This window comes from Micromonospora chaiyaphumensis (genome assembly GCF_900091435.1).
Classification (GTDB): domain Bacteria; phylum Actinomycetota; class Actinomycetes; order Mycobacteriales; family Micromonosporaceae; genus Micromonospora; species Micromonospora chaiyaphumensis.
The window spans coordinates 113634-170097 of the sequence record NZ_FMCS01000008.1; the positions used below are offsets into that span (position 1 = coordinate 113634).

A 56464-nucleotide genomic window follows, 5' to 3' on the forward strand; every position below is an offset into this window, starting at 1 on the left:
TCCTGGGCCGACTCCTTGAGGTCCAGCTCGATCGCCCCGCCGTCGGCGCCCACCCCGATCGGCACCCGGAGCCGGTCCCGGGCCGCCCGGGGGCTCCAGCCCTGCTCGGCGGTGAAGCTCACCGGGTCGCCGAGCCCGAGCAGCTCCGGCAGGCCGGGCTCGGCACCGGGCGGGGCGTCCGGTCCGCGTGCCGTGCCGGCCAGCCGCAGCGGGGCGAGCCGGCGGGCGACCGCCTCGGCGTCGGCCGGTTCCAGCGCGTCCGCCGCGCCCACGTCGGCGTGCCCGTCGGCGGAGTGCGAGTGCAGCCGGCCGTCGACCAGGTCGAGCAGGAGGGCGTACCGGTCGAGCAGGCGGGGTGGCGGCGTGTCCAGGTCGAGGACCGTGACGGCGTCGATCCCGCCGTCGCCGGCCAGGTCGGTGGCGCCGGTGAGGTCGCCGCCGTCGAGCACCACCACCACGTGCGGCCCGTCCGTGGCCGGACCGGCCGGGCTGAACCGGGACCGGCTGCCCAGCACGTCGTCGAGGAGCCGTTCCAGCTCGGCGGCCGAGCTGGTGACCAGCCGGACCGGGCCGAGCGCGTCGGTGCGCACGGGGTGGTGGGCGTGCGGGAGCCACTTGACCCACTCCCAGCCGGCCCGCCGTTCCGGCCCGGCGCAGACCGCGATCAGCAGCTCGTCGGGGGCGTGGAAGACGGCGAGCTGGGTGAGCACCGCCCGCGCCAGCGCCTGGGCGGCGGGGGAACCCGCGCCGCGGACGGCGCCGGCCGGGCCGCGCACGAAGACCCGGGCGAAGCTGCGCAGCGAGAGCGCCACCGGCAGGTCCGGCACCACCGAGTACGCGTCCAGGAAGCGCCGCAGCGCGCCCGCGGTCATCGGCTCCAGCTCGTCGAGCGGCCTGGTCACCGGCGGCAGCAGCGGGGTGGCCAGCGTCTGCGGCCCGACCCCGACCCGGACCACCGCGAAGTCCGGGTCGCCCGGCCGGCGCTCCCAGACCCGGTGGCTGTCCACCGTCGACCAGAGCCGCCCGGGGTCGGGATGCCGGTAGTAGAGCCCGGCCCGCTGCGCCCCGGCGGTCTCCCGGACCCGGCGGCGCAGGGCGGCGAGGTGCCGGAGGTATTCCCGGCGGGCGGCCATCATCTCGGACCTCTTCGGCCCTGCGCTGCCCCACGAGGTCACCAGCATCGCCACCGAGGAGAGCCCGAACATGCCGCCCACCACGTACGAGTAGGCCCCGCCGCCCCGGCCGAACATCATGGCCATGGCCACCGTCCCGCCGAGCATCGGCAGCACCATGAGCGCCTGCTGCCAGCGCCCACCGGCCACCGCGGGGATCTCCGGGGGTGCCTCCACGGGCAGCTCACCCGCCGGGATCTCCGGCGCCGGGCGGCGCGGTGGCCGCTTGATGACGACAGTGGACACTCGGCCTCCCCATGGCTCTCGGTAACCCGAGCCTGGCTCATCGTAGGTAAAGTCCAGTCGTCCGTCAGCCACCGTTCCCGCTCGATATGGAGAGACATCGATGACAAGCGGGCTGGCCCGGGTCACGATCAGCGCCCCCCGGCGGCGGGTCGACGTGGCCCTGCCGGAGCAGGTACCCCTGGCCGAGTTGCTGCCCGAGGTGCTCCGGCACGCCGGTGAGGGGCTGGCCGACGACGGCGAACGGCACGGCGGCTGGGTGCTGCGCCGGACCGACGGCGGCGCGCTGGCCACCGCGCAGGCGCTGCTGCCCCAGGGCGTCCGCGACGGCGAGGTGCTGCACCTCGTCCCGGCCCGCGCCCAGTGGCCCGAGCTGGAGTACGACGACGTGGTCGAGGCGATCGCCGACGGGGCGCGCCGTCGCGGTGCCGCCTGGTCGCCCGGGGCCACGCGGGCCGCCGCCCTGGCCGGGGCGGGCGTGCCGCTGGCCGTCGGGCTGCTCGCCGTGCTGACCGCCGGTCCCGGGCCGCGCAGTGGCTGGCCGGTCGCCGCCGCGGTGGCCCTGCTCCTGGTGCTCGCCGCCACCGCCGCCTCCCGGGCCTTCGGTGACGGGCCGGTCGGCGCCACCCTCGGCGGGTACGCGCTGCCCTGGGCCGCCGCGGCCGGCGCGCTGGCGGTCGGCTCCGGTGACCCGGTCGGCCCGCTCGCGCCGCTGCGCTGGGTCGGCGCACCGGAACTGCTCGCCGGCTCGGTGGCGCTCCTGCTCGTGTCGGTGCTCGCCCTGCTCGGGGTGGCCAGCCGGTCCCGGGTCTTCCTGGCCGGCGCGACGGCCGGCACGGCCGGCGCGGCCGCCGGCCTCGGCGGGCTGTTCCTCGACCCGGCCGGCACCGCCGCCGTGCTGCTCTGCGCGCTGGTCTTCGCGCTCGGCGGGCTGCCGCTGCTGGCCATCCGGCTCGGCAAGGTGCCGCTGCCGCCGATCACCCTGCCCGCGCCGGCCGGCGGCCCGGCGGGTGTGCGCGACCTGCCCGACCGGACCCGGGTGCACGCGGCCGTGGCCCGCACCGAGGAGATGCTGACCGGGATGCTGCTCGGGCACGCGGTGCTGGCCGTCGTGGCCGCCGCGGTGCTCGCCACCACCGGCGGCGCCGCCGGCCGGCTGCTCGTGGCGGTCGGCTGCGGGGTGCTGCTGCTGCGCTCCCGGCTCTTCGTGGCGGTCCGCCACCGGGTGCCCGCCGTCGCCGCCGGGCTGATCGGGTACGCCCTGCTCGGCGCGGTGCTCGCCGACCGGGCCGGTCCGGCCGGCCGGCTGGCGCTGACCGTCGGCGGGCTGGCCGTGGCCCTGCTCGCCGTGGCGGCCGGCGCCACGTACGCCCGGCGGCCGGTCTCCCCGTACCTCGGCCGGCTGGCCGACCTGACCGACACCGCGCTGGTGGTCGCGGTGGTCCCGGTCGCCTGCGCGGTGCTCGACCTCTACGACCGGGCCCGCGGCCTGCTGGGCTGACCCGCACGCACGCGGGCCCGGGTCGCTCGCTGGAGCGGCCCGGGCCCGTCGGCGCGGATCAGGTCAGTGCAGGGTCTCGCCGCGCTCGGCGGCCTCCTTGGCACGCTGGTACGAGGCCACGATCTCGGCCTCGGCCTCGGTGCGACCCACCCAGGTCGCGCCCTCGACCGACTTGCCCGGCTCCAGGTCCTTGTAGACCTCGAAGAAGTGCTGGATCTCCAGGCGGTCGAACTCGCCCAGGTGGTGGATGTCCCGCAGGTGCTCCTGGCGCGGATCCTCGTAGGGCACGCAGAGGACCTTGTCGTCGCCGCCCTTCTCGTCCGTCATCCGGAACATGCCGATGGTGCGGCAGCGGATCAGGCAGCCCGGGAAGGTGGGCTCGGGCACCAGCACGAGCGCGTCCAGCGGGTCGCCGTCCTCGCCGAGCGTGCCCTCGATGAAGCCGTAGTCGGCCGGGTACTGCGTGGAGGTGAAGAGGGTGCGGTCCAGCCGGATCCGGCCGGTCGCGTGGTCCACCTCGTACTTGTTGCGGTGACCCTTGGGGATCTCAACCGTGACGTCGAAATCCATCTCCCACGCTCCCTCGTTTGCCCACGCTGGCTAACGGAAACCAGTGGCGTCGCCCACCGGACGGGGTGAACGCCCCCCGCCGGCTCCGGCCGCCGCATAGTGTTCGGACCGAAGTAGTGTCACCCAAGGCGCTTTTGAGCGGGGGAGGAGGGGGTCGTGGGGAGGGAAGATTCACACTACCGCCCCGAGGGGGTTGACGGGCCCAGGTCCGCGGGTTCCGGTTCCGGCGGGGCCACCGGCCGCGTCTCGATCCCCGGCACCACCCCCGGCCACCGCCCCGGGCCGCCCGTCGGGTCCGCCCCGGTGGGCCGCGCCAACCCCGGGCAGTACGGCCACCCCGGCCCCGCCGGACACGGCCGCCCAGCTCCCCAGGACCACGGTCGCGCCACCCCGCAGGAGTACGGTCGCCCCGCCCCGCAGGAGTACGGCCGTCCGCAGGAGTACGGCCGCGCGGCCCCGCGGGAGTACGGGCACGCCGATGCCCGGCAGCACGGGCACGCGGACCCCCGGGATTACGGCCCGGGTCCGGCCGCCCCGGTGAGCTGGCCGGGCTACGACGCTCCCGGCGGCATCCCCGTGAGCCCGCCGGTGCCGCCGGTCGGCGCCGCCCCGCTCCCGCCGACGCCCCCGCCGCCCCGCCGGCGCCCGGTCCGGCTGGTCGCGGTCCTGGCCGGCGTGCTCATCGTCGCCCTGGCCGCGGTCGGGCTGGCCGTGGTCCGCCCCGGCCCGGTTGCCGGCTGGCTGGGTGGCGACGACACCCCGACCGCCGCCGCGCAGTCGCCCGAGCCACCCCCGCCCGCCGTGCTGGCCGGCGCGGACGGCAACGCGCCACAGCCCACCCCCGAGGGGGTACGCGCCGCGCTCGAACCACTGGTCGGCGCCGCCGCGCTCGGTGACCGGGTGAACGTGTCGGTGGCCGACGTGACCACCGGTGAGGCCCTCTACGGCCGCGGGCAGGACAGCCCGACCGTGCCCGCCTCGGTGACCAAGCTGGCCACCGGGGTCGCCGTGCTGGCGGCGCGCGGCCCCGCGTACCGGATCCCCACCCGGGCGGTGGCCGGCGCGGCCCCCGGCGAGGTGGTCCTGGTCGGTGGCGGCGACCCCACCCTCGCGGTCGACAAGAACGGCTTCTACCCGGGCGCGGCCCGCCTGGACGACCTCGCCGCCCAGGTGCGCAAGGCGCTCGGCGGCACCGCCCCGACCAAGGTCACCGTCGACTCGTCCCTGTTCAGCGGCCCGGTCTACGAGCCCGGCTGGGACTCGGACATCCCGACCGGCGGGTTCGGCGCGGCGATCACCGCGCTGATGACCGACGGCGCGCGGCGGGATCCGGCGGAGGCCCGCCGGACCGAGGAGGCCATGAACCACGCCGCCGAGCGGGTGCCGCAGCCGGACCTCACCGCCGGCCGGCAGTTCGCCAAGCTCCTCGGGCTCACCGGGGCCGCCGCCGAGGCGAAGCGGGGCACCGCTCCCGCCGCCTCCGGCGCGACGGCGACCGGCACCCCCGCCCCGGGGGCCGAGCTGGGCAAGGTCCAGTCGCTGCCGATGGTCCGCCTGGTCGACATCATGATCAGTGACAGCGACAACGTGATCGCCGAGGCGATGGCGCGCCAGGTCGCGATCGCCAAGGGCAAGCCCGGCTCGTTCGCCGGCGGCGCGGCCGCCACCGACCAGGTGCTCGGCGAGCTGGGGCTGCCGGCCGGCGAGATCAGCCTGGCCGACGGCAGCGGCCTGTCCCGCACCAACCGGATCAGCCCGTCGCTGCTCACCGACCTGATCACGCTCGCCGGCAACGGGAGCCACCCCGACCTGGCCGCGATCTTCGGCGGCCTGCCCGTGGGCGGCTGGTCCGGCACCCTCGACGAGCGCTACCAGGCGTCGGTGACGAAGGCCGGCGCCGGCGTCGTCCGGGCGAAGACCGGCACGCTCAGCGGGGTGAACGCCATCGCCGGGCTGGTCACCACGGCCGACGGCCGGCTGCTCACCTTCGCGATCCTCACCGACCGCACCCCGGACAGCCTCGACGAGACCCGGCAGGCCCTCGACCGGATCTCCTCCGCGCTGGCCGGCTGCGGCTGCCGCTGACCGTCCTGCCCGGTGCGACCGGCGTCGATCCGCGCTCGCGAGCCCGGGTGGGGGTGTTGCGGCGCGGGTACGGTGGGTCCATGGCGCAGTTCGTGGACTGGGATCTGGCCGCCGCGACCGCGGGGGCGCTGGGCAAGTCGGGCCCCCGGGTGTCGTACGCCGAGGCCACCGACGTGGTGGGCGAGCTGCGCCGGCTGACCGAGGAGGCCGCCGGCCACGTCGCCGACTACACCGGCCTGCGCTCCCAGGTCACCCACCCGCCGGTCCGCGTGGTCGACCGCCGGGACTGGGCGGCCGCCAACATCGCCGGGCTGCGCGAGGTGATCACCCCGCTGGTGGACCGGCTCTCCGGCGCCAAGCGCCCCGGGCCGCTCACCGAGGCGATCGGGTCCCGGCTCACCGGGGTGCAGGCCGGCACCGTGCTGGCCTACCTCTCCGGGCGGGTGCTCGGCCAGTACGAGGTCTTCGCGGGTGACCCCGGCCAGCTGCTGCTGGTCGCCCCGAACATCGTCGAGGTGGAGCGGAAGCTGGGGGCCGACCCCCGGGACTTCCGGCTCTGGGTCTGCCTGCACGAGGTGACCCACCGGACCCAGTTCACCGCCGTGCCGTGGATGCGGGCGTACTTCCTCAGCGAGGTGCAGGCGTTCGTGGACGCGTCGCAGGGCGGCGAGCACCTGCTGGAGCGGCTGCGCCGCGGCGTGGCCACGCTCTCCGACGCGGTGAAGGACCCGGAGAGCCGGGCCAGCGTGCTGGACATCGTGCAGACCCCCGCGCAGCGGGCCGTGCTGGACCGGCTCACCGCGCTGATGACCCTGCTCGAGGGGCACGCCGAGTTCGTCATGGACGGCGTCGGCCCGCAGGTCATTCCCAGCGTCGACGCGATCCGGGCGGCGTTCAACCGCCGCCGCGAGTCGGGCAACGCCCTGGAGAAGGCGATCCGCCGGGTGCTCGGCATCGAGGTCAAGATGCGCCAGTACGCCGAGGGCCGCAAGTTCGTGCACGGCGTCGTGGACCGGGTCGGCATGGCCGGCTTCAACAAGATCTTCTCCTCGCCGCTCACCCTGCCCCGGCTCGACGAGCTGGGCGACCCGGACGCCTGGGTGGCCCGGGTGCACGGCGGGCCGGCGAGCGTCCCCCCGTCCGCCGGCTGAGTCGGTGGTCCGGGCCAGGAGCGAGCCGGGTTCGCCGGCACCGCGGTCGCGACCGACCGGCGACCGGGCCGCGCTCGCCCCGGCGGTCGCCGCCGTCCGGCTCGCCGTACGCCGCGCGTTGACCGGGCTGCCCGGGGCCGGGCCGGTGCTGGTCGCGTGTTCCGGCGGCGCCGACTCGCTGGCCCTGGCCGCCGCCACCGCCTTCGTGGCGCCGCGCCTGGGCCGCCGGGCCGGCCTGGTGACCGTCGACCATGGCCTGCAGTCCGGTTCGGCCGAGCGCGCCGAACGGGTGGCCCGCTGGGGGCGCGAGATCGGTCTCGATCCCGTCGAGGTGGTTCCCGTGATCGTCGCCGGCCGGCCCGGAGGCCCCGAGGCGGCCGCCCGGGAGGCCCGGTACGACGCCCTGCTCGCCGCGGCCCGTCGGTACGGCGCGGCCGGGATCCTGCTCGGTCACACCCGCGACGACCAGGCCGAGACGGTGCTGCTCGCGCTGGCCCGGGGCGCCGGCCCGCGCGGCCTGGCCGGCATGCCGCCGCGCCGCGAGCGGGACGGGGTGCCGCTGCTCCGCCCGCTGCTCGACGTCCCCCGCGACGACACCCGGGAGGCGTGCGCCGCGCTCGGGCTCACGCCGTGGGAGGACCCGCACAACGCCGACCCCGCGTACGCCCGCTCGCGCGTCCGCGCCGACGTGCTGCCCGCGCTGGTCCGGGCGCTCGGCCCCGGGGTGGTCGACAACCTGGCCCGGACCGCCCGCCTGCTGGCCGCCGACAACGCGGCCCTGGACGATGTGGCCGCCGCCGGGCTCTCCGCAGCCCGGGCCGCGGAGGGCGGGCTCTCGGTCGACGGCCTGGCCGCGCTGCCCGCGGCCGTACGCACCCGGGTGCTGCACGCCTGGGCCCGGGAGCTGGGCGCCTCGCCGGCCGCCCTGTCGCACCGGCACGTGGCGGCGCTGGACGCCCTGGTCACGGACTGGCGCGGGCAGGGCGCCGTCCATCTGCCCGGCGGCCTCCTCGTCCGCCGCCACGCCGGCCGCCTCACCACCTGACCCGCCCCGGCGGTCCGCATGCCGAACCGCCAGCCGGCCGAGGTGGCCGTGTCCGGCCGCTCGGGACACCGCCAGCTCGCCGAGCCCGCGGTGGCGGGCGCCCCGGATCAGGCGTCGACGCGCTCCCGGAAGGTGGTCCGGTAGGCGTGCGGGGTGGTGCCGACCCGGCGGGTGAAGTGGTGGCGCAGCGCCGCCGCGTCGCCGAACCCGGCCTGGTCGGCCACGTTCTCCACGCTCAGCCGGGTCTCCTCCAGCAGCCGCCGCGCGAGCAGGACCCGCTGGTTGGTCAGCCAGTCGTGGGGCGTGGTGCCGGTCTCGGCCCGGAACCGGCGGGCGAAGGTGCGGGGCGCCATTCCGGCCCGGGCGGCCAGCTCGTCCACGCTCACCGTCCGGTCCAGGTGTCCCATCAGCCACTCCAGCACCGGCTCCAGGGTGGGCGCCTCGGGGGCCTTCGGGATGGGCGCCTCGATGTACTGGGCCTGCCCGCCGTCGCGGTGCGGCGGGACGACCATCCGGCGGGCCAGCCGCGTGGCCGTGGCCGAGCCGTGCGCCTGGCGGACCAGGTGCAGGCAGGCGTCGATGCCGGCGGCGGTGCCGGCGCTGGTGAGCAGCCGCCCGTCCTGCACGTAGAGCGAGTTGCAGTGCACCCGGGCCGCCGGGAACCGCTCCTGCAGCTCGTCGACGTGCCGCCAGTGGGTGGTGCAGTCGCGCCCGTCCAGCAGCCCCGCCTCGCCGAGCACGAACGCGCCGGAGCAGACGCTGAGCAGCCAGGCGCCCCGGTCGGCGGCCCGGCGCAGGGCGGCCAGCACCGGCTCGGGGACCGGGGCCGTCCCGTCGCCGTGGGCGGGCACGGCCACCAGGTCGGCGTCCTCGATCGCGGTCAGGTCGGCGGTGGGGGTGAGCAGAAAGCCGGAGCGGCTGCGGACCGGGCCGCCGTCCACGGTGCAGACGTCGAACCGGTAGCCGGGGAAGCCGTCGGCGGTGCGGTCGGTGCCGAACACCTCGGCGACCACACCGAGTTCGAATGCGGCGACCTCTTCGAGGGCCACGACGGCGACGGATCGAAGCATGTGACGAGGGTAACCCGATAGGTGGCAGGAAATCGAGGCCCACTGGCATTCCTGCCACTGTCCGAACCGTACGGCGGGTCGCAAACTTGATGGTGTCCGGTGCGCACCGGCGGCGAAAACCACATCAACCACGCGAAAGCGAGCGCCGCCATGACCGTTCTGCTGCTCCTCTTCTTCCTGCTCCTCCTCGTCGGCGCCAGCGCCTCCGGGTTGACCGCCGACACCCGGGACTCGGCCGACTGGAAGCCGACCGAGGACGGGCGCCGCTGGCGCTCCCGCACCTGCTGAGGTGATTTGCTCCATGTGCGCCGTTAATCCTCGGCGGGACCGCGCCAAAAGGGGCGGCCCCGCCGACGGAGGCCATCCGGCGTACGGCAGGCTAGGAGCATGGCTGACGGCTCCTGGTACGACGCCGACATCGACCACGTGATCATCTCCGAGGCGCAGATCCGCGAGAAGACCGCGGAACTCGCCAAGCAGGTCTCGGCGGACTACGCCCACGTCGAGGACGGTCTCCTGCTCGTGTGCGTGCTGAAGGGCGCGGTCATGTTCATGGCCGACTTCGCCCGCGCGCTGGGCCGCCAGGGCCCGCCCGCCGAGCTGGAGTTCATGGCCGTCTCCTCGTACGGCCAGGGCACCACCTCCTCCGGCGTGGTGCGGATCCTCAAGGACCTGGACCGGGACATCGCCGGCCGGCACGTGGTGGTCGTCGAGGACATCGTCGACTCCGGCCTGACCCTCTCCTGGCTGCTGCGCTACCTGGAGTCGCGCTCCGCCGCCAGCGTCGAGGTGGTCGCCCTGTTCCGCAAGCCGGACGCGGTCAAGGTGCCGGTCCCGGTGAAGTACGTCGGCTTCGACATCCCGACCGAGTTCGTGGTCGGCTACGGCCTCGACTTCGGTGAGCGCTACCGCGAGGTGCCCTACGTCGGCGTGCTCAAGCCCGAGGTCTACGCCCGGGCCTGATCCCGGCACCCGGCCGGTCGTCAGCCGACGTTCAGCGGGCTCTCAGCCTTCCGGTCTACGGTAGAGGCCGGTGACGTGGAGGCACCCTCCACGCCCGACCCCTCGAACCGCGTGACCGGGCGGTCGGGTGGCCGGGTGGGGAGCTCCCCGCCACGCCGGCCCAAACCCGGGTTCGCCGTACGCGTAAGTGCCGGGCTCGCAAGCTCGCATCTGGCGCGAACGGTGTACCGTCGAATGACCGCGGCGCGGCAGTTGACGCGCCTCGGGGTCGGGGCCGGCCCGCACGGCGGCTGCGGCCGCCGCCCGAGGCGGCGACACCATTCAGACGGTCAGGACGTCGATCAGGAGGATGCGGGCGCCTCGGTGCCCGACAACAGCATGGAACGTACGCGTTTCTTCCGCCGACCGGTGGTCTGGATCATCCTGGTCATCCTCGGCGCCGTTGTGCTCAGTCAACTCTTCACGGCTGGCCCGAGCTACCACCGCGTGGACACGTCGGTGGCGCTCGACCAGCTCCACACCGCAAAGATCAACAAGGCGGTCTTCCAGGACAAGGAGCAGACGCTCCAGCTCGACCTGGCCCAGAAGACGAAGTTCGGCGACACCACCACCGACCGGATCGAGGCCCAGTTCCCCTACGAGGTGGGCGGCCAGGTCTGGAACGAGGTGCTGGACGCCAAGGCGGCCAACCGGGTCACCGGCCCGGCCGACACCAAGGTCTCCTCGGACAGCATCTGGGTGAGCCTGCTGGTCAACCTCCTGCCCATCGCGCTGCTGGTGCTCTTGCTGCTGTTCTTCATGTCGCAGATGCAGGGCGGCGGCTCGCGGGTGCTCAACTTCGGCAAGTCCAAGGCGAAGATGATCACCAAGGACACGCCGAAGACCACCTTCGCGGACGTGGCCGGGGCGGACGAGGCCGTCGAGGAACTGCACGAGATCAAGGACTTCCTGCAGAACCCGGCGAAGTACCAGGCCCTGGGTGCCAAGATCCCGAAGGGCGTGCTGCTCTTCGGCCCGCCCGGCACCGGTAAGACCCTGCTCGCCCGCGCGGTGGCCGGCGAGGCCGGTGTGCCGTTCTACTCGATCTCCGGCTCGGACTTCGTGGAGATGTTCGTCGGTGTCGGCGCCAGCCGGGTCCGCGACCTCTTCGAGCAGGCCAAGTCGAACGCGCCGGCGATCGTCTTCGTCGACGAGATCGACGCGGTCGGCCGGCACCGCGGCGCCGGCATGGGCGGCGGTCACGACGAGCGGGAGCAGACCCTCAACCAGCTGCTCGTCGAGATGGACGGCTTCGACACCAAGGGCGGCGTCATCCTGATCGCCGCCACCAACCGGCCGGACATCCTCGACCCGGCGCTGCTGCGCCCGGGCCGCTTCGACCGGCAGATCCCGGTCGACGCCCCCGACATGGAGGGCCGCAAGGCCATCCTGCGGGTGCACGCCAAGGGCAAGCCGTTCACGCCCGACGTCGACCTCGACTCGGTCGCCCGGCGCACCCCCGGCTTCAGCGGCGCCGACCTGGCCAATGTGATCAACGAGTCCGCGCTGCTCACCGCCCGAAAGGACCAGCGGGCGATCACCAACGACTCCCTGGAGGAGTCGATCGACCGGGTGATCGCCGGTCCGCAGCGCCGGACCCGGGTGATGAGCGACCAGGAGAAGAAGATCACCGCGTACCACGAGGGTGGGCATGCGCTGGTCGCCTGGGCGCTGCCGCACGCCGCGCCGGTGCACAAGGTGACCATCCTGTCCCGGGGCCGGTCGCTGGGCCACACGCTGGTCCTGCCGACCGAGGACAAGTACACCCAGACCCGGGCCGAGATGATCGACACCCTGGCGTACGCGCTGGGTGGCCGGGCCGCCGAGGAGCTCGTCTTCCACGAGCCCACCACCGGCGCCGGCAACGACATCGAGAAGGCCACGCAGCTGGCCCGCGCGATGATCACGCAGTACGGCATGAGCTCCAAGCTCGGCGCGATCAAGTACGGCACCAGCGGCGACGAGCCGTTCCTCGGCCGCAACATGGGCCACGAGCGGGACTACTCGGACGCGGTGGCCGCCGAGATCGACGGCGAGATGCGGGCGCTGATCGAGCTGGCCCACGACGAGGCCTGGGAGATCCTGGTGGAATACCGGGACGTCCTGGACAACATCGTGCTCGAGCTCATGGAGAAGGAGACCCTCTCCACGGCCGACATGGCCCGGATCTGCGCCCGGGTGGCGAAGCGCCCGCCGATGGCCCCCTACCACGGCTTCGGCAAGCGCCAGCCCTCCACCGAGCCGCCCGTGCTCACGCCCGCCGAGAAGGAGACCCTCAAGGCGCAGGCTCAGGCCGACGGCGCCTCGGTCGGCGGGTCGCCCTCGAACAACTCGGACGGTACCCACTGACCACCGACCCGACGGCCAGCTCCCGCAAGCGGGAGCTGGCCGTCTCCGCGACCGAGCCCGACGGGGACGACGCGCTCGACTACGTCGCCGCGCGCCTGATCAGCGGCAAGCTGACCGGGCGCCCGGTGGAGGAGAGCGTCGACCTGGCCCGCATCGAGAAGGCGGTCCGGGAGATCCTCGTGGCCGTCGGCGAGGACCCGGACCGGGACGGTCTCCAGCAGACGCCGGCCCGGGTCGCCCGCGCGTACGCGGAACTCTTCGCCGGCCTGCGGGTGGACCCGGCGCAGGTGCTCAGCACCACCTTCGAGGCCAACCACGAGGAGTTGGTGCTCGTCCGGGACATCGACGTGATGAGCCTCTGCGAGCACCACCTGCTCCCGTTCCGGGGCAGCGCCCACATCGGCTACATCCCCGGCCCGGACGGCCGGATCACCGGCCTGTCCAAGCTGGCCCGGCTGGTCGAGGTGTTCGCCCGGCGCCCGCAGGTGCAGGAGCGGCTCACCTCGCAGATCGCCGACCTGCTGATGACCAAGCTGGCGCCGCGCGGCGTCGTGGTGGTGCTCGAGTGCGAGCACATGTGCATGGCGATGCGCGGCATCCAGAAGTCCGGTGCCAAGACGATCACCTCGGCGGTCCGGGGCACCCTCCAGAACGACGCCAAGTCACGCGCCGAGGCGATGGCACTGATCATCCCGCGCTGACCGCACCGACAGCGGGCCCTTCCCACGGGAGGGGCCCGCTGTCGTGTCCGGACTCAGCCGGCCAGCATGGCCAGCAGCAGGCCGGCCGTGGCCAGCACCGCCGGGACCAGGCAGACCAGCGCACCGAAGCGGGGCGTCCGGTCCACGCGGTCGGTCGGTCGGGGCCGGAACAGCCGCCCCACCGCGAGCCACCCCAGCATGAACGCGACCGCCGGCAGCGGCAGCCCCACCACGAGCGCGAGCAGCGTCACCGCGCCGGTGCCCGTGACCAGGAAGATCGCGAGCTGGACCAGCGGGACCAGCAACGCCAGCGGCCCGTAGACCAGCAGGTTGCGGGGATACGCCGGCCAGCGCGCCAACCGGGGCAGGCCGCGCGCGGCGAGACTGTCGTCCGCCGCGTCCGCCCAGCCCCGGGCGGTGCGCAGCGCGGCCAGCACGGCCGCCGGCCCGGCCGCCATCGACCGGGCCGCCTCGGACACCTCCGGCGGCGTCGGCAGCAGCGAGATCGCCGGGACGCCCAGCTCCCGCAGCCGCGACTGCTGCGGGGCGAGGCGCTCGCGGACCGCGGTCAGCTCCTCCCGGGCGGCCGCCACCGACCGGGCCTGCTCACTGGCGGCGGTCGCCGCGGCCCGGCGTACGCCGTCGAGCTGGCGGGCGGCGGCCACATAGTCCGCCCAGGCCGCCCCGGCCGGGTCCGGGTCGACCGTCGGGCCGCCGGACCGGGGCGCGGGCACCGCCGTGCCGGTCTCGCTCACGGTGCCTCCTGGGTCCGCGACTGCGGGGCTCGCAAGACCGGCTCACTCCTCGCGCTCACGATGTCTCCTGGGTTCGCGACTGCGGGGCTCGCAAGACCGGCTCACTCCTCGCGCTCACGATGTCTCCTGGGTTCGCGACTGCGGGGCTCGCAAGACCGGCTCACTCCTCGCGCTCACGATGTCTCCTGGGTTCGCGACTGCGGGGCTCGCAAGACCGGCTCACTCCTCGCGCTCACGATGATCCCTCCCCGAACGGCACCAGGACCGTGCCCTGCTCGCCGGGGCCGTCCCAGAGCACCGCGCGGCCCGGCCGTGGCCGCCAGAGCACCGGGCGGTCGAAGAGCTGCTCCAGCCGGGCGCCGGGCACGTCGGTGACCACCACGGCGGTGAGCTTGTCCACCTCGCCCTCGGGACCGAGCAGCCCGGCCAGCGGGGCCACCGTGCGCCACCAGCCGAGCAGGTGCCGGCCGGCCGGTGGGCCCTCCAGCAGCAGCGCCCGCAGCAGGTCGGGCGGCAGTTCGTTCGCGTCCGGCACGTCCAGGCCGAACACCACGAGGTAACCCGGCTCGTCCGAGGCCATCGCCGCCCGCAGCCCGGTCACGTCGACGATCTCCACCCGGTGCCGCCCGGCCAGCTCGGCGGCCAGCACGCCGGCCGGCTCGGCCGACCCGTTGGCCAGCGGCGCCAGCACGAACCGCGTCGCGCCGGGGTGCGCCGCCGCCGCGCTGCGGACCGCCGTGCCCAGCAGCCGCTCGGCCTCCTCGTCGCGGCCCAGCACGGCCAGGTTCCGGCCGGCGGCCGGCCCGAGCGGCACGGCCACCGTGGAGCGCCGGACGTCCACCGCCCGGCCGAGCAGGGCGGCGGGCGCGTGCGCCCGCCCGGCCAGCGCGGCCCGGTGCCGCGGGTCGTTGGCGAGCAGCGGGCGGGCGAACCCGGCGAAGACCACCGGCGGGGCGGTCCCCTCGGGCCGGGCCGACCAGAGCCGGTGCCGCAGGTCGGCGAGGACGGCCGGGTCGTCGTGCGGGTCGGGGAACCGGATCATCCGTTCGTGGCCCCGGGTCGCGCCGCGCGGGCCGCCCAGCCCACCGGCGGTGTTCACCACGGCGCTGCCCACCGGCAGGCCGGCCGCCGCGTCGTTGGTCGGCTCCAGCACGGCCGAACCGCCCGGCAGCGCCACCCGCACCGGGAACTGGCCGAGCAGCGGGTCCCGCGGGCCACCGATGCCGAGGTCGCCCTCGCCGGCCAGGACCAGGTGGATCCCGTACGACCGGGCGGCGCGGGCCAGCCCGTCGAGCCGGGTCAGCAGGTCGGCGGCGAGCCGGTCCCGCTCGCGCAGCAGCAGCGGGAAGTTGTCGATCACGCAGACGATCCGGGGCAGCGACTGGTGCTGGCGCAGCTCGGCGTAACGCTGCCCGCCGGCCCGCCGGGCCGCCTCCTCCCGGCGGCGCAGCTCGGCCTCCAGCTCGCCGAGCAGGTCCGCCACGTACTCGCGGTCGGCGGCCATCCCGGCGGCCCGGACCTGCGGCACCCACGACCGGTCCCGCTCGGTCTGGAGGAACTCCACGAAGGACTCGCCGTCGTCGACGTCGGCCAGGTAGAGGACCAGCTCGTCGGGGCCGTAGCGGGCGGCCAGGCCGAAGAGCGCGTCGGTGAGGAACGCCGAGCGCCCGGCCTGGGAGCGGCCGCTGACCAGCCAGTGCGGGGTCAGCTCGGTGAAGCCCAGGCTGACCGGCCGCCCCGCGGCGTCACCGACCGTCGTGGTGAGCCCGTCGACCGAACCCTCCGCCCACAGGTCGCCGGGCAGCAGGTCGGTGAGGGCCAGGCGGGAGCCGTCCTCGATCTGCCGGACCAGCCGCCGGCACACACCGGTGACCAGCTCGCCGGGCGGATCCTCGTCAAGGAAGACCGGCGAGTTCAGCCCGCCCGGCGACTCCGCCGCAGGGCTGCTGAAACCGGCGCCGGGCGGGTCACCGACCAGCGCGTACGCGGTGCGCACCGCGAGCGGGGTGGCCTGCGGCAGCGGCGTACCGGCGGGCCAACCGGCCACCACCAGGTGCAGCCCGGCCCGCGGACCCCGGTCGGCCAGTTCGGCGAGCCGGTCGAGATCGGACGGTGCGACCCCGTCGGGCAGGGCGGCCACCACCACCAGCAGCGTGCGGTCGTGCCCGCGCTGGCGGGCCGTGCCGGCGGCCACCCACTGCTCGGCCTCGGCCAGCACCGCCCGGAGCCCGGCCAGGTCGGTGGCGGGCGGCGGCAGCAGGCCCGCGTCGGCCAGCGCCGCGTATCCGGCGAAGGTGGCACCCGAGCCGCCGTCGACCGCGCGGGCCAGCAGGGCGCCGGCCGGACTGGCCGCGAACAGCCGCAGCAGCAGGGCCCGGAGCAGCCCGGCCACCCTCGGATCGCCGGCGTCGGCGTCGACGCTCAGATGTCCACTGCCGAGCAGCGGCACGAGGGTGGGGAACCGGGCGTCGTCCAGCGGTGCGGCGACACCGACCCGCACGAAGGCGGGCGGACCGTCTCCCGGCGCGGTCGTCGGGGTCAGCGTCTCCAGCGGCTCGCCGGCCCAGCCCGGCGCGGCGACCGCCGCCGCGGCACGGAGCCGCTCGGCCAGCTCGTACTGCCGGTGGTGATCGGCGGGAGCGGGCCGGATCTCGTCGAGGATCCCGGCCGCCGCGGTCGCGGTGGCCTCGGCCCTGCGGTGCAGCGCGGCGGCCCGGCCGGCGCGCGCCTTCGGACTCGCCACCGTCCACCTCTCTTCCCGAGGCCGACACTCCTCCCCGGCTGTGACGGTATCCCAGCCGGGGGCCGTCCTCCGGGATGTCGGTCGGCGCGGTGCCCGGCTCCGCGGTGAGCAGGCTCACGCGCCGGCCCGGGTCGGCGGTTCGCCACGATCCGCCAGTTCTGAGGCATTGGGTACGCGGCGTGCAGCCGATAGCCTCAGGAGGTGGAATCAGTGCAGCCCCCCGCCGGTTCCCAGGTCTCCCGCGTACCGGCGCAGCGGACCCCGCCCGAGCAGTTGGCGCCGCCCGCGCCCGCTCCGGCGCCGGTACGCCCGAAGCGGCGGCTGCGGACCGTGCTCGCCGTGGTCGCCGGGGTGCTGGCGCTGGTCTGCATCGGCGGCGGCATCGTCGGGTTCGTGCTGTACGACCGAGCCACCGCGCCCGATCGCAGCAGCCCCGAGGTCACGGTGGCCAACTACATCCAAGCCTTCTTCGACGATCGCAATGACACCAAGGCGAATGAGTTCGCCTGCGAAAACGGCGCTGACCTGGGGGACTTGAAGCTTCTCCGCGACGACCTCGTGGCCCGAGAAGGGCGCTTCGGGACAAAGATCTCCGTAGGGTGGGAGGCGCTCACTGTGCAGCAGCAGGGGGAGCGCGCCGACGTCCGGGCCGATCTGGTCATCTCGGCCTTCGTGGACGGGATCTCGCAGAGCGACCGGCAGAGCTGGCGCTTCGAAGCGGAGCACCGGGACGGATGGCGCCTCTGCACGGCCAAGCGTTCCTGACCGATCTCACTCCAGCCACAGCAGGTGCACCGGCACCTCCAGGGTGGTGGGTGCCTGGCCGCGCCAGGCCCACCGGTACCACTCCAGCTCCGGGGCCACCCGGACGCAGATGTCCCCGTCCGCGCCCGAGTAGGTCTCGGTGACCGCGCGGAGGTCCCGCTGCTCCACCGAGCCGGTCACGTGCACCACGCGCCGACCGGCCACCGCGTCGGCCTCGAAGACCGGTGTGGGCGGACGCCGGGTGGGCGCGTCGAGCGAGACCAGCCGGAGGCCCGGCTCGGTCGGCGCCGCCGACGGCCGCCGCTCGCCCACGGTCTCCACCCAGACCCGCTCCACCGGCACCAGCGGTGCGAAGACCTCCACCTGCTCGGACTCGGCGCGATACCACTCGTGTTCCGGGATGACCGGCACGTAGGTCCGGCTGCCCTGCACCACCCGCTCGTCGGCGCGCAGGTCACCGCGCCAGCCGAGGCCGGGCAGGCCGACGAGCACGCGGCGGCCACGCAGCTCGATCCGGCCGGTCGCCGGGACGATCTCGACCGGTCGGGGTGGCTGCGGAGCCCAGTCCGGCTGGTCCGCGAAGGGGTCGGGCAGCGGGTTGCTCATGTTCCGGTGCGCCTCACGCCGTCCCGTCCACCGGGGCGCCCCGCTCCCGCATGAACGGCACGGGGTTGATCGCCCCCCGGCTGGAGCGGTCGCCCTCCACATGCACCTCGAAGTGCAGGTGCGGGCCGGAGGAGTTGCCGCTGCTCCCGGAGAGTCCGATCTGGTCGCCGGCCTCCACCATCTGCCCCGGCACGACCTGCGGCCGGTGGATCATGTGGCAGTAGCGGGTGATGTAGCCGCCCGCGTGCAGGATGTCGACGAACCAGCCGCAGCCGCCCTTGCCCGGCCAGCCGTCCCGGTCGCAGTCGCGCTTTCCAGAGTGGTCGGGGTCGCAGCGGGCCACCAGTACCCGACCGGCGGACGCGGCGTGGATCGGCGTCTCCTTGTCGGCGGCGAGGTCGACCCCGTTGTGGCTGGGCCGCTCGGTGGTGCGGAAGCCCGAGACGACGCCACCGGGGAGCGGGGCGGTCCAGCCGGAGGCGGCGATCCGGGCCCCGGCGGCGGCGTCGCAGACCGCCTTGCCGTCGATCTCGACGGTCCGGGCCGCCCCGCCCGCGAGGGCGTCCACGATCCGGCCGGCCAGGTCCTCGTGCTTCGCGTAGGCGTCCGGGAAGGCGCTGACCTGCACCCGCTGCGCCACCACGGTGAGCGGCCGGTGCTGCCAGTCCCGCACCTTGACCAACTTCTCGTAGAACTTTCGGGCCGTGTAGGACGGGGTCATCCGCTGCTCCACGCTGCCCCACCCGGGCCGCTGCTGGAACAGGCCCAGCGAGTCGTGGTCGGCGCCGACGCCCTCGTGCGGCAGGGCCAGGGACGCCGGTACCTTCCGGTTCGCCAGGTTGCGCAGCGCGGACTCCTGCATGGCGGTGGCCAGCGCGATGACCCAACCGCGGGCGGGCACCTTCATGTCCTGGCCGACCTTGACGATGACGGCGGCGTTGCGAAGCTGGGCGTCGCCGTACTCCGTGAAGCGTGGCATGTCCCCGGTGAGGTCGACCTGGTAGGCCGGGTCGCAGTTCAGGCCGGCGAGCACGCCGTCCTTCTGGTCGCCGCCGAGCTCGGTGAGGAGGAAGGCGCCCGCACCCCCGACGCAGCAGAGCAGGGTGAGCACCGTGGTGACCGCGGTGACCAGCACGCCGACCCGCAGCTTGCGGCGGATCGGCGCGGTGACACCGGCCACGGCGCTCACTGCCGCTCCCAGTCGACCGCGTCCACCAGCCACCGGCCGTCGGGCGCCACCAGTTCGAGCCGGAGCCGGCCGTCGTCGAGCGGGACCAGCGCCTCCACGAAGGACTCCGTCCGCGCCCGGAGGGTCACGGCGCCGGTGACCCGCCGCGCGGGCACGGTTTCCGGGTCGGCGCCGGTCATCTTCTCGAGGAGCGCGGGCGTGGAGAGCGGCCGCAGCCGCGACTGCCAGGCCTCGGCGGTGCTGCCCGGGCCCGTCAGCCAGGCCGTGGTGAACCGCCCGGCGGTCTGCTCGGGGGTGGCCTCGCCCGGTCGCGTCTTCGGGGCGACCGCCGCCGGCGGGCTCGACAGCACCCCGTCGTCACCGGCGTGCGGGTCCACGGTGCTGATCGGCTGGCTCGGGCGGGTGCTCAGGCCGAGGGTCGAGTCGACCGGCCCGGAGACCAGCCGGGCCGCGCCGATCACACCGAAGACCAGGACGGCGATCACCAGCGCGACGCCCAGCCGAGAGCGCAGCACCCGGGTGAACAGGAACTCCAGCGCCCGCCGCACCGGATTCACCGCGCCTCGGAGCGAACCCGCGGCGCCGGCTTCGGCGCCGGGGCGCGGTCGGCCGAGTCCGGCCGGTAGACGGTGAAGGCGGGCGCCTCCTCGGGCACGTCGGGGCCGGTCCAGCTCGCCGGTGCGCGGCGCGGCCGCGGTGCGGCCGTGCGGCCGGACCGGCGTTCGGCCGCCGGAACCTCGTCGGGCTGCTCCCGCCCGTCGGGGCGCTCCCGTTCGACCACGGTGTGCGCGGGGTCCTCGTGCCGTGCCTCGGGCCGGAGGCTGCGCTGGTCGGCGGTCACGGCCCGCCGCCGGCCCATCGTCGGCTCGGCGGTGCCACCCGGCTCGGCCACGTCGAGCCGGGCGGCGATCCGCATGTCCCGGAAGAAGCGCCGGTGCCAGGAGCCGGCCGAGCTGACGGCCTCGCTGCTGTCCTTGCCGCCGAGCTGCGTGATTCGCCGGTACGGGCGGAGCAGCAGCCAGCCCACCACGCCGCAGAGCCAGACCAGGACCACCTGGAGCCAGCCGGGCAGCGTCGGTGTGTTCATGATCAGATCCACGGCGAACAGGTAGATGGCCGCGCCGGTGCCGAAGATGGCGATGTTGAACACGGCGGCGACCACGGCGTTCGCCAGTCGCCGCAGGCCGGCGCTCGCGGGACGCATCAGCCCGACGGTGCCCAGGATCGGCGCGGCGATCACCGCCCAGCGGAAGATCAGGAAGCCGAGCAGCACCAGCAGCGACGCGGTCAGGTCGAACATGGCAAAGAGCAGCGAGGCCAGCACCGCGATGAAGCCCGCCCCGACCCGGTCCATGTCCCGGACGCCCTGGAGGTACTCGTACGCCTCCGGATCCTCGGACTTGATCTGCTCGGCCACCCGTGCCCACTGCTGCTGCTTTGCCTTGATGATTACTTCGCGGGTAGCGGGCTTGGCGCGGATCGACTCCGCTTCGCCCCAGGTCAGGGACTTGGCGTCGTAGAGCGCCGGACCGTACTTCTTGGCGGTCTCACTGTCGGCGGAGCCGAGCACGCCCCGTAGCCAGTTGCGGTAGAGCATGGTCTCGGTTGCGGTGTCGCTGGCACGGACTGCGGGCGGGCGCTTGTCGATACAGGCATCTGGATTCGGCAGGACGCACTTGTCCGGGGGGATGTCCTTGGACGTCGGACCGACGGCATCGTGCACCACGCCGAGGGTGGTGATGAGGGTGTTGTCGGCGATGTTCGCCGACTTGACCGGCCAGGCGGCCAACGCCGTCACCGCCACCATCACGAGGATGGCCCAGCCGGCCGTGGTCATGGCGTTGCTCATGTCCGACTGGCGGGAGCGCCAGAGCAGATAGAGGCCGACCACGCAGATGGTGATGATGCCGAAGACGCTGAACACCTTCTGGTAGACGGCCTTGGTGGCCTGTTCCACCAGCGGGTCCGCCCAGCCCCACATGGTGCGCGGGTCCCAGGCGCGCTCGCGCAGCGCGTTGGACGCGCCGATGATCGCGTTGGCGAACATGAACTCGCCGTTCGCCACCATCGTGGTGAAGCGGTAGTCCGGATGCAGCACCGAGGAGGCGCAGCCACCGTCGACGTCGTACGTCGTGTAGCTGTATCCGGCGTACCCGTAGTCGCTGTAGAGGCCCTTGGGGCCGGGCTGCTTCGCGGAGTCGGGGCGGGACGCGAACCACCCGGCCAGGCCGGAGTCCGGAGCGCCGGGCACCGGGGCGTTGCGGCACTCGACCTGATCCTCGCTGACCGCCTTCAGCTTGGCCACGCAGGCGCGGAAGTCCGCCTGCCACTCCTTGGTGCTGCACAGCTCGGCCCGGGCCTGGGCGGCCGGCACGGCGGCGTACGCGGGTGTCGCCCCGACCAGCGGCCAGGAGATCGTGGCCCCGGCCAGCAGGCCGAGTGCGAGGAGGAGCGCCGCGATCCGTGCCCGCGCCATGTCACGCCTCCAGATCAGCCAGGACGGTCGGCAGCTGCCCGGCGGCCCGGGCGACCGCGGCGGGGGTGGTGTCCAGGTGCTCCAGCAGCCCGTCGACGTACGACACGTCGACCCGGACCTTCTGCACGCGGCCGTCGACGTCGCGCATGACGAACTCGCGGAAGCCGAGCCGGGCGGCCGAACCGCTGTCGGCCTGGGACAGCGAGGCGAGGGTGGCCTCGTAGCCGTCGTTGACCGGCACCCGGAGCAGCCGCAGCGCCTCGGAGGCGATCTCGGTGTCCTCGGCGATCCGGCCGACGAAGACGGTGGAGACCAGGTTCTGCACGTCGAGCCCGAGGATGTCCTTCGGGTTCTGCGAGGCGACGAGCGCGGCCAGGTTCCACTTGCGTGAGTCGCGGGCCAGGCGGACCAGGAACGACCGGCCGGAGCGCCAGCCCTCCATGAAGTGCGCCTCGTCAAGGCCGACCAGCTTGCGGGAGGACATCGAGCCGCCGTAGCAGCGGCGGACGGCCAGCCGGTGCGCGGTGTGCAGCATCGGCAGGGCCAGCGCCTCCTCGGCGGACCAGTACTCCCGCTCGATCTTGAGGTCGGGCAGCCGGAGCCCGGCCATGGTGATCACGGTGAGCGCCGCGTCGGCGCCGAGCAGCCCCTCCGGCGGGCGGCCGAAGAAGAGCATGGCCAGCGGCATCTCGGCGGTGTCGAGGAGCAGGTTGGCCAGTTCCCGGCCGGCGTCGTCGTCGAGGCCCTGAAGGCAGGCGACCACGTCGTCCAGGGTGGAGGTCTCCTCGGCCGGCACCTGGCGTACGGCGTGCCGGAACAGGGTGGCGGTGGACGCCTCCCGGGCCACCTGCGGCGGCACCAGCATCATGCAGATGTCCTGCACGAGCATCCGGCGCTCGGCGCGGGCGTTGGAGACCGCGATCTCGAACTCCCGGTCGCCGGCCGCCCCGGCGCCGAACTCGCTGCGCAGCGGCGTGGGGATCAGCGCGTACGGGGCCAGGGTGCCCTGCTCCGAGCCGGTCAGGTTGAGCACCCGCGAGTAGGGCGCCAGCTCGGGCATGGCACAGAGCCGGGCCAGCGGGCCGGACGGGTCGAGCAGGGTCACCTGCACGCCTCGGCGAGCGGCCAGGTAGCCGAGTGCGCCGAGCAGGGTGGACTTGCCGCCGCCCGGCTCGGCCACGAAGACGGCGAGACCGGAGCGCTCACGGACCTCCATGGGGAAGTGCAGGTCGAGGAAGACCGGGCGGCGGCAGGTGCCGGCGGTCCGGCCGATCAGGTCACCACGCCGGTCGCCGACCGTGGAGGCGGCCTGCGGCAGCGCGGCGGCGAGCAGGTTGACCGGCATCCGCCGCACGTAGCCGGTGTTGGCGATCGGCTCGCCGGGGATGAACTCGCGGGCCAGCCAGTCCTGGTTCTTCGGGTGCTGCAGCGAGATGCGCAGCTCGCGCTGGTAGAGCTGGATGAGCCGGCGGGCCCGTTCCAGGCACTCCTCGCGGGTCCGGCCGCCGACCGCGATGCGGTGCCAGCCGTGCGCGCGGGCCGAGTCCACCGGCAGGCCGGTGGTCATCTCGTCGCCGATCACCAGCGCCCGCTTGGCCAGCCGCTCCAGCTCGGGTGGGGCGTCGATGCCGTGCTCGGCGTAGTCGAGCTGCTGGGACCGGATCATCCGGAGGCGGTGTTCGAGGTTCCGGAAGGAGTCGCCGGGGCCGAGGATGTCGACCCGGGTCGAGAGCTCCATGGGCCAGGGCAGCCGCTCGTGGAAATGCAGCCACGGCTCGTGCCGTTCGGGGATCTCCAGCGGCTCCATCCGGCCGACCGCGAGCACGGCCACGTGCCGCTCCTCGCCGGTCATCCGGTTGACCAGCTTCACGGTGGAGCCGTACGGGGTGCGGTAGCGCTCGACCTGCTCGGTGAGCGCCAGCAGGTCGCCGCGTTCCCACCGCCCGTTGGTGACCGGGGAGAGCACGCCGGGCGGGGCCATGCACAGCGCCACCGAGCGGTAGAGCAGCCACTCCAGCTCCTGGGCGGTGACCCGGCGGCCACGCATGCCGAACGCGCCGAGCACCTCGTCGAACTGCTCGACGGTGCGGCCCAGCCGGCGCCGCTCGCCGTCGGCGGTGCCCCGCCCGAAGGTGCGCAGCAGCCGTTCGGTGAGCGAGTCGCCGAGTGACCGGCGGGCGAAGGTGACGCCGAGGTAGGTCTGGCCCTCGGCGTGGTTGACCGCCATGAGGTGCCGTTGCGCCGCGACCAGGTGGTCGGCCCAGCCGGTGGTGCCAGGCACGTCGGGCAGCGGCGCGGCGGTGTGCGCGTCGATGGTGCGGGCCCACTCGTCGGCCGGGAACGGCCGGGTGGTGCGGCGCAGGTGCAGCCGGAAGCCGGCGAGGCCGGCGTACTGCTCGGAGATCGCGGAGAGCAGCGCCTCGCGCTCGGCGTCGGGGCGGAACGCCCAGCGCACCTCGGGCAGCCAGTACCAGGCGGTGACCGTGTTGGGGGTGAAGGTGAGGTGGCCGGCGATCTCGGTGATGGCCAGCTCGACCGACGGGTCCCGGTCACCGAACTTGATCTTCGGAGCCCTGACCCGGACCGGCTTCGCGGGCTTCCCGCCGCGCTCCGGGGACCGCTGCCGAGGCGGCGCCACCTCCCGGCCGGACGGGGTGGCCAGCTCACGCGCCTCCGGCCGCGGCTCCGCCTTCCGCCGGTCGCGTCGGCGGGCGGGGCGCTCGATCGGGGTCTCCGGCCCGGCCTGCTCCGGCTCGACGGTGGACCGGAGGGCCGGGAGCCGGTCGCCGACCTGGTGCGGCACCCGGGTACGGGTGGCCGGCGCCGGTTCGAGGGCGGGCTGCTCCGGCGCTTCGGGGCCGGCGTGCGCCGCCGGGCGGGCGGCCTCGACCGCCTCGCGGGGCCGGCCCACAGGGCGGACGCCGGGCGCGCTCTCCCGGAATCGGGCGGCCGGTGGCTCGTCCTCGGGCCGCGCGGGCAGGGCCGGTGGCGGCAGGGGTCGCTCGACCGGCTCCGCCGGAGCGGCGTGCTGGAGCGGGATCGGCAGGGGCGGCTCGACCGGCTCGACCGACTCGACCGGGGCGGCGTGCTGGGACGGGACGGCCCGGGGCGGCGGGGCCGGCTCGACCGGCGCCGCGTGCTGGTGCGGGATGGGCAGCGCGTCCCGGCCGACGCCGCGCCGGGGCGGCGCCACCACCGGCTCCACCGGGACGGGCGGGCCGGAGGGCGGGCTCGCCGGCCGGCGGACCCGGGGCTGCGCGCCGCCGAAGAGGTCGAGGAAGGGGGAGTCGATGTCGCCGCTGTCGGTCACCACCGGCTCGCGCTGCTCGGCGCCGCGCGGGGCCAGCGGCCGGGGCGGCTGGAAGACCCCGACGCGACCGTGCTGGGGGCTGGGCACCAGTGCCGGGTCGAGGGTGGCCTCGTCCAGCTCCTCGTCCGGTGGGTAGTCGAACGAACGCGCACGGTTACCGTGGGGTCCGGCCGGACGTCCGGCCGGGGAACCCGGCGTGGAAGAGCGACTCATGCGACCGCCTCACCCGCGTCGTTCGTCTGCGCCGTCGGCGTACGCCCGGTCATGCCAGTTCCTCCCGGATCCTGATCCGGCTCGCGACGAGGCGCGGGTCGCGCTGCTCGGCGGCCGGCTCCCGGGTGCGTCGCCAGTCCGTCAGCGCGGTCCGGATGACCATGCGCGCCGGCCGGTCCGGGTCGACGTACCGGAAGATGAACGAGGTGGTCACGATGGCGAGCGAGATCTCCCAGGCGGGAAAGAGCTCGACCTGGAGCGTGAACAACCAGTGGATGAACATGTAGAGGGGTACGAGCAGCATGAACAGGCCGTACTGGGCGTACGGCAGGTGGACGGGAAGGGTGTACCCGGGCGGGCCCAGGTAGACGAGGCGTGCCCGGTAGATGTCGTCGTCGGTGCGCAGCCGCATCGTCGCCCAACGCCTATTCGAACATCAGGTTGATGAGGTAGTCGCCGACGAAGAAGAGCGTGGCGGCGCCGGCGATGAAGGCCAGCCCGATGATCGCGATGGCCGAGCTGGTGAGCACCTTGGAGATCTCACCCCGGCTGGCCCGGCCGATGAAGATCACGCCGAGCACCGCGAGCAGGATCGGCGCGATCTTGCTGGCGAAGAAGGAGACGACACCGTTGGTGTCGATGCCCTTGGGTGCCGGCTCGGCGAGTGGAGTCGACGCCAGGGTGTGGAGCGCGTGGTCGACGGCGGCGTGCGCCGTCCCCATGAGCTCGATGGCGATCACTGGAAACCTCCCCAGGGGTCGCGGCCGGGGGTGCCGCGATGGTGCAAGTAAGGCAAGCCTGGCGGGATGGTGCTCGATAAGCACAGCGTCCTCGACGCTGCGTTCGTCACCCACCACGGAGGGTGGTGAGCTTTGGGGGATTTTTTCCCGCTTCGGCCCTCCCTCCAGGCTTCGCCGTCTCGCTGCTGGCCAATTCCAAAGCGTACGGCCCGGTTACCTTTGCGACAACCCGCGAAGAGTCGACCCGGAACGGACCGGACGACCGATCGTACACCTGTTCCAACTCGCACGTCAGGGGCGTCGTCCGGCGGGCTTGCCGGGGTCGCCGGAAGCCCTGTTGGCGACCGGTACTGTCGGGTCCGTGACCGATCTGGTACGGGCGGAGACCCCGGTGGTGATGGGCGTCCTCAACGTCACGCCCGACTCCTTCTCGGACGGCGGCAGATACGCCGACCTGGACGCCGCCGTCGCACACGGAGTGCGACTGCGGGCCGCCGGCGCGGACCTGGTCGACGTGGGCGGCGAGTCGACCCGGCCGGGCGCCGACCGGGTCGACGCGGAGACCGAGATCGCCCGGGTGCTGCCGGTGATCCGCGAGCTGAGCGCAGCCGGCATCCCGGTCAGCATCGACACCAGCCGGGCCCGTGTCGCCGAGGCGGTCCTCGGCGCCGGTGCGGACGTGGTCAACGACGTCTCCGGCGGCCTCGCCGACCCGGACATGGCCCGGGTGGTCCGGGACGCCGGCTGCCCCTGGGTGCTGATGCACTGGCGGGGCCACTCGCGCGAGATGCGGGACCTGGCCCGCTACACCGACGTGGTGGCCGACGTACGCGACGAGCTGAGCCGCCGCGTGGACGAGGCCCTGGCCGCCGGGGTGGCCGCCGACCGGATCATCGTCGACCCGGGCCTGGGCTTCGCGAAGACCGCCGCGCACAACTGGGAGCTCAGCGCCCGCCTGCCCGAGCTGGTCGACCTCGGCTTCCCGCTGCTGTTCGGGTCGAGCCGCAAGTCCTACCTGGGCCGGCTGCTGGCCGACCCCGACGGCAACCCGCGGCCGACCGCGGAGCGGGAGGCGGCCACCGTCGCCACCAGCGTGCTCGCCGTGGCTGCCGGCGCCTGGGGGGTCCGCGTGCACGACGTCCGGGGCACGGCCGACGCGCTCGCCGTCTGGCGGGCCACCGGCCGCCCGCGCCTTGCCCGGCCCACCACGAAGGAGTGAGAGCCATGACCGACCGGATCGAGCTGACCGGCCTGCGCGCGCACGGCCGGCACGGCGTCTACGACTTCGAACGCGCCCAGGGGCAGGAGTTCGTGGTCGACGCGGTGCTCGAACTCGACCTGGCCCCGGCCGCCCGCTCCGACGAGGTGACCGACACCGTGCACTACGGCGAGCTGGCCGAGAAGCTGGTCGGCGTGGTCACCGGCGAGCCGGTCAACCTGATCGAGACGCTCGCCGACCGCCTGCTCGCGATCTGCCTGGCAGAGCCGCTGGTCGCCGCGGCGACGGTCACCGTGCACAAGCCGGAGGCCCCGATCCCGCACACCTTCCGGGACGTGGCGGTGACCATGCGGCGTACCCGATGAGCCGGGCCGTGCTGTCGATCGGCAGCAACCTGGGCGACCGCCTCGCCCACCTGCGCGCCGCCGTGGCCTCGTTCGGCGACACCGTGCTGGTGGTCTCCGGCGTCTACGAGACTCCACCGTGGGGGGACGCCGACCAGCCCGCGTACCTCAACGCGGCGCTGCTGGTGGCGGACCCGGCGGCGACCCCGCGCGACTGGCTGGCGCGGGCCCGGGCGGCCGAGGCGGCGGCCGGGCGCACCCGGGACCCGGAGCGGCGGTACGGGCCGCGCACCCTCGACGTCGACGTGATCGCGGTCTGGGACGCGGCCGGGGAGCCGGTGCACAGCGCCGATCCGGAGCTGACCCTGCCGCACCCCCGGGCCCACCTGCGGGCCTTCGTGCTGCGGCCGTGGATCGACATCGAGCCGCACGGCCGGCTGCCCGGGCACGGCTGGCTGACCGACCTGCTGAACGCCGAGCCGCTGGCCTCCGACGCGCTGGAACTCGGTCCGCGCCCCGATCTGGCGTTAGAGTCGGACGCATGACCCAGTGGAGCCGGACGGCATGAGCCAGGCGCAGTCCCCGCGCGACCCCGACCGTTTCCGGATGGGTCCGACCCGGATCTCCACGCTGGTGGTGGCCGCGCTGGCCGCCGCCGCGCTGGCCTGGCTGCTGATCAGCAGTTTCTACGGGAGCGCCCCCGACCTGCCCTGGCTGCCGGTGGTCACCCTGGCGGGCCTGGCCGTGCTGGAGGCGTACGCGGCGGTCAACACCCGCGGCCGGATCGAGCGCCGCCCCGGCCGGGACCCGGTGAACCCGCTGCTGGTCGCCCGGTTCGTGGCGCTGGCCAAGGCGTCCGCGCTGGCCGGGGCCATCTTCGCCGGCTTCTATGCGGGGCTGACCGGCTGGCTCTTCCTGGAGCCGACCAACGCCGCCATGGACGACCGGCCGGCCGGCGGGGCGGGCCTGCTCGCCTCGCTCGCCCTGGTGGCGGCGGCGCTTTGGCTGGAGCGGTCCTGCCGGGTCCCCGAGCAGGAGGACGACGAGGATCGGGAGCCCGGCGACCGGGAGACTCCGCGCGGCCGCCTCTGAACAGGGGGTTCCCAGCACCTGTCCCCGCAGGTACCGTGCCTGGCGACCGGAGAGCAACGGCCGCCGCCGGTCCGCCCGCGCGTCGGACCGCACGGCTGGCCATGTGGGAGGCGCGGGCCATGGCGTACGACGAGACGGGCCGGAATGCGCCGGTGGAGACGTCGTCCGGTGTGCCCGCGGCCGTGCTGGAGAACGTCTTCGACGACCCCTCGCACGGTGAGCCCGGCCGGGACCGGATCGCCGTGCACGTGGTCTGGGAGTTCCTGCTGCTGCTCGGCCTGGCCGCGCTGACCTGGCTGCTCTGGCGGGAGGACGCGGACGCGCTGCGCGGCGGTGCCCTGAAGACGCTGCTGGTCGACGTGGCCGGGCTCGGGCTGCTCACGCTGGCCGCCGGGCTCAGCCTGCGCGCCGCCGCGGTGAACCTGGCGATCGGGCCGGTCGCGCTGGCCGCCGCGCTGCATTTCGCCGAGCAGGGCGACCGGGGCGTGCGGGAGGCGCTGCTCCCGGCGCTGGTGGTGGCGACGGTCGGCGGGCTGGCGCTCGCGCTCGCCGTGGTGGTGCTGCACGTGCCCGGCTGGGCGGCCAGCCTGGCCGGCGCGGCCGGCGTGATCGTGTACATCGAGCGGCGGACCACCCCGGTGGTGGTGCAGGGCGGCTACGACCCCCGGCGCACCGCCCTCTACCTCTTCGTCGGCTTCGCCGCGGTGGCCGTCCTGGGCGGGCTCTTCGGCGCGATCAAACCGGTCCGCCGGCTGGTCGGGCGGTTCCGGCCGGTCAACGACCCGGCCCGGCGGCGGGGTGCCGTGGCCGCCACGGTCGCCGCGCTGGCGCTGGTCGCCTCGACGGTCCTGGCCGTGCTCGGCGGGGTGCTGATCGCCGCGAACGGGGACGGTCCGGTGACCCCCGCCACCGGCCTCGACTGGTCGGTGCTGGCCATCGGCGCCGTGATGCTCGGCGGCACCAGCGCGTACGGCCGGCGCGGCGGGATCTTCGGCACCCTGCTGGCGGTCTGCACGGTGGCGGTGTTCCTGGCCTGGGCCGTGGCGCAGGACTGGTCGTTCAGCCGGTGGGCCGTGGGCGGGGCGACCCTCGGCGCCGGCCTGCTGGTCACCCGGCTGGTCGAGACGTTCGGCCGGCCCCGACCGGCGGCACCGAACCCGGTCCCGGCCGGCCCGACGGGGCCGGGTGGCGACGGCGCGATCAGCACCGGCTGGGCGCTGACCCCGCCGCCCGACCCGGCCGACGCCTGGCCCTCGGTGCTGCCGGTGCGGACCACCGACACCGTCGACTCGTGGGAGTCGCCGCGCTGGGAGAGCGAGCCGCGCCGCTGGGACGCCGGGGACCGCTGACCGCGCCGGCGTCGCGTCCGTCCGGCCGGAGCTGATCTCGCCGGTTAGGCTCGGCGGCATGACGGAGACTCCTGCCCCCGGCGGCCGTACCTTCGACGAGCTGGACAAGCTCTCCACCGAGGACCTGCGCGAGCAGGCGTTCCACCTGGCCCGGGAGCGCCGCGACGTCGAGTTCTTCTGGACGGTGCTGCGGCACATGCCCAACGCGGACGAGGCCGCGATCCTGGACGGCGCCCCCAACTCGATCGGGCCGATCATCGACGAGGCCAACGCCCTGTGGCGGGAGATGACCGGGCACGGCTACCAGGAGCAGGAGTCCACGCCGCTGCTGCGGGCCGCCTTCATCGACTACCTGCTGAAGCACTAGACGATGACCACCCGCCGGCCCTCGGCGGTTTCGCGGGTACGCAGGTTTGCCCGGCGCGGCGGCCCGGGAACTGACCGCTCCATGGCCCTCACCAACCGCCCCCGCACCGTCGCCGCCTACGGCACGGCCGCCGGCACCGGCACGCTCGCCGCGCTCCTGCTCGTCGCGGTGGGCGGCAGTCCGATGTACGTGGGCTGGGTGCAGGACCACACCGACCCGACCGGGGCCGGCGGCTGGTTCCTCCGGCTGCTCGCCTGGCCGGCCTGGCGGCTGCACGCCGACGACCCGTCGCAGGGCGTGCTCGCCACCAACCTGCGGGCGATCCTGCTGGTCGTGCTGGCCGCGGCGCTGCTCTACCTGCTGCCCGGCCCGCAGGTGGCCCGGGTCGACAGCTCGGGCAGCCAGTTTTTCTCGGGCTGGGGCGCGTACGCGCTGGCCGCCGGGTGCACGGCCCTGCTGGCCACCCTCCTCGGGCCGCACGGCTCGCTCTTCGCCGCCTTCCAGGCCGCCAGCACCGGCGTCACCTACGGCTTCTTCGCCGGCTGGATCGTCGGCCTGGCCAGCCTCGGCGGAAGGGCCTGACCGAACCGGTCGACGCGGCCGGGACGACGGCTCAGTCCAGGACGCCCAGGCCCAGCAGCCGGGCCCGGCTGAGCAGCCCCAGCGGCCGGCCGTCCTCGGTGACGACCGCGTGCTCGGCGCCCGAGGTGAGCAGGCCGCCCAACGCGTCGTACGCCGAGCCGCCGAGCGGCACGGTCGGCAGGTCGGCCCCGCCGTCGGCCGGGAGCGGGTCGAGCACGTCCCGGGTCACCGGGGTGACCGCCAGCCGGCGGATGCCCCGGTCGGCGCCCACGAACTCGCGCACGAACGGCGAGGCGGGGGAGCCGAGCAGGGCGGCCGGCGTGTCGTACTGCTCCAGGCGGCCGCCCTCGGAGAGCACCGCGATCCGGTCGCCCAGCCGGACCGCCTCGTCGAGGTCGTGGGTGACCAGCACGATGGTCTTGCGGACCTCGGCCTGGAGCCGGAGGAACTCCTCCTGGAGCCGGGTCCGGACGATCGGGTCGACGGCCGAGAAGGGCTCGTCCATGAGCAGCACCACCGGGTCGGCGGCGAGTGCGCGGGCCACGCCGACCCGCTGCCGCTGGCCGCCGGACAGCTCGTGCGGGTAGCGGCGGCCGAACTGGCCCGGGTCGAGGCCGACGAGCTCCAGCAGCTCGTCCACCCGGGCCCGGGTCCGCTCCCGGGGCCACCCCAGCAGCCCCGGCACGGTGGCCACGTTGGCGGCGACGGTCTGGTGCGGGAAGAGACCGACGTTCTGGATCACGTACCCGATCCGGCGACGCAGCGTCACCGGGTCGACCCGGGTGACGTCGTCGTCCCCGAGCAGGATCCGCCCGTCGGTGGGCTCGATCAGCCGGTTGATCATGCGCAGCACGGTGGACTTGCCGCAGCCGGACGGGCCGATCAGCACCACCAGTTCGCCGGCCTTCACCTCCAGGCTCAGCTCCCGCACCGCCTCGGTGCCGTCCGGGTAGCGCTTGCGGATGCGCTCCAGCGTGATCGAGGCGGCGCCGTGTCCGGCACCCGGGGTAACGTCCACGTGTGTCCCTCCACCTGAGCTACCGGGCCGCGCCCGGTAACCCGTGGTTCTCCTGGCAGTACGTGCGGGACAACTCTGACACGATCCTGGCCGCGCTGCGCGAGCACACCTGGCTGACCGCCCGGGCCGTGCTGATCGCGGCGCTGGTGGCGCTGCCGCTGGCGGTGGCCGCGTACTGGTTCCGCTCCCTGGCCGGGCCGATCCTGGCGCTGACCGGGGTGCTCTACACGGTCCCGTCGCTGGCGCTGTTCGCCTTCCTGGCGCCCTACCTGGGCATCGGCGCGATCACCGTGCTCACCGTGGTGGCGCTCTACGCGCTGCTGGTGATCGTGCGCAACGCGCTGGCCGGGCTGAACCAGGTGCCCCCCGAGGTGCGCGAGGCCGCCGAGGGCATGGGCTACGGCCGCTGGGGCCGCCTGTTTCGGATCGAGCTGCCGCTGGCGCTGCCCGGCATCCTCACCGGCGTACGCCTGGCCACGGTCTCCACGGTGGCGCTGGTCACGGTGGGCGTGGTGGTCGGTCGGGGCGGCCTCGGCCAGCTGATCTTCGCGGGCTTCCAGAACAACTTCTACAAGGCCCAGATCATGACCGGCACCGTGCTCTGCGTGCTGCTGGCGCTGGTGCTCGACCTGATCCTGGCCGGCGTCGGCCGGGTGCTCACCCCCTGGCTGCGAGGGCGGAACTCGTGAACCCGGTGCAGCAGGCGGTCGTCTGGTTGAACGACCCGCTCAACTGGACGAACCCGGGCGGCATCCTCGATCGGCTGGGCGAGCACCTGAGCATGTCCGCGCTGGCGGTGCTGCTCGGCTGCCTGGTGGCCTGGCCCATCGGGCTCTGGCTCGGGCACACCGGCCGGGGCGGCGGCCTGGTGCTGCTGGTGTCCAACGTCACACTCGCCATCCCGACGCTGGCCCTGCTGACCATCCTGCCGCTGACCTTCCTCGGCTTCGGCCGGCCGGCGGTGGTGGTCGCGCTCGCCGTCTTCGCGGTGCCGCCGCTGCTGGCCAACGCGTACACGGGGGTGCGGCAGGCCGACCCGGAGGCCCGGGACGCGGCGCGCGGGATGGGGCTCTCCGGCGGGCAGGTGCTGCGCCGGGTGGAGCTGCCGCTCGCGGTGCCCTACCTGGCGGCCGGGTTCCGCACCGCCGCAGTCCAGGTGGTGGCCACCGCGGCGCTGGCCTCGTTCGTCAACGGCGGGGGGCTCGGGCAGATCATCCGGGCCGGCTTCGGGCTCGACATCGCGGCCGGCGGCGGCCAGATCATCGCCGGCGGTGTCCTGGTGGCCGGGTTGTCGCTGCTCGTCGAGGGGGCGCTGGCGCTGGTCGAGCGGGCGGTCACGCCGCGCCCGCTGCGCCGGGCCCGGCGGGTGGCGAACCGGCGCGCGGCCGACGCGACGGCGGGGGTCTGAACCCCTCGGGGATGACGATCAGGTGACGAATCCCTCTCGGAGTTGTCGGTCGGGTCCGGAAGATATTGGCTGAAGACGCGGGCGTTCGATCGGACCGCCCGTCGGACACGCGGCCGGCCCGAGACGGGTCGCGCCGGGACACGGAAGGCGGGCATGATGCACGCACGTTCACGGCTGGCCGTGGGGGCGCTCGGCGTCCTCACCGCGGCGACCTTCCTCACCGGCTGCGGTGACGCCGGTTCCTCCGGCACCGACGCGCCCCAGCAGGGCGCCTCGGGGGCCGGCTGCGCCCCGGTGGCGGGCGACAAGCTCACCGTCCTCACCGACGACAAGAAGCTCCAGAACACCGACAACGTCATCCCCGCGATCAACGCGAAGGCGGCCACGCCGCAGCTCGTCGCGGCGCTCGACAAGGTCTCCGCGAAGCTCGACACCCCCAAGTTGATCGAGCTGAACCGGGCGGTCGACGTCGACCGGAAGACGCCGCAGGTCGCGGCGAAGGAGTTCGCCGACGCCAACGGCCTGACCGACGGCGTCGAGAAGGGCCCCGGCGGCCAGATCACGGTCGGCGCCGGCAACTTCAGCGAGAGCCAGACCATCGCCGAGCTCTACAAGATCGCGCTCACCGCGGCCGGCTACCAGGTCAAGGTGCAGACCATCGGCAACCGGGAGCTCTACGAGCCGGCTCTGGAGAAGGGCCAGGTCCAGGTCGTCCCCGAATACGCGGCGACCATGGCCGAGTTCCTCAACACCAAGGCCAACGGCAAGGACGCCCAGCCGGTCTCCTCGCCGGAGCTCGACAAGACGGTCAGCGCGCTGAAGGCGGCCGGCGACAAGGTCGGCATCAGCTTCGGCCAGCCCGCCCAGGCGCAGGACCAGAACGCCTTCGCGGTGACCAAGGCGTTCGCCGACAAGTACCAGGTCGCCACCCTCTCCGACCTGGCGGCCAAGTGCTCCGGCACCGCCACCGTGCTGGCCGGCCCGCCGGAGTGCCCGCAGCGACCGAAGTGCCAGGCCGGCCTCGTCGAGGTCTACGACTTCAAGGCCGGCTCGTTCAGCTCGCTGGACGCGGGCGGCCCGCAGACCAAGAACGCCCTGAAGACCGGCGCGGCCAGCGTCGGGCTGGTGTTCTCCTCCGACGCCGCGCTCGCCGCGAGCTGACCACCGCCGCCGCGCCGGCGGGCCGCCCCCGGCCCGCCGGCGCCGGCGGGCCGCCGCCGTGGCCGGAGGGAAGCCCTGGTCACCGGCTCTACATCGAGGCTTTCGGCCCGTTCCCTACCGGGGCAACTCTCGGTAGTCTGCTCAGCCATGCCCGCCTCGGTCGCCCCCGCCGGAAACCGCAGTCCCCAGCTGCTGACCGTCCTGTTCTGGATCGGAGTGGGGCTCGCGCCTCTGGCGGCGCTCATCCTGCTGGTGGCCGACGGCAACGGCCCGCTCCGGTTCGGCGCCGTGCTGGCGATCCTCGCGGTGGTGCTGATCGGTCTCTCCGTGGCGCTGCGCGCCGAGAGCGGCGGCGGGGCGGCCGCCATGGAGGATCTGCACGAGGAGATCGAGCGGCTCCGCCGGGAGTTGCGCGGGGAGATCGTGGCCGCCGCCCAGCGCGGCAACCAGGCGCTCGACCAGGCCCAGCGGACCGAGGAGTCGGTCACCGCGATGCGCCGCCGGCTCGACGCCGCGGCTGCCGGCATCGCCGCCGCGGCGGGGTTGACCACGTCCCCCGCCGACGAACCGGCCGGCGGCCGGGCCCGGGTGCCGGTCACCGAGCCCCACGACGAGGGGCGGTCGCGCACCGAGCCGGGCCGGGCGCAGCCCGCCGGGCGGGACGAGGACGAGGCCGCGCGCCGCCCGCAGTCCGGCACCCGGTACGGCGCCGCCGCGGCCGACCGCCCCGGCCACGGCACCGACCGCGCCCAGTCGGGCGTCTACGGCGCCGACCGCGCCCAGGCCGGTGTCTACGGCGGCGACCGCTCCCAGGCCGGCGGCTACGGTGGCGACCGCCCGCAGGCCGGTGTCTACGGCGCGTCGCGGGCTCCCGAGCCGGAGACCCGCCCGGAGCCCCGGCCGGTCGGGGTGGTGCACCACACCGAGACCGTGCACGTCACCACCCGGCACACCATCGTGGACGGCGGCGCGGACCCGGCCGGCAGCCGGTACGGCGGGTACGCCGGCCGCTGGTCTCCGGCACCGGACGACCGCCCGTGGTCCGGCGCCGAGCCGGAGGACCGCCTCCGCGCCGGGTACCGGGACGCCGACGACGACCGCCCCCGCGCCGGATACCGGGACGCCGACGACGACCGCCCCCGCGCCGGGTACCGGGACGCCGACGACGACCGTGCCCGGCCCGGTCGGGACGAGCGCTCCCGGTCGGCCCAGGCCGGCTGGTCCGGGTCGGCCGGCTCCCGGGAGGACGCCTCCTGGTCGGGTACGGCCGGCGGTGCGCACCCGTGGGCGGGCGTCGGCCGGGCACACGGCGAGGACCGGGGCTGGCCCGCGCGCGAGAGCGACGACCGGGGCCGGTCGGCGCGGGAGGACGAGGACCGCGGCTGGTCCGCACGGCAGACGGACGACGACCGGGCCTGGTCGGCACGGGAGGGCGACGATCGAGGCTGGTCCGCCGACCCGGCCGACGACCGGTCCTGGTCCGCCGCCCGCGACGACGTCGGCCGCGGTGGCCCGGGCACCTGGGCGGGTCAGGCCGACCGCGCCGGGCAGGGCGGTCCGTGGGCGGGTCAGGCCGACCGGACCGGGCAGGGCGCCTGGGCCGGCCGGGGCAACTGGTCGGGTCAGGGTGACCGCGCCGGCTACGGCGAGCAGGCGGCCGACGGCTGGGCGGGGACGGACGCGGGCCGGGCGGCGGCCGACGACCCGGACGGCGACTACTGGTCGGAGCTGCGCACCGGCAACCGGTGGGCCGCGGTCCGCGACGACGAGCACGGCCGGGAGATCCGGGTCGGGGAGCGGCGGGCCGCGGTGCACGCCGACGGTGGCGGCACCGAGTACCGGATCGAGGACCGCTGGGCGTCCGTACGCGGCAGCGCCGGCGAGCCGGGTGGCGGCTGGGCCGAGGAGAGCCGACCGGCGCTCCCGGCCGGCGGGGTGCCGGTGCCGGACGAGTGGCGGCCACCGGCGCAGCGCAGCGGCCAGCCGGAGTGGCGTCAGGCCGAGCCCGAGCCGGCCCGCTACGGCTACCCGCCGCGCGACGACGCTCCCCGGGCCGGCGGCACCCGGGCCACCGACCGCTGGCGCTGACCGGGCGCCCGCGAGCTACTTGTCGATGTCGCCGACCACGAAGAACATCGAGCCCAGGATGGCGATCAGGTCCGGCACGAGGCAGCCCGGGAGCAGGGTCGCCAGCGCCTGCACGTTGGCGTACGAGGCGGTGCGCAGCTTGAGCCGCCAGGGCGTCTTCTCGCCCCGCGACACCAGGTAGTAGCCGTTGATGCCGAGCGGGTTCTCGGTCCAGGCGTAGGTGTGCCCCTCGGGCGCCTTCACGACCTTGGGCAGCCGGGTGTTCACCGGCCCGGTGAGCCGGTCGACCCGGTCCAGGCACTGCTCGGCGAGGTCCAGCGAGGCGTACACCTGGTCGAGCAGCACCTCGAAGCGGGCGTGGCAGTCCCCGGCGGTCTTGGTCACCACGGGCACGTCGAGCTGGTCGTAGGCCAGGTAGGGCTCGTCCCGGCGCAGGTCCAGGTCGAGCCCGGAGGCCCGGGCGACCGGCCCGGAGGCGCCGAACGCGGCGGCGTCGGCCGCCGACAGCACGCCCACCCCGACGGTGCGGGCCAGGAAGATGTCGTTGCGCCGGATCAGGTTGTCCAGGTCGGGCATCCGGCGGCGGACCTCGCCGATGGCCGCCCGGGCCCGCCCGGTCCAGCCCGCCGGCACCTCCTCCTTGAGCCCGCCGACCCGGTTGAACATGTAGTGGATCCGGCCGCCGGAGACCTCCTCCATCACCGCCTGGATGGTCTCCCGTTCGCGGAACGCGTAGAACATCGGCGTGATCGCGCCGATCTCCAGCGGGTAGGAGCCGAGGAACATCAGGTGGTTGAGCACCCGGTTCAGCTCGGCGAGCGCCATCCGCAGCCAGGTCGCCCGCTCCGGCACCTCCATGCCCATGAGCCGCTCGACGGCGAGCACCACGCCCAGCTCGTTGGAGAACGCGGAGAGCCAGTCGTGCCGGTTGGCCAGCACGATGATCTGCCGGTAGTCGCGCACCTCGAACAGCTTCTCGGCGCCCCGGTGCATGTAGCCGACGATCGGCTCGGCGGACACCACCCGCTCGCCGTCGAGCACCAGCTTGAGCCGGAGCACGCCGTGCGTCGACGGGTGCTGCGGCCCGATGTTGAGCACCATGTCGGTGCCGAGCTGCTCCCCGCCGGCCCCGGTGCCGACGGTCAGTTCGCGGAGGTCGCCGGCGTCGGTGGTCATGTCCGTCATCGTGCCATGAGCGGATTGAGGGTGACGCCGACCGGTTGCAGGAGCCACCAGTGCCCGCCGAGGCCGGCCGGGTCGGTCAGCTCGGCCACCGCCGACGCGGCGGCGAGCGCCCGCACGTAGCCGGCCGGGTCCCGCGAGGCCAGGCTCAGCGGCGGTCGCCCGCCGTCGGCCCCGAGCGCCCGCAGCCCCTCCCGCTGCGACACCAGGGTGTACGCACACCGCGCGACCCGCTCACCGGCAGAGGCGACCGAGTCGACGGCCACGTGCGCCGTCACGTCACACGATCCGTCCGGCACCGGCGCCACCTGCCGCCCACCCCGATACCCGGTCATCGTCCCGCCGGCCGGCCGACCCTCCCGCAGGTGCCCGTAGTCCACGGCCAACGCCACCCCCCGATCGAGGTGCGTGATCGCCGCCGCCCAGGCCTCATCCCGGCTCCGCCCCACCTCGCCACGCCCGCCCACCCCGTTGATCAAGAAGTTTGCGTCCGACTCCGGGCCCATTCCTGACGCAAACTTCTTGATCGACGCCGGGGCCGGGGCTGGGGCCGGGGCCGGGGTCGGGGCTGGGGCTGGGGCGGGCCACCACTGGTCCAGCCAGTCGGCGTCCTCGGCGTCGACCGGGTCACCCGTCGACTCCTCGCCCGTCGCCGGGTCCACCAGCAGATACCGCCAGCCCTCGGGGGTGTGCACGGCAAGGTCCAGCGGGACGTTGTCCAGCCACTCGGTGGCCACCAGCAGCCCCGTGACGCCCTGCGGGATCTCGTCCACCCACTCGATCTCCGCCGGCAGGTCGTCCGGTCGGGGCGCCTTCTCGACGGCGACGAGGCGTACCCGCTCGGCAAGCGGAAGCGGCGCGGCGGCGGGCTCCCCCGAAACCCGAAGCGCGACCGACAACGACCGCAACAGCTCCCCCCGACCGGCGCCCACGTCCACCACGTCGAGCCGCGCGGGATGGCCGAGGGCGGCATCGACAGAAGACAGCAACCGAAGCAGACACGAGGAGAAGACCGGAGAGGCGTGGACGCTCGTGCGGAAGTGGGCCACGGGCCCCGGGCCGGAGACGAAGAAGCCGTCGGGCCCGTAGAGGGCCGTGGACATCGCCTCGCGCCAGCGGAGCGCCATCAGTTCATTCCTCGTTCAGGGGGCGTCACCGTGCCGACCCTACGGTGAGCGGACATGAGACGAACCGCGATCCCCGCGCTGGCCGTCGTGCCGCTGCTGCTGGTCGCCGCCCCCGCCGTGGCCGCGCCGGCGGCCGACACCCCGCGCCCGGTCCGGGCGGTGACCGAGACCGCCTCCCTCTTCGACGACGAGGCCGGTGGCGACGCGGACGCCGACGACCCGGCGATCTGGGTGCACCCGACCGACCGGGCGGGCAGCCTGGTCATCGCCGCCGCGAAGAACGGCGGCCTGCGGGTGTACGACCTGCGGGCCCGTGAGCGGCAGTCGATCGCCACGCCGCCGGCCCCGGGACCCGACGACGAGCCCGGCCGATTCAACAACGTCGACCTGGTGGCCGGCTTCCGGCTGGGCGGGCGGGCCGCGGACCTGGCCGTGGTCACCGACCGGGGGCGGGACACGCTGCGCTTCTACCGGATCGACCCGGTCACCCGGCGGCTCACGGACGTCACCGCTCCGGACGTGCCGTTCGCGTTCAGCCGGGACCAGGCCGAGGTGAACGAGCAGCGCACCGCGTACGGGCTGGGCACCTTCGTCGACGCCGACGGGGCCACGTACGCGGTGGTGAGCCGGCGCAGCACCCCCGAGGTGGGGGTGTTCCGCCTGGTGGAGCGGGCGGGCCGGGTCAGCTACCGGCCGGTGGACCGGCTCGTGCTCCCGTCGGCGTTCACCCTGCCGGACGGGACCACGTGGTCGCCGTGCACCGACCCGGGCGACGGCCCGCAGGTCGAGGGGACCGTGGTGGATCCGGGCACCGGCGTGGTCTACCTGGCCCAGGAGAAGGTCGGCCTGTGGCGGACCCGGCTGGTCGGCGGCCGGTTCGCCGGCGCCCCGCGGCCGGTCGAGCGGGTCCACGAGTACGGCGTCCCGGCGGCGTTCGACCCCGAGCAGGACGACTGCGTGACCGACCTCTCCGCCGATCCGGGCTTCGGCGGGCGGATCGCCCAGGACGTCGAGGGGCTGACCATCCACCGGAGCGGCCGGCTGACCGGCACCCTGATCGTCTCCAGCCAGGGCGACGACACCTTCTACACCTACGACCGGCGCACCAACCGGCCCACCGGGCGGTTCGCGGTGGTCGACGGCCGGGTCGACGGCGCGCAGGAGTGTGACGGCGCGGCGGTGACGGCCACCCCGTTGCCGGGCTTCTCGGGGGGCCTGCTGGTGGTGCACGACGGCCGGAACACCCCGGAGACGCCGGGCGGGGACGGCGAGGCGCGCCCCGACACGGACTTCAAGTTCGTCGACGCGGGCTTCCTGCGCGACCGGCGCTGACGTAACAGAAGGGGCCGCTCCGCGCTTCCGGAGGGGCCCCGTCGCGCCGTCGGTGAAGGTTTTCACACATCCTTGTTTCGGCTCTGTGGCCCCGGCGCATACTTGCGATCGACCGGTACCCCCTTCGAGGACTGGATCGATTGCCATGAGCGCACCGCTGCGTTCGCGTCCGGCCGCCCCGCACCGGGCCGCCGACGCCCCGCTCGTCTTCCCGCGCACCCTCACGGTCGGCGTGATCGGCGCCGGCCGGGTCGGCGCCGTGCTCGGCGCGGCCCTCGCCGCGGCCGGCCACCGGGTGGTCGCCGCCGCGGGTGCCTCCGGCGCCACCCGGGCCCGGATGGCGCTGCTGCTGCCCCAGACCCCCACCCGCTCCGCGGCCGCCGTGGCGCGCGCCGCCACCGACCTGCTGGTCGTCGCGGTCCCCGACGACGCCCTCGCCGGCGTGGTGGCCGGCCTGGCCGAGGCCGGCGCGCTGCGCCCCGGTCAGGTGGTCGCGCACACCTCCGGCGCGCACGGGCTGGCCGTCCTCGCCCCGGCCGCCACAGTGGGCGCGCGGCCGCTCGCGCTGCACCCGGCCATGACCTTCACGGGTACGCCGGACGACCTCACCCGCCTCGCCGGCATCTCCTACGGGGTGACCGCCCCGGCCGAGCTGCGTCCGCTCGCCGCCCGGCTGGTGGCGGACCTGGGCGGCGTGCCCGAGTGGGTGGCGGAGGGCGACCGGCCGCTCTACCACGCGGCCCTGGCACACGGCGCGAACCACCTGGTGACCCTGGTCAACGAGGCGGCCGACCGGCTCCGTGACGCCGGGGTGGACCGGCCGGAGAAGGTGCTCGCCCCGCTGCTGCGGGCCGCCCTGGAGAACGCGTTGCGGCTCGGCGACGACGCGCTCACCGGCCCGGTCTCCCGGGGCGACGCGGGCACCGTACGCCGGCACCTGGAGCGGCTGGCCGCGACCGCCCCGGAATCCGTGCCCCCCTACCTGGCGTTGGCCCGACGGACGGCGGATCGCGCGATCGCGGCGGGCCGGCTGCGGCCGGCCGACGCGGCGCCGCTGCTGGACGTACTCGACGGTATGGAGGTTGCGGCCTGATGACCGAGTTGGTGCACACCCGCAAGGAGCTGGCGGCGGCCCGCGAGGGGCTGACCGGCACGGTCGGTGTGGTGATGACCATGGGTGCGCTGCACTCGGGGCACGAGACCCTGCTGCGGGCCGCCCGGGAGCGGGCCGACCACGTGCTCGTCACGATCTTCGTGAACCCGCTCCAGTTCGGCCCGAACGAGGACTTCGACCGCTACCCGCGCACGCTGGACACCGACCTGGAGATCTGCCGGCGGGCCGGTGCGGACGTGGTCTTCGCTCCCGCCGTCGAGGACATGTACCCGGAGGGCCAGCCGAAGGTGCGGCTGAACCCGGGGCCGCTCGGCGAGGACCTGGAGGGGCTGAGCCGCCCCGGCTTCTTCCACGGCGTGCTCACCGTGGTCCTGAAGCTGCTCCAGCTCACCCGCCCCGACCTGGCCTTCTTCGGCGAGAAGGACTACCAGCAGCTCACCCTGGTCCGGCGGATGGTCCGTGACCTGGACGTGCCGACGGAGATCGTCGGCGTGCCGACCGTGCGCGAACCGGACGGGCTGGCCCTGTCCAGCCGCAACCGCTACCTGTCGGCGGACGAGCGGCAGGCCGCGCTGAGCCTCTCCGCGGCGCTGCGGGCCGGCGTCGCGGCCGCCGAGCAGGGCGCCGACGCCGGTGCGGTGCTGGCCGCCGCCCACCGGGCCTTCGACTCGGGTACGCCCGGCGCCCGCCTCGACTACCTGGTGCTCACCGACGCCGACCTGGAGCCCGGCCCGGTCTCCGGCGCGGCGCGGCTGCTGGTCGCCGCCTGGGTGGGCGCCACCCGCCTGATCGACAACACGGCGCTCCACCTCGCTCCGCGTTCCTGACTCCACCAGCTTCTTTTCCGAAAGGCACTTCGATGCTCCGGACCATGCTCAAGTCGAAGATCCACCGGGCCACGGTGACCCAGGCCGACCTGCACTACGTCGGCTCGGTGACGGTGGACGAGGATCTGCTCGACGCGGCCGACCTCATCCCCGGCGAGCAGGTCGCGATCGTGGACATCACCAACGGCGCCCGGCTGGAGACCTACGTGATTCCCGGGCGGCGGGGCAGCGGCGTGATCGGCATCAACGGCGCCGCCGCGCACCTCGTGCACCCGGGTGACCTGGTCATCCTCATCTCGTACGGGCAGATGGACGACGCCGAGGCGCGCGCGTACCAGCCCCGGGTGGTGCACGTCGACGCCGACAACAAGGTCGTCGACCTGACCGCCGACCCGACCACGGCCGCGCCGGGCACGGCCGGCGACCCCGTCCCCAACCCGCTGGCCGCCGCCCTCAACTGACCCGGGGCCGCACGCACGGTCTGTCACCGGAAGGTCATTTCCCGCTACCCTTGTCGGGCCGTCGGAATCGACGGTCGTCGGGCTGGGGGAGGCGCGATGGGCCGGGCGATGCGGAGTCTCGTCGCCGCGTTGGTCGCGGGGGCGGCGCTGGCCGGTTGTGCCTCGGCGGGCGGCCTCGACGGGGATCTCACCGACGACTGGGGCGCGCTGCCGCCGGCCGGCGCGTTCACCCCGGCCGCCGGGGCCTGCCAGGTCGCCGACTTCACCCCCACGGTGAGCCTGTCGGGCTACGACCCGGTCGGCTGCGACCTGCCGCACCGGGTGGAGACGGTGCACGTGGGGACGTTCCCGGCGGAGCGGCCCGGTCCGCCGGCGCTCGGCTCGCCCGGGCTGCGTGCCGCCTTCGCCGAGTGCGACACCCGGGCCGGCGGCTACCTCGGCGACAACTGGCGGGCGGGCCGGCTGCGGCTGGCCGTGGCGCTGCCCACCGGGCCGGGCTGGGCGGCCGGGTCCCGCTGGTACCGCTGCGACCTGACCGAGTTGACCACGGTCGAGGCGGCGGCGACCGTGGTGACCCGGACGGGCAGCCTGCGGGACGCGCTCAAGGGGCCGTCCCCGCTGCGCCTGGGCTGCCAGCGCACCGGCCGGGACGCCCGCCGGGTGCAGACCCTCACCCCGGTCGACTGCCGCACCGCGCACGACGCCGAGTTCGTCGGGGTGTGGGCGGCGCCGGACCGCCCGTACCCGACGAAGGACGCGGACTGGGCGCCCCTCTACACCGGCTGCAACAGCGTCCTGGCCCGGTACGCCGGCGTGCCCGACGACCCGACCCTGCGGTTCCGCAGCGGCGTGGTGGTCCGCCCGCCCGGCGCCGGCCGGTGGGCGGCCGGTGACCGGGGCGTGCGCTGCTATCTCTGGCTGAGCGACCGCACGGTGACCGCCTCGCTCAAGGGGGCCGGCACGGCGGGCCTCCCGGTCCGGACGAGGTAGCCGAAACCACTCGTCCCGCCCCCGCCGCCCGGGACGAGAGCCCTTCGGGTTGACTGTGTTCATGGACCTTCCGACCGTCGACCTGCCGGCCCTGCCGAGGCTGCTCGCCGCGCCCGCACCCGGCTGGGTGGAGACCACCGACGTCATCGTCGTCGGCTCCGGGGTCGCCGGGCTGACCGCCGCGCTGCACCTGCGCGAGGCCGGCCTGCACGTCACCGTGGTCACCAAGGTCAATATGGACGAGGGCTCGACCCGCTGGGCGCAGGGCGGCATCGCCGCGGTGCTCGACCCGGCGGACACGCCGGCCGCGCACGCGTACGACACCGAGGTGGCCGGCGTCGGCCTGTGCGACCCGGCGGCGGTCCGGGTCCTGGTCGAGGAGGGCCCGACCCGGCTGCGCGAGCTGATGCGGATCGGGGCGGAGTTCGACCGCAACCCGGACGGCTCGCTGATGCTCACGCGCGAGGGCGGCCACCGGGCCGACCGGATCGTGCACGCGGGCGGCGACGCCACCGGGGCCGAGGTGCAGCGGGCGCTGCACGCCGCGGTCCACCGCGACCCATGGATCCGGCTCGTCGAGCACGCCCTGGTGCTGGACCTGCTGCGCGCTCCCGGTGACGGGCCGGACGGGCTCGGCCCGGCCTGCGGGATCACCCTGCACGTGCTCGGTGAGGGCAGCGAGGACGGCGTCGGGGCCATCCTGGGCCGGGCCGTGGTGCTGGCCACCGGCGGGATGGGCCAGATCTTCGCGGCCACCACGAACCCGGCGGTCTCCACCGGCGACGGCGTGGCGCTCGCGCTGCGGGCCGGCGCGGCGGTCACCGACCTGGAGTTCGTGCAGTTCCACCCGACCGCGTTGATCGTGCCGCCCGGTGAGCCGGGCGCGGGCCTCGCCCAGCAGCCGCTGGTCTCCGAGGCGCTGCGCGGCGAGGGCGCCCACCTGGTCGACGGCGACGGCAAGCGGTTCATGGTGGGCCAGCACGAGCTGGCCGAGCTGGCGCCCCGCGACGTGGTGGCCAAGGGCATCCACCGGGTGCTGGTGGCCACCGGCGCCGATCACGTCTGGCTGGACGCCCGCCACCTGGGCGGCGACTTCCTGGCCCGGCGCTTCCCGACCATCGTGGCCTCCTGCCTGGCCATCGGGGTCGACCCGGCCACCGACCTCATCCCGGTCGCCCCGGCCGCCCACTACGCCTCCGGCGGCGTCCGGACCGACCTGCGCGGTCGCACCTCCATCCCCGGCCTGTACGCCTGCGGCGAGGTCGCCTGCACGGGCGTGCACGGCGCCAACCGGCTGGCCAGCAACTCGCTGCTGGAGGGGCTGGTCTTCTCCCGCCGGATCGCCGAGGACATCGCCGCCGGGCTGCCGGAGCAGGCGAAGCCGGCCGAGGTCGGCGCCTGGGTGGGCGGCCAGGGCTGGCTGGTGCCGGCGGGCGCCACCCTCACCCTGCAACGGGCCATGACCCGGGGCGCCGGGGTGCTCCGGTCGGCGCCGGGGCTCGCCGGGACCGCCGCCACCCTCACCGAGGTGGGCCAGGCCCGCGGCGTGCCGCGCACCGCGGACTGGGAGGCGACGAACCTGCTCACCGTGGCGTCCACGCTGGTCGCCGCCGCGTACGCCCGCCGCGAGACCCGGGGCTGCCACTGGCGGGAGGACTTCCCGACGGCCGACGAACGGTGGCGGGGCCACCTCGTGGCCGGGATCGGGACGGAGGGCTTCTTGAACGAGCGCTGGGAGGCACAGTGAGGAAGTCGACGGAGCGGGCGCTGCGGGACGGTGGCCTGGACCCGGAGCGGGTCCGGCGCGTGATCGTCGACGCGCTCACCGAGGACCTGGGGCCGGACTTCCTCGACGTGACCAGCGTCGCCACGATCCCGGACGCGCAGAACGACACCGCCGACCTGGTCGCCCGCGCCGACGGCGTGGTGGCCGGGCTGCCGGTGGCCGCGGCCGTGTTCGAGCTGGTGGGCGAGCTGACCGGGGCGGACCGTACGGTCGAGGTGTCGCTCGTGGCCCAGGACGGGCAGCGGGTGGCGCGCGGCGACGTGCTGGCCACGATGACCGGCCCGACCCGGCTGCTGCTCACCGCCGAGCGGACGGCGCTCAACCTGCTCTCCCGGATGTCCGGGGTGGCCACGCACACCCGGGCCTGGGCCGACGCGCTGGCCGGCACCAAGGCGACCGTGCTCGACACCCGCAAGACCACCCCCGGCCTGCGGGCCCTGGAGAAGTACGCGGTCCGCGCCGGCGGCGGCACCAACAAGCGGATGGGCCTGCACGACGTCGCCATGATCAAGGACAACCACAAGGTGGCCGCGGGTGGGATCGGGGCGGCCTTCCGCCGGGTCCGGGAGGCGTTCCCGGACGTGCCGGTGCAGGTGGAGGTGGACACCCTGGCCGAGGCCGTGGAGGCGGTGGAGGCCGGTGCCCGCTTCCTGCTGCTGGACAACATGACCCCGGCGCAGCTGCGCGAGGTGGTCGCCGCCGTGGGCGACCGGGCGGAGCTGGAGGCGACCGGCGGGCTCACCCTGCCGGTGGCCGCCGAGTACGGGGCGACCGGCGTCGACTTCCTCTCCGTCGGCGCGCTCACCCACTCGTCGCCGATCCTCGACATCGCGCTGGACCTGCGGGAGGAGTGACGGTCAGCCCAGCCGGGCGGTGAGCGCGGTGGCCGGCACCAGGTTGAAGATGACCTGACTCTCGGTGTCGTCCCGGGCGTCCAGCCCGTACTTGGCGCGGAAGAGCTGGAGTGCCCGGTGGTAGACCTCGGGTTCCAGCTCGTCGGCCTCGGCGAGGGCGTACGCCTGGCCGGCGGCCTCCGGCCGGTCCAGCACCACGGTCAGCCCGGTGAGGCCGTGCCGGGCGACGTTGCGGACGAGGTCGCCGCCGGCGATGTACCAGGTGCCGTCCAGCCGGACGTAGCGGGCGTCGCAGGACTCCAGTTCGGTGTCGCCGCGGCGCAGGCAGACGCTGAGGGTGAGGCAGGCGTCGAGGTCGCGCACCGGGGCGGTTTCCCACAGCTCGTCGAACCGGTCGTCGACGAACTCCCCGAGCGGGGTGGAGACGAAGGCCTCCAGCTGCTGGGCGTCGAAGGTCTTGCCGTGCACCGGGAAGAACGAGATGAACGCCTTGTCGTCCCAGCGGTACATCTGGACCGAGGGGGCGGTGGCGTAGATCCGGACCCGCAGGCGTGAGCGGGCGGCCGGCGCGAGCTGCTGCTGGAGCCGCCCGAAGTGGTAGAGGTTGTTCATGATGGCGACGGCCGTGTCGGCGCGGCGCAGCTCCTCGGCGCGCAGCCGGACGGCGGGGGAGTCCGGGTCGAGCAGCAGCACCTTGACCGTGGCGCCGTTGGCCAGGGCGAAGCGCAGCGCGGCGAGGAACCGGGTGGTGTACGGCCCCTCCAGCATGCTGGTGAAGGTCTCCAGGATGGCGACCACCTCGCGGGACTGCGCCACCCGCTGGATCAGCGCGTCCCGGTCCAGCCGCGGGTGCTCGATGATGGTGGCGGTCCGGAGCTCGCGGAAGAGCGGGTTGAGCACCAGGTAGGTCAGGAGCGTCATGACCAGGGCGGCGCCGATGTTGAGGTAGAGGTCGCCGCGAAAGGTCTGCCCGTGGCGTTGCCAGGACTGCCGGGCCTGGACGATCATCCAGAGCGCCCCGCCGGCCAGCACCGCGAGCACGAGCACGTGCCGGCGACGGCGCAGCAGGGCGCTGCGTCCCCGGACCCACCACATCCTCGACATGTCCGCTCCCCGTCCGGCCGTGCCGTGGATAGAACCATGTTCATGCCGCGATGTGTCCAGGATACGGTTCGGCCGCCGCTGCGCGCCCACCCATGAGGCCGTTGTCTAGGCTGCGATCGTGCTGCTCTGCATCGACATCGGGAACACCAACACCGTGCTGGCGACCTTCGACGGCGACAAGCTGGTGCACAACTGGCGGATCAAGACCGACGCCCGGTCCACCGCGGACGAGCTGGGGCTGATGTTCCGCGGGCTGCTGGCCGGTGACGCCGTGGAGATCACCGGGGTGGCCGCCTGCTCGACGGTGCCGGCCGCGCTGCGCTCGCTGCGCACCATGCTGGCCCGCTACTACGCCGACCTGCCCAGCGTCATCGTCGAGCCGGGGGTGCGCACCGGCGTGCAGCTCGCCATCGACAACCCCAAGGAGGTCGGCGCGGACCGGGTGGTCAACACCCTGGCCGCGTACACCCTCTACGGCGGGCCGTCGATCGTCGTGGACTTCGGCACCACCACCAACTTCGACGTGATCAGCGGCCGGGGCGAGTTCCTCGGCGGCGCGTTCGCGCCGGGCATCGAGATCTCCTTCGACGCGCTCGCGGCCCGGGCCGCCCAGCTGCGCAAGGTCGAGGCCACCCGGCCCCGCTCGGTGATCGGCAAGAACACCGTCGAGTGCCTCCAGGCCGGCCTCTACTTCGGCTTCGCCGGCCAGGTCGACCGCATCGTCGAGCGGATGACCGAGGAACTGGGCGAGGTGAAGGCGGTGATCGCCACCGGCGGCCTGGCCTCGCTGGTGCTCAGCGAGTGCCGCACCATCACCCACCACGAGCCGATGATCACCCTGATCGGCCTGCGGATGGTCTACGAGCGCAACACCTGAGCGTCAGCGCCGCCGCGAGCGCAGGACGAACGTGCGGTAGGGCAGCTCGACGGTCGCCCGGCCGGCCAGGTCGGGGTGGGTGGCGAACAGGTCGCGCAGGTCCCGGTCGATCCGCTCCTGCTCGGCCGGTGGCGCGGTCAGCCAGTACGAGCGGGTGTGCAGCATGCCGACCACCTCGTCCGGGGTCAGCGTGGTGGTGTGGGCGAACTCGCCCAGCTCGACCGGGGTGAAGGCGGGGCCGAAGTCGGTGTACTTCTCGGTCACGTCGCCGGCGTTGTCGCCGAGGTGGGCGATCCGGGTCAGCTCCGCCACCCAGGCGACCCGCTCGTCCCGCACGTTCCAGATCGGCGCGAACGTGCCGCCCGGGCGCAGCACCCGGGCGATCTCGGCGTGCGCGGGCTCCCGGTCGAACCAGTGGTAGGCCTGCCCGACCAGCACCGCGTCGGCCGACCCGTCCGGCAGCGGGACCGACTCGGCACTGCCGGCCAGCGCCGTCGTGCCCGGGGTGGCGGCCGCCAGTTGCGCCCGCATCCCCGGATCCGGTTCCACGGGTACGACCTGGAGCCCGAGCGCGAGCACGCCGCGGGTGAGGATGCCGGTGCCCGCGCCGAGGTCAACGACCCGGGCCGGGGCGGCCAGCCCGTTCAGCGCCCAGCGCAGCGCCTCCTCGGGATAGCGGGGGCGGAACCGGTCGTAGTCGGCGGCGGCGGCGCCGAAGGAGAGTGCCTGGTTCACGTCGGCCATGCGCCGAGGCTAGTGCGAGCCTGCTCCGGCGTGTGCCCTGGTGCGGTGGCCCGCCGGGTCGGTGGCGGCGGTGGGCGAGGGCCCGGCTCCCGGCGGGGGCGCGGTGGCCGGCCGCGCCGGTCAGTGGCGGCGTGCCCGGGCGACCAGGGTGCGGTAGGGGAGGTCGACGGTGCCCCGGCCGGCGAGGTCCGGGTGGGTGGCCAGCAGGTCGCGCAGTTCGGCGTCGACCTCGCGGCGCCGGTCCGGCCCGGCGGTCAGGTAGTGCGAACGGGTGCGCACCATGCCGAGCAGGTCGTCCGGGGTCAGCGTGGTGACGTGGTCGAACACGGCCCACTCGGGCGCCGTGAACCGAGGACCGAAGCCGGTCACGGTCGCGCGCAGGTGGTCGACGGTGTCCCCGATCTCGGCGATCCGGTTCAGCTCGGTCACCCAGCCGACCCGGTCGTCCCGGAGGTTCCACACCGTCGCGAAGATCCCGCCGGCCCGCAGCATCCGGGCGATCTCCGGGTGCGCCCGCTCCCGGTCGAACCAGTGGTACGCCTGGCCGACCAGCACCGCGTCCGCGTACCCGTCGGGCAGCGGGACCGACTCGGCGCTGCCGGCCAGGGCGGCGACGCCCGGAGTGGCGGCCTCGAACTGGGCGCGCATCCCCGGGTCGGGTTCGACGGCGGCCACCTCGTGCCCGAGCGCGAGCAGGCCGCGGCTGACGATCCCGGTGCCGGCGCCCAGGTCGACGGTGCGGGCCGGAGCGGTGCGGTCGTCGAGCGCCCAGCGCAGCGCGGCCTCGGGATAGCGGGGCCGGTAGCGGTCGTAGTCGGCGGCGGCGGCGCCGAACGAGAGGGCCTCAGTGGGGTCGGTCATGGCGGGCAGGTTATCCCGTAACGGCCCGGCAGCCCCTTGAGTACGCTCGGGGCCTGAACCCCGCCCGAATTCTCCGTCTGAGGAAGCGTGCCGTGACCGAGCAGAACGCCCTGCCAGTAGACCCCGCCGACGACCTTCCGGAGCAGATGAAGGTCCGCCGGGAGAAGCGGGACCGGATGCTCGCCGAGGGCGTCGAGCCCTACCCGGTCGGCTTCCCGCGGACCAGCACGCTGGCGCAGATCCGCGAGCGGTACGCCGACCTGCCCACCGACACGGCCACCGGCGACCGGGTCTCGGTCACCGGCCGGGTGATCTTCGTGCGCAACACCGGCAAGCTCTGCTTCGCCACCCTCCGGGACGGCGACGGCACCGAACTCCAGGCAATGCTCTCGCTGGACCGGGTCGGCGCCGAGCGGCTGGACGACTGGAAGCGCCTGGTCGACCTGGGCGACCACGTCGGCGTGACCGGCGAGGTGATCACCAGCCGGCGCGGCGAGCTGTCGGTGCTGGCCGAGGAGTGGGCCGTCACGGCCAAGGCGCTGCGCCCGCTGCCAGTGGCGCACAAGCCGCTGAGCGAGGAGGCCCGGGTCCGCCAGCGCTACGTGGACCTGGTGGTGCGCCCGCAGGCCCGGCAGATGGTCCGCACCCGGGCCACCGCGGTGCGCAGCCTGCGGGACACCCTGCACGGGCAGGACTTCGTCGAGGTCGAGACCCCGATGCTCCAGTTGCTGCACGGCGGCGCGGCGGCCCGCCCATTCGTGACCCACAGCAATGCGCTGAACACCGATCTGTATCTGCGAATCGCGCCGGAACTGTTTCTGAAGCGCGCGGTCGTCGGTGGCGTCGACCGGGTCTTCGAGATCAACCGCAACTTCCGTAATGAGGGCATCGACTCCTCGCACTCGCCCGAGTTCGCGATGCTCGAGGCCTACCAGGCGTACGGCGACTACAACACGATGGCCGAGCTGACCCGGAATCTCGTGCAGCAGGCCGCTCTCGCGGTCGCCGGCTCGACGGTGGTCACCCACGCCGACGGCCGCGAGTTCGATCTGGGCGGCGAGTGGCGTTCGGTGTCGCTGTTCGGTGTCCTTTCCGAAGCGCTCGGTGAGGAGGTTACCGTCCGCACCGAAAGGTCCCGCCTGGTCGAGTACGCGGACAAGGTCGGCCTCTCCGTCGACCCGAAGTGGGGCCCGGGCAAGCTGGCCGAGGAGCTGTTCGAGGAGTTGGTGGTGCCGTCGCTCCAGGCGCCCACCTTCGTCCTCGACTACCCGGAGGAGACCAGCCCGCTGACCCGGGCCCACCGCAGCGAGCCGGGCCTGGCCGAGAAGTGGGACCTCTACGTGCTCGGTTTCGAGCTGGGCACCGCGTACTCCGAGCTGGTCGACCCCGTGGTGCAGCGGGAGCGGCTGGTGGCCCAGGCGCAGCTCGCGGCGCGGGGCGACGACGAGGCCATGCGGCTGGACGAGGACTTTCTCCGCGCGATGGAGTACGGAATGCCGCCGGCCGGTGGTATGGGAATGGGAATCGACCGGCTCTTGATGGCGCTGACCGGCCTGGGAATTCGGGAAACCATCCTGTTCCCGTTGGTCCGGCCCGAGTAGCACAGAACCTTCTCCGGGTCGTTACCGCATCCTATTGACGGAGCAAGCAGCGGGCGGGTTATTGTGCTCCTGTATTGCAGGAGCACAACCCTGCTCGAAAGGAATGTGGGACGTGGCCAAGCAGATCATTCACAAGCTGGTCGATGACCTGGACGGCGGGGACGCTGACGAGACCGTCAAGTTCGCGCTCGACGGTGTGCAGTACGAGATCGACCTCTCGGCTTCCAACGCTGAAAAATTGCGTGACGTATTCGCGCAGTACATCGCTCACGGCACGAAGGTGGGCCGCGGCGGCGTGGTCGTGGGTGGCCGGGCCGCCCGGGGCCGGGGCGGCGCGACCGCCGACCGCGAGCAGAACAAGGCCATCCGGGCCTGGGCCAAGAAGGCCGGCAAGGACATCTCCGACCGGGGGCGCATCCCGCAGGAGATCGTGGACGAGTACCACGCGAAGGCGGGGCACTGACCCCGACGACCCCCGCAGCGGGCGACACGACGCCGGACCGGAGCGCGACTCCGGGCCGGCGTCGCCGTTTCCGCCCGGCTGCGCCGTCTGTCCGGTCCGGGCCCGGTGCGTGCGGCGGCGTCGCCGGACCCGGGAAGAAACCGGGCCCCGGGGGAGTTGTCCACAGGCGGTGGAGATGCTGTCCACAGGTTGTGGAAGACCGCGGCCGGGCACTGACGCCCCCGCCCCAGCCCCTCGACCGGGCTTTTCCACCGGCGGTCGAATTTCGCTCTGCGCGTACAGGCAGGGGTACCGGAACACCTCCTGAGCGCGGACGGTTGTCAGAAACGACGCGTGAACGGCCATTCGCGGGGACACACGACCTCAGCGGAGTCGGTCCGCGGCGATAGAGTAAGGAGGCACGGACGCCCGTCCCGGACGTCCGCGCACCGGCCCCGCCGAGATCTGACCATCAAGGCGCACGGCACGTGAGGAGCACGAGGGCATGTTCGAGCGGTTCACCGACCGAGCGCGACGGGTTGTCGTCCTGGCCCAGGAAGAGGCCCGGATGCTCAACCACAACTACATCGGTACGGAGCACATCCTGCTGGGCCTGATCCACGAGGGTGAGGGTGTCGCGGCAAAGGCCCTGGAGAGCCTCGGCATCTCCCTCGAGGGCGTCCGTCAGCAGGTCGAAGAGATCATCGGCCAGGGCCAGCAGGCGCCGAGCGGGCACATCCCGTTCACGCCGCGGGCCAAGAAGGTGCTGGAGCTGTCGCTGCGCGAGGCGCTGCAGCTCGGCCACAACTACATCGGCACCGAGCACATCCTGCTCGGCCTGATCCGTGAGGGCGAGGGCGTTGCCGCCCAGGTGCTGGTCAAGCTCGGCGCCGACCTCAACCGGGTCCGCCAGCAGGTGATCCAGCTGCTCTCCGGCTACCAGGGCAAGGAGCCGGCCGCGGCGGGCGCCGCGCCGGGCGAGGCCGCGCCGTCGACCAGCCTCGTGCTGGACCAGTTCGGCCGGAACCTGACCCAGGCCGCCCGCGAGGGCAAGCTCGACCCGGTCATCGGGCGCGAGAAGGAAATCGAGCGGGTCATGCAGGTGCTCTCCCGCCGGACCAAGAACAACCCGGTCCTGATCGGTGAGCCCGGCGTCGGCAAGACCGCCGTGGTGGAGGGGCTGTCCCAGAAGATCATCAAGGGCGAGGTGCCCGAGACGCTCAAGGACAAGCAGCTCTACACGCTCGACCTCGGCGCCCTGGTCGCCGGTTCCCGCTACCGCGGTGACTTCGAGGAGCGCCTCAAGAAGGTGCTCAAGGAGATCCGCACCCGCGGCGACATCATCCTGTTCATCGACGAGATCCACACCCTGGTGGGTGCGGGTGCCGCCGAGGGCGCGATCGACGCCGCCAGCATCCTCAAGCCGATGCTGGCCCGCGGCGAGCTGCAGACCATCGGTGCCACCACCCTCGACGAATACCGCAAGCACCTGGAGAAGGACGCCGCTCTCGAGCGACGCTTCCAGCCGATCCAGGTGGGTGAGCCCTCGCTGGCCCACACCATCGAGATCCTCAAGGGCCTGCGGGACCGCTACGAGGCGCACCACCGCGTGAGCATCACCGACGCGGCTCTCGTCGCGGCGGCCACCCTGGCCGACCGCTACATCTCCGACCGCTTCCTGCCGGACAAGGCGATCGACCTGATCGACGAGGCCGGCGCCCGGATGCGCATCCGCCGGATGACCGCGCCGCCAGACCTGCGTGACTTCGACGAGCGGATCGCCCAGGTCCGCCGCGACAAGGAGTCCGCGATCGACGCGCAGGACTTCGAGCGGGCCGCGCAGCTCCGCGACAAGGAGAAGCAGCTCCTCGGGCAGAAGGCCCAGCGGGAGAAGGAGTGGAAGGCCGGTGACCTGGACGTCGTCAGCGAGGTCGACGACGAGCAGATCGCCGAGGTGCTCGGCAACTGGACCGGCATCCCGGTCTACAAGCTGACCGAGGAGGAGACCTCGCGCCTGCTGCGCATGGAGGACGAGCTGCACAAGCGCGTCATCGGCCAGGAGGACGCGGTCAAGGCGGTCTCGAAGGCGATCCGGCGCACCCGGGCCGGCCTGAAGGACCCGAAGCGCCCCTCCGGCTCGTTCATCTTCGCCGGCCCGTCCGGCGTCGGTAAGACCGAGCTGTCCAAGGCGCTCGCCGAGTTCCTGTTCGGCAGCGAGGACGCCCTCATCCAGCTGGACATGTCCGAGTTCCACGACCGGTACACGGTGTCCCGGCTGGTGGGTGCCCCTCCCGGCTACGTCGGCTACGACGAGGGCGGGCAGCTGACCGAGAAGGTGCGTCGCCGGCCGTTCTCGGTGGTCCTCTTCGACGAGATCGAGAAGGCCCACCCGGACGTGTTCAACACGCTCCTCCAGATTTTGGAGGACGGGCGCCTCACCGACGGCCAGGGTCGGATCGTGGACTTCAAGAACACGGTCATCATCCTGACCACCAACCTCGGCACGCGGGACGTCGCCAAGGCGGTGTCGCTGGGCTTCCAGGCCTCTGAGGACTCCGAGTCCAACTACGACCGGATGAAGCAGAAGGTCAACGACGAGCTCAAGCAGCACTTCCGGCCCGAGTTCCTGAACCGGATCGACGACACCATCGTCTTCCACCAGCTGCGTGAGAACGAGATCCTCTCGATCGTGGACATCATGATCGCTCGGATCGAGACGCAGCTGAAGAACAAGGACATGGGCCTGGAGCTGACCGACAACGCCAAGAAGTACCTGGCGAAGAAGGGCTTCGACCCGGTGCTGGGCGCGCGGCCGCTGCGTCGCACGATCCAGCGCGACATCGAGGACAACCTGTCCGAGCGGATCCTCTTCAACGAGCTGACCCCGGGTCAGATCGTGGTGGTGGACTGCGAGGGCGACCCGAGCGACATCGACAAGTCCAAGCTCGTCTTCCGGGGCGCCGACCGGCCGGTGGCCGTGCCGGACGCGGTCCCGGCGGACCTCGGCGGCACCGCCGCCACGGGCGCGGACGACGCGGCGTAAGTTCGGGCAACCGATCGAGGGCGACGGCCCCGGCAGGCGAAAGCCGCCGGGGCCGTCGCCTTTTGCGCGACCGGGGATCGGGTGGGTCAGGGGCGGGGGAGCGGGACCGGAGGGCCGTCGCCGACGAGCCGGAAGGACTCCTCGCCGACCGGCTCGACAAGGCCGTCGGTGACCAGCCCGGCGAGCGCCCGGGCACGCTGCACGTCGTCGTGCCAGACCTGGTCCAGCCGCTGGTGCGGCACCGGCCCGGTGGCGTCGCGGAGCACCCCGAGCAGCAGGCCACGCACCTGACGGTCGGTGCCGGCGTAGCGCTGGGGGCGGCGGGTCGGCCCGGCCGGGGCCGGCTGGCCGGAGGCCCGCCAGGCACAGACCGCCTCGACGGGGCACACGGCGCAGCGTGGGGCACGGGCGGTGCACACCACCGCACCCAGTTCCATGAACGCGGCGCTGGCCAGGGCCGCCGCGGCCGGCTCGACGGGCAGCAGTTCCTCGGTGGCGACCAGGTCGGCGGGGCGGGTGGCCGGTCCCGCGTCGGGCTCACCGGCGATGGCCCGGCACACCACCCGCCGAACGTTGGTGTCCACCACGGGGTGCCGCTGCCCGTACGCGAAGGCGGCCACGGCCCGCGCCGTGTACGTGCCGACCCCGGGCAGTGCCAGCAGCTGGTCGAGCCGCTCCGGGACCTCGCCGCCGTGCCGTTCCACGATGGCCACCGCGCAGTCGCGAAGGCGTACGGCCCGGCGGGGATAGCCGAGCCGGCCCCACATCCGGATCGCCTCGGCCGGCGTGTCCTCGGCCAGCGCGGCCGGCGTCGGCCAGCGGGACAGCCACGCCTCCCAGGCGGGCAGCACCCGGACCACCGGTGTCTGCTGGAGCATGACCTCGCTGACGAGGATCGCCCAGGCCCCGACCCCCGGCTCACGCCAGGGCAGGTCGCGGGCGTTGCGCTCGTACCACCGGCTGACCAGGGTGGCGAAAGTGGGCTCGGACATCGCGCCGTCGATGATGTCACGGGCCGCCTTCCCGCAGGTTGGGCGGGGCGGGCGGGCCGTCGCGGCCGGGCGGCGGGGACCGGGCAGAATGTCCGGATGAACGAGCTCGCGATCACCGTCATCGGCCGGGACCGGCCGGGCATCGTGGCCGACGTCGCCGAGGCCCTCGCGCGGCTCGGTGCGAACCTCACCGACTCCACGATGACCCGGCTGCGGGGACACTTCGCGATGACCCTGATCTGCGTGGGCCCGGCCGCCGCCGACGTCGAGGCCGCCCTCGCCCCGCTCGCCGCCGAGGGGAAGCTGCTGGCCACCGTCCGTGCGGTCACCCCCGACGGGGAGACCGAGCCCACCGGCGAGCCGTACGTGCTGGCGGTGCACGGCGCGGACCGGATGGGCATCGTCGCGGCCATGACCCGGGTGCTGGCCGACGCGGGCGGGAACGTGACCGACCTGAGCACCCGGCTGACCGGTTCGCTGTACGTGGTGGTCGCCGAGGTCGAGTTGCCGCCCGGTACCGCCGACGAGGTGGCCGGCCGCCTCGCCCGTACGGCCGCGGACCTGGACGTCGGGGTCAGCCTCCGCCCGGCGGACACGGACCTGCTGTGACGGCCGAGGAGTACGCCGGCCTGGGCGGCTGGACCCCGGAGAAGCTCGGCCTTCCCGGGGCCGTACGCGCCGTCGTGGCCGCGCCGGATCCGGTGCTCAGCCGGCCCGGCCCGGCGGTCGACCCGACCTCGGCCGAGGTGGTCCAGCTCGCCGCCGACCTGGTCGCCACCATGCGGGTGTCGCCGGGCTGCGTGGGCCTGGCCG

Annotated in this window: 52 protein-coding genes (2 of these 52 only partly in view); 33 read left to right on the plus strand and 19 right to left on the minus strand. The window is 74.3% G+C overall.

Annotated elements, in window-relative coordinates; genetic code table 11:
* Positions 1 to 1418, minus strand: partial view of a type VII secretion protein EccCa gene (gene eccCa, locus GA0070214_RS21575; RefSeq protein WP_091266978.1) — the beginning only. It extends 2524 nt beyond the left edge of the window; 1418 of the gene's 3942 nt are visible here — the first part of the coding sequence; it begins with the start codon at positions 1416 to 1418; its stop codon lies off the left edge, out of view.
* Between the two features lie 100 nt (positions 1419 to 1518).
* Between eccCa and eccD the strand changes: the two genes are divergently transcribed.
* Complete coding sequence (gene eccD, locus GA0070214_RS21580; protein WP_091266981.1) at positions 1519 to 2916, plus strand: type VII secretion integral membrane protein EccD; 1398 nt, start codon at positions 1519 to 1521, stop codon at positions 2914 to 2916.
* Between the two features lie 63 nt (positions 2917 to 2979).
* On the opposite strand, the gene GA0070214_RS21585 is transcribed toward eccD, so the two are convergent.
* A complete protein-coding gene (locus tag GA0070214_RS21585; RefSeq protein ID WP_091266984.1) occupies positions 2980 to 3486 on the minus strand; it encodes an inorganic diphosphatase in 507 nt (168 codons plus the stop codon).
* Positions 3487 to 4062: 576 nt separating this feature from the next.
* On the opposite strand from GA0070214_RS21585, the gene dacB reads away from it, so the two are divergent.
* The 3 genes from dacB (at position 4063) to tilS (ending at position 7767) form a co-directional block, all read left to right on the plus strand.
* The gene (dacB, locus tag GA0070214_RS21590; protein WP_377463216.1) at positions 4063 to 5571 is read left to right on the plus strand and encodes a D-alanyl-D-alanine carboxypeptidase/D-alanyl-D-alanine endopeptidase; all 1509 of its coding nucleotides are present in this window, start codon (positions 4063 to 4065) and stop codon (positions 5569 to 5571) included.
* Positions 5572 to 5651: 80 nt separating this feature from the next.
* Positions 5652 to 6722, plus strand: a complete 1071-nt coding sequence (locus GA0070214_RS21595; protein ID WP_091266987.1) for a zinc-dependent metalloprotease — start codon at positions 5652 to 5654, stop codon at positions 6720 to 6722.
* 118 nt (positions 6723 to 6840) lie between these two features.
* Positions 6841 to 7767: a tRNA lysidine(34) synthetase TilS gene (gene tilS / locus GA0070214_RS21600; protein WP_244167807.1), complete on the plus strand. Its 927-nt coding sequence runs from the start codon at positions 6841 to 6843 to the stop codon at positions 7765 to 7767.
* Positions 7768 to 7874: 107 nt separating this feature from the next.
* Here tilS and GA0070214_RS21605 read toward each other — a convergent pair whose 3' ends face one another.
* Positions 7875 to 8837 (minus strand): GlxA family transcriptional regulator, encoded by a 963-nt coding sequence (locus GA0070214_RS21605; protein WP_091266993.1) that lies wholly within the window; start codon positions 8835 to 8837, stop codon positions 7875 to 7877.
* 150 nt (positions 8838 to 8987) lie between these two features.
* Here GA0070214_RS21605 and GA0070214_RS31935 point away from each other — a divergent pair, with 150 nt between their 5' ends.
* From GA0070214_RS31935 to folE, 4 genes are all read left to right on the plus strand, one after another.
* Positions 8988 to 9125, plus strand: a complete 138-nt coding sequence (locus GA0070214_RS31935) for a hypothetical protein (protein ID WP_167364315.1) — start codon at positions 8988 to 8990, stop codon at positions 9123 to 9125.
* A gap of 99 nt (positions 9126 to 9224) precedes the next feature.
* Positions 9225 to 9800, plus strand: coding sequence for a hypoxanthine phosphoribosyltransferase (gene hpt / locus GA0070214_RS21615; RefSeq protein ID WP_091267002.1), 576 nt, complete (start codon positions 9225 to 9227; stop codon positions 9798 to 9800).
* Between the two features lie 378 nt (positions 9801 to 10178).
* Positions 10179 to 12188, plus strand: coding sequence for an ATP-dependent zinc metalloprotease FtsH (gene ftsH, locus GA0070214_RS21620; protein ID WP_091267614.1), 2010 nt, complete (start codon positions 10179 to 10181; stop codon positions 12186 to 12188).
* Between the two features lie 35 nt (positions 12189 to 12223).
* Positions 12224 to 12889, plus strand: coding sequence for a GTP cyclohydrolase I FolE (folE, locus tag GA0070214_RS21625; protein ID WP_091267005.1), 666 nt, complete (start codon positions 12224 to 12226; stop codon positions 12887 to 12889).
* 53 nt (positions 12890 to 12942) lie between these two features.
* On the opposite strand, the gene GA0070214_RS21630 is transcribed toward folE, so the two are convergent.
* Positions 12943 to 13644 carry a hypothetical protein gene (locus GA0070214_RS21630; RefSeq protein WP_091267009.1) on the minus strand — a complete coding sequence of 234 codons (702 nt, stop codon included), beginning with the start codon at positions 13642 to 13644 and terminating at the stop codon, positions 12943 to 12945.
* A 232-nt stretch (positions 13645 to 13876) separates the two neighbouring features.
* Entirely contained in the window at positions 13877 to 16387 is a 2511-nt protein-coding gene (locus GA0070214_RS21635) for an FtsK/SpoIIIE domain-containing protein (RefSeq protein ID WP_091267013.1), read from the minus strand.
* Positions 16388 to 16597: 210 nt separating this feature from the next.
* On the opposite strand from GA0070214_RS21635, the gene GA0070214_RS21640 reads away from it, so the two are divergent.
* Positions 16598 to 17152, plus strand: coding sequence for a hypothetical protein (locus GA0070214_RS21640; RefSeq protein ID WP_091267016.1), 555 nt, complete (start codon positions 16598 to 16600; stop codon positions 17150 to 17152).
* A 6-nt stretch (positions 17153 to 17158) separates the two neighbouring features.
* On the opposite strand, the gene GA0070214_RS21645 is transcribed toward GA0070214_RS21640, so the two are convergent.
* Genes GA0070214_RS21645 through GA0070214_RS21675 form a run of 7 tightly spaced genes read right to left on the minus strand, consistent with a single transcriptional unit; the run spans position 17159 to position 25686 of the window.
* Entirely contained in the window at positions 17159 to 17758 is a 600-nt protein-coding gene (locus GA0070214_RS21645) for a hypothetical protein (protein WP_091267020.1), read from the minus strand.
* A gap of 13 nt (positions 17759 to 17771) precedes the next feature.
* Positions 17772 to 18938, minus strand: coding sequence for a M23 family metallopeptidase (locus tag GA0070214_RS21650; RefSeq protein ID WP_091267617.1), 1167 nt, complete (start codon positions 18936 to 18938; stop codon positions 17772 to 17774).
* A gap of 5 nt (positions 18939 to 18943) precedes the next feature.
* Positions 18944 to 19504 (minus strand): hypothetical protein, encoded by a 561-nt coding sequence (locus GA0070214_RS21655; protein ID WP_091267023.1) that lies wholly within the window; start codon positions 19502 to 19504, stop codon positions 18944 to 18946.
* Complete coding sequence (locus GA0070214_RS21660) at positions 19501 to 21423, minus strand: MraY family glycosyltransferase (protein ID WP_091267026.1); 1923 nt, start codon at positions 21421 to 21423, stop codon at positions 19501 to 19503. The genes GA0070214_RS21655 and GA0070214_RS21660 overlap by 4 nt, the downstream gene beginning before the upstream one ends.
* Before the next feature lies 1 nt (position 21424).
* On the minus strand, positions 21425 to 24946 hold the full coding sequence (locus GA0070214_RS21665; RefSeq protein ID WP_091267029.1) for an ATP-binding protein: 3522 nt from the start codon (positions 24944 to 24946) through the stop codon (positions 21425 to 21427).
* A 49-nt stretch (positions 24947 to 24995) separates the two neighbouring features.
* A complete protein-coding gene (locus tag GA0070214_RS21670) occupies positions 24996 to 25358 on the minus strand; it encodes a hypothetical protein (RefSeq protein WP_091267032.1) in 363 nt (120 codons plus the stop codon).
* A gap of 13 nt (positions 25359 to 25371) precedes the next feature.
* Positions 25372 to 25686, minus strand: a complete 315-nt coding sequence (locus tag GA0070214_RS21675) for a hypothetical protein (RefSeq protein ID WP_091267035.1) — start codon at positions 25684 to 25686, stop codon at positions 25372 to 25374.
* A gap of 361 nt (positions 25687 to 26047) precedes the next feature.
* Here GA0070214_RS21675 and folP point away from each other — a divergent pair, with 361 nt between their 5' ends.
* From folP to GA0070214_RS21710, 7 genes are all read left to right on the plus strand, one after another.
* Positions 26048 to 26905: a dihydropteroate synthase gene (gene folP / locus GA0070214_RS21680; RefSeq protein WP_091267038.1), complete on the plus strand. Its 858-nt coding sequence runs from the start codon at positions 26048 to 26050 to the stop codon at positions 26903 to 26905.
* A gap of 5 nt (positions 26906 to 26910) precedes the next feature.
* Positions 26911 to 27270, plus strand: coding sequence for a dihydroneopterin aldolase (gene folB / locus GA0070214_RS21685; RefSeq protein WP_091267043.1), 360 nt, complete (start codon positions 26911 to 26913; stop codon positions 27268 to 27270).
* Complete coding sequence (gene folK, locus GA0070214_RS21690) at positions 27267 to 27794, plus strand: 2-amino-4-hydroxy-6-hydroxymethyldihydropteridine diphosphokinase (protein ID WP_091267047.1); 528 nt, start codon at positions 27267 to 27269, stop codon at positions 27792 to 27794. Before folB ends, folK begins: the two co-directional genes overlap by 4 nt.
* Before the next feature lie 61 nt (positions 27795 to 27855).
* Positions 27856 to 28341, plus strand: a complete 486-nt coding sequence (locus GA0070214_RS21695; protein ID WP_377463217.1) for a DUF3180 domain-containing protein — start codon at positions 27856 to 27858, stop codon at positions 28339 to 28341.
* Positions 28342 to 28460: 119 nt separating this feature from the next.
* Positions 28461 to 29690, plus strand: coding sequence for an ABC transporter permease (locus GA0070214_RS21700; protein WP_091267622.1), 1230 nt, complete (start codon positions 28461 to 28463; stop codon positions 29688 to 29690).
* Between the two features lie 58 nt (positions 29691 to 29748).
* Positions 29749 to 30057 carry a hypothetical protein gene (locus GA0070214_RS21705; protein WP_091267050.1) on the plus strand — a complete coding sequence of 103 codons (309 nt, stop codon included), beginning with the start codon at positions 29749 to 29751 and terminating at the stop codon, positions 30055 to 30057.
* 81 nt (positions 30058 to 30138) lie between these two features.
* Positions 30139 to 30639 carry a hypothetical protein gene (locus GA0070214_RS21710; RefSeq protein WP_091267053.1) on the plus strand — a complete coding sequence of 167 codons (501 nt, stop codon included), beginning with the start codon at positions 30139 to 30141 and terminating at the stop codon, positions 30637 to 30639.
* A 31-nt stretch (positions 30640 to 30670) separates the two neighbouring features.
* Here GA0070214_RS21710 and GA0070214_RS21715 read toward each other — a convergent pair whose 3' ends face one another.
* Entirely contained in the window at positions 30671 to 31657 is a 987-nt protein-coding gene (locus GA0070214_RS21715) for an ABC transporter ATP-binding protein (protein ID WP_091267055.1), read from the minus strand.
* A gap of 2 nt (positions 31658 to 31659) precedes the next feature.
* On the opposite strand from GA0070214_RS21715, the gene GA0070214_RS21720 reads away from it, so the two are divergent.
* The 4 genes from GA0070214_RS21720 to GA0070214_RS21735 all read left to right on the plus strand — a co-directional run bounded on the left by GA0070214_RS21720 (position 31660) and on the right by GA0070214_RS21735 (position 36314).
* On the plus strand, positions 31660 to 32346 hold the full coding sequence (locus GA0070214_RS21720) for an ABC transporter permease (protein WP_091267058.1): 687 nt from the start codon (positions 31660 to 31662) through the stop codon (positions 32344 to 32346).
* Positions 32343 to 33065 carry an ABC transporter permease gene (locus GA0070214_RS21725; protein WP_091267061.1) on the plus strand — a complete coding sequence of 241 codons (723 nt, stop codon included), beginning with the start codon at positions 32343 to 32345 and terminating at the stop codon, positions 33063 to 33065. Before GA0070214_RS21720 ends, GA0070214_RS21725 begins: the two co-directional genes overlap by 4 nt.
* 156 nt (positions 33066 to 33221) lie before the next feature.
* Positions 33222 to 34226, plus strand: a complete 1005-nt coding sequence (locus GA0070214_RS21730; RefSeq protein WP_091267625.1) for a glycine betaine ABC transporter substrate-binding protein — start codon at positions 33222 to 33224, stop codon at positions 34224 to 34226.
* A gap of 147 nt (positions 34227 to 34373) precedes the next feature.
* Entirely contained in the window at positions 34374 to 36314 is a 1941-nt protein-coding gene (locus tag GA0070214_RS21735) for a hypothetical protein (protein WP_208602857.1), read from the plus strand.
* A gap of 15 nt (positions 36315 to 36329) precedes the next feature.
* On the opposite strand, the gene GA0070214_RS21740 is transcribed toward GA0070214_RS21735, so the two are convergent.
* Positions 36330 to 37499 carry an NADH-quinone oxidoreductase subunit D gene (locus GA0070214_RS21740; RefSeq protein WP_204343179.1) on the minus strand — a complete coding sequence of 390 codons (1170 nt, stop codon included), beginning with the start codon at positions 37497 to 37499 and terminating at the stop codon, positions 36330 to 36332.
* A complete protein-coding gene (locus GA0070214_RS21745; RefSeq protein WP_091267067.1) occupies positions 37496 to 38623 on the minus strand; it encodes an SAM-dependent methyltransferase in 1128 nt (375 codons plus the stop codon). Before GA0070214_RS21745 ends, GA0070214_RS21740 begins: the two co-directional genes overlap by 4 nt.
* Before the next feature lie 54 nt (positions 38624 to 38677).
* Between GA0070214_RS21745 and GA0070214_RS21750 the strand changes: the two genes are divergently transcribed.
* The 7 genes from GA0070214_RS21750 (at position 38678) to nadC (ending at position 45987) form a co-directional block, all read left to right on the plus strand.
* Entirely contained in the window at positions 38678 to 39955 is a 1278-nt protein-coding gene (locus GA0070214_RS21750; protein ID WP_091267070.1) for a phytase, read from the plus strand.
* Between the two features lie 145 nt (positions 39956 to 40100).
* Positions 40101 to 41048 carry a Rossmann-like and DUF2520 domain-containing protein gene (locus tag GA0070214_RS21755; RefSeq protein WP_091267076.1) on the plus strand — a complete coding sequence of 316 codons (948 nt, stop codon included), beginning with the start codon at positions 40101 to 40103 and terminating at the stop codon, positions 41046 to 41048.
* Positions 41048 to 41896, plus strand: a complete 849-nt coding sequence (gene panC / locus GA0070214_RS21760) for a pantoate--beta-alanine ligase (RefSeq protein ID WP_091267081.1) — start codon at positions 41048 to 41050, stop codon at positions 41894 to 41896. Before GA0070214_RS21755 ends, panC begins: the two co-directional genes overlap by 1 nt.
* Before the next feature lie 32 nt (positions 41897 to 41928).
* Positions 41929 to 42357, plus strand: coding sequence for an aspartate 1-decarboxylase (gene panD, locus GA0070214_RS21765; RefSeq protein ID WP_091267084.1), 429 nt, complete (start codon positions 41929 to 41931; stop codon positions 42355 to 42357).
* A gap of 96 nt (positions 42358 to 42453) precedes the next feature.
* The gene (locus GA0070214_RS21770; protein ID WP_091267086.1) at positions 42454 to 43347 is read left to right on the plus strand and encodes a septum formation family protein; all 894 of its coding nucleotides are present in this window, start codon (positions 42454 to 42456) and stop codon (positions 43345 to 43347) included.
* Positions 43348 to 43408: 61 nt separating this feature from the next.
* Entirely contained in the window at positions 43409 to 45094 is a 1686-nt protein-coding gene (locus GA0070214_RS21775) for an L-aspartate oxidase (protein WP_091267628.1), read from the plus strand.
* Positions 45091 to 45987: a carboxylating nicotinate-nucleotide diphosphorylase gene (gene nadC, locus GA0070214_RS21780; protein WP_091267089.1), complete on the plus strand. Its 897-nt coding sequence runs from the start codon at positions 45091 to 45093 to the stop codon at positions 45985 to 45987. Before GA0070214_RS21775 ends, nadC begins: the two co-directional genes overlap by 4 nt.
* Before the next feature lie 3 nt (positions 45988 to 45990).
* On the opposite strand, the gene GA0070214_RS21785 is transcribed toward nadC, so the two are convergent.
* Complete coding sequence (locus GA0070214_RS21785; RefSeq protein ID WP_139141887.1) at positions 45991 to 47091, minus strand: acyl-CoA synthetase family protein; 1101 nt, start codon at positions 47089 to 47091, stop codon at positions 45991 to 45993.
* Between the two features lie 118 nt (positions 47092 to 47209).
* Here GA0070214_RS21785 and GA0070214_RS21790 point away from each other — a divergent pair, with 118 nt between their 5' ends.
* The gene (locus GA0070214_RS21790) at positions 47210 to 47968 is read left to right on the plus strand and encodes a type III pantothenate kinase (RefSeq protein ID WP_091267095.1); all 759 of its coding nucleotides are present in this window, start codon (positions 47210 to 47212) and stop codon (positions 47966 to 47968) included.
* Between the two features lie 3 nt (positions 47969 to 47971).
* Here the strand turns inward: GA0070214_RS21790 and GA0070214_RS21795 are convergent, their stop codons facing one another.
* Together GA0070214_RS21795 and GA0070214_RS21800 are read right to left on the minus strand one after the other, a co-directional pair.
* Positions 47972 to 48712 carry a class I SAM-dependent methyltransferase gene (locus tag GA0070214_RS21795; protein ID WP_091267098.1) on the minus strand — a complete coding sequence of 247 codons (741 nt, stop codon included), beginning with the start codon at positions 48710 to 48712 and terminating at the stop codon, positions 47972 to 47974.
* Positions 48713 to 48832: 120 nt separating this feature from the next.
* Entirely contained in the window at positions 48833 to 49573 is a 741-nt protein-coding gene (locus tag GA0070214_RS21800; protein WP_091267101.1) for a class I SAM-dependent methyltransferase, read from the minus strand.
* Positions 49574 to 49665: 92 nt separating this feature from the next.
* On the opposite strand from GA0070214_RS21800, the gene lysS reads away from it, so the two are divergent.
* The 3 genes from lysS to GA0070214_RS21815 all read left to right on the plus strand — a co-directional run bounded on the left by lysS (position 49666) and on the right by GA0070214_RS21815 (position 54659).
* On the plus strand, positions 49666 to 51174 hold the full coding sequence (gene lysS, locus GA0070214_RS21805) for a lysine--tRNA ligase (RefSeq protein WP_091267105.1): 1509 nt from the start codon (positions 49666 to 49668) through the stop codon (positions 51172 to 51174).
* Positions 51175 to 51286: 112 nt separating this feature from the next.
* Positions 51287 to 51637 carry a histone-like nucleoid-structuring protein Lsr2 gene (locus GA0070214_RS21810; protein ID WP_091267630.1) on the plus strand — a complete coding sequence of 117 codons (351 nt, stop codon included), beginning with the start codon at positions 51287 to 51289 and terminating at the stop codon, positions 51635 to 51637.
* Positions 51638 to 52121: 484 nt separating this feature from the next.
* Positions 52122 to 54659, plus strand: coding sequence for an ATP-dependent Clp protease ATP-binding subunit (locus tag GA0070214_RS21815; RefSeq protein ID WP_091267108.1), 2538 nt, complete (start codon positions 52122 to 52124; stop codon positions 54657 to 54659).
* Between the two features lie 86 nt (positions 54660 to 54745).
* Here the strand turns inward: GA0070214_RS21815 and GA0070214_RS21820 are convergent, their stop codons facing one another.
* Complete coding sequence (locus GA0070214_RS21820; RefSeq protein ID WP_091267112.1) at positions 54746 to 55651, minus strand: HhH-GPD family protein; 906 nt, start codon at positions 55649 to 55651, stop codon at positions 54746 to 54748.
* Positions 55652 to 55747: 96 nt separating this feature from the next.
* Between GA0070214_RS21820 and GA0070214_RS21825 the strand changes: the two genes are divergently transcribed.
* Together GA0070214_RS21825 and GA0070214_RS21830 are read left to right on the plus strand one after the other, a co-directional pair.
* The gene (locus GA0070214_RS21825; protein ID WP_091267116.1) at positions 55748 to 56260 is read left to right on the plus strand and encodes a glycine cleavage system transcriptional repressor; all 513 of its coding nucleotides are present in this window, start codon (positions 55748 to 55750) and stop codon (positions 56258 to 56260) included.
* A protein-coding gene (locus tag GA0070214_RS21830; protein ID WP_091267119.1) for a peptide deformylase crosses the window boundary here: on the plus strand, positions 56257 to 56464 show its start. It continues 356 nt past the right edge of the window; 208 of the gene's 564 nt are visible here — the first part of the coding sequence; it begins with the start codon at positions 56257 to 56259; its stop codon lies off the right edge, out of view. The genes GA0070214_RS21825 and GA0070214_RS21830 overlap by 4 nt, the downstream gene beginning before the upstream one ends.

Coding starts and splice junctions, on each gene's coding strand:
- eccD (WP_091266981.1), top strand. CDS start 1,519: ATGACAAGCGGGCTGGCCCGGGTCACGATCAGCGCCCCCCGGCGGCGG.
- GA0070214_RS21585 (WP_091266984.1), bottom strand. CDS start 3,486: ATGGATTTCGACGTCACGGTTGAGATCCCCAAGGGTCACCGCAACAAG.
- GA0070214_RS21595 (WP_091266987.1), top strand. CDS start 5,652: ATGGCGCAGTTCGTGGACTGGGATCTGGCCGCCGCGACCGCGGGGGCG.
- GA0070214_RS21605 (WP_091266993.1), bottom strand. CDS start 8,837: ATGCTTCGATCCGTCGCCGTCGTGGCCCTCGAAGAGGTCGCCGCATTC.
- GA0070214_RS31935 (WP_167364315.1), top strand. CDS start 8,988: ATGACCGTTCTGCTGCTCCTCTTCTTCCTGCTCCTCCTCGTCGGCGCC.
- hpt (WP_091267002.1), top strand. CDS start 9,225: ATGGCTGACGGCTCCTGGTACGACGCCGACATCGACCACGTGATCATC.
- ftsH (WP_091267614.1), top strand. CDS start 10,179: ATGGAACGTACGCGTTTCTTCCGCCGACCGGTGGTCTGGATCATCCTG.
- GA0070214_RS21645 (WP_091267020.1), bottom strand. CDS start 17,758: ATGAGCAACCCGCTGCCCGACCCCTTCGCGGACCAGCCGGACTGGGCT.
- GA0070214_RS21660 (WP_091267026.1), bottom strand. CDS start 21,423: ATGGCGCGGGCACGGATCGCGGCGCTCCTCCTCGCACTCGGCCTGCTG.
- GA0070214_RS21665 (WP_091267029.1), bottom strand. CDS start 24,946: ATGAGTCGCTCTTCCACGCCGGGTTCCCCGGCCGGACGTCCGGCCGGA.
- GA0070214_RS21670 (WP_091267032.1), bottom strand. CDS start 25,358: ATGCGGCTGCGCACCGACGACGACATCTACCGGGCACGCCTCGTCTAC.
- folB (WP_091267043.1), top strand. CDS start 26,911: ATGACCGACCGGATCGAGCTGACCGGCCTGCGCGCGCACGGCCGGCAC.
- folK (WP_091267047.1), top strand. CDS start 27,267: ATGAGCCGGGCCGTGCTGTCGATCGGCAGCAACCTGGGCGACCGCCTC.
- GA0070214_RS21695 (WP_377463217.1), top strand. CDS start 27,856: ATGGGTCCGACCCGGATCTCCACGCTGGTGGTGGCCGCGCTGGCCGCC.
- GA0070214_RS21700 (WP_091267622.1), top strand. CDS start 28,461: ATGGCGTACGACGAGACGGGCCGGAATGCGCCGGTGGAGACGTCGTCC.
- GA0070214_RS21705 (WP_091267050.1), top strand. CDS start 29,749: ATGACGGAGACTCCTGCCCCCGGCGGCCGTACCTTCGACGAGCTGGAC.
- GA0070214_RS21710 (WP_091267053.1), top strand. CDS start 30,139: ATGGCCCTCACCAACCGCCCCCGCACCGTCGCCGCCTACGGCACGGCC.
- GA0070214_RS21730 (WP_091267625.1), top strand. CDS start 33,222: ATGCACGCACGTTCACGGCTGGCCGTGGGGGCGCTCGGCGTCCTCACC.
- GA0070214_RS21735 (WP_208602857.1), top strand. CDS start 34,374: ATGCCCGCCTCGGTCGCCCCCGCCGGAAACCGCAGTCCCCAGCTGCTG.
- GA0070214_RS21740 (WP_204343179.1), bottom strand. CDS start 37,499: ATGACGGACATGACCACCGACGCCGGCGACCTCCGCGAACTGACCGTC.
- GA0070214_RS21745 (WP_091267067.1), bottom strand. CDS start 38,623: ATGGCGCTCCGCTGGCGCGAGGCGATGTCCACGGCCCTCTACGGGCCC.
- GA0070214_RS21750 (WP_091267070.1), top strand. CDS start 38,678: ATGAGACGAACCGCGATCCCCGCGCTGGCCGTCGTGCCGCTGCTGCTG.
- GA0070214_RS21755 (WP_091267076.1), top strand. CDS start 40,101: ATGAGCGCACCGCTGCGTTCGCGTCCGGCCGCCCCGCACCGGGCCGCC.
- panC (WP_091267081.1), top strand. CDS start 41,048: ATGACCGAGTTGGTGCACACCCGCAAGGAGCTGGCGGCGGCCCGCGAG.
- panD (WP_091267084.1), top strand. CDS start 41,929: ATGCTCCGGACCATGCTCAAGTCGAAGATCCACCGGGCCACGGTGACC.
- GA0070214_RS21770 (WP_091267086.1), top strand. CDS start 42,454: ATGGGCCGGGCGATGCGGAGTCTCGTCGCCGCGTTGGTCGCGGGGGCG.
- GA0070214_RS21775 (WP_091267628.1), top strand. CDS start 43,409: ATGGACCTTCCGACCGTCGACCTGCCGGCCCTGCCGAGGCTGCTCGCC.
- GA0070214_RS21785 (WP_139141887.1), bottom strand. CDS start 47,091: ATGTCGAGGATGTGGTGGGTCCGGGGACGCAGCGCCCTGCTGCGCCGT.
- GA0070214_RS21795 (WP_091267098.1), bottom strand. CDS start 48,712: ATGGCCGACGTGAACCAGGCACTCTCCTTCGGCGCCGCCGCCGCCGAC.
- GA0070214_RS21800 (WP_091267101.1), bottom strand. CDS start 49,573: ATGACCGACCCCACTGAGGCCCTCTCGTTCGGCGCCGCCGCCGCCGAC.
- GA0070214_RS21815 (WP_091267108.1), top strand. CDS start 52,122: ATGTTCGAGCGGTTCACCGACCGAGCGCGACGGGTTGTCGTCCTGGCC.
- GA0070214_RS21820 (WP_091267112.1), bottom strand. CDS start 55,651: ATGTCCGAGCCCACTTTCGCCACCCTGGTCAGCCGGTGGTACGAGCGC.
- GA0070214_RS21825 (WP_091267116.1), top strand. CDS start 55,748: ATGAACGAGCTCGCGATCACCGTCATCGGCCGGGACCGGCCGGGCATC.